We start from the raw sequence: 57,671 nt of genomic DNA on the forward strand, positions 1-57,671 counted from the left end.
ACACGGCCCGGCACAGCTTCATTCCAGCAGCCCGGTGACCAACCTCAACGAGGTATCGGGCCTCAAGGTGCGTATCCCGGGTGGTGTCGGCGGAGATGTCGGCACCGCGCTGGGCGCAACCGGAATTCAGGTTCCTGCGCCGAAAGTATACGAGACACTCGCGTCGAAAGCTGCTGATGGTGTGGTCATGCCATTTGAATCCCGCAAGGGTTTCAAGCTGACCGAAGTGGCGCAAAACGTATATGAAGTTCCGGGTGGCCTGTATCGCGGGTCATTTGCGTTCATCATGAACGAAGACACTTTTGCGGATCTTCCCGCCGATGTGCAGGCCGCTTTGGAAGAACAGGTCTTCGGCGAACCGCTGAGCCGCGAAATCGGTAAAATCTGGGATGAGATCGACGCGATCGGCCGTGAAGCGACCGAACAGACCGAGGGCAACGCGATCAATGCAGCCTCTGCTGAAGATCTGGAAAAGTTCAATGCGATCGCTGCCGATGTGCGTGCCAAGGTCATCGAAGAAGTCAATGGCACCGGTGTTGATGCGCAAGCCGCTTATGACATGATCGTTAACGAAATGGCTGCCCAGTAACGCAGCCGGGCTGGCGGGGTTGACCCGCCAGCCATCTTCACCCGTTGGGGGCCAATCATGCAATCTATCGTGACCTTCGCGCGTCGCGTCAGTATCATTCCGACGGTGCTGGCCTGTGTGGCGCTGTTCATCCTGATGGTGATGACCTTTTTTGACGTCATCCTGCGCTCAGTCTTCAATGCTCCGATCGAGGCGGCAACCGAACTGACGCGGATTCTGATGGCGATCCTTGTGTTCTCGGTTTTGCCGATGATTTCGGCCGGGAAGGGGCAAATCGCCGTTGACCTGACCGATGGAATTTTTTCCCGCCTGCGGCTGAGCAGGGCGCGCGATGCGATAGTCTATCTGGTGTCCGGCATCATGCTGATCTGGCCGATTCAGCGCGTTTGGGTTCTGGCTGAACGTGCGCGGGATTACGGGGATGTCACCGAATACCTGTCGATCCCCGTCTTCTATGTCGGCTGGTTCATCGCCGCCTTCACTGCAATAACGGCCGTTGCGATGGTCATCACCGGTCTTTTGCACATTTTTGCCCCCCAAACCTTGTCGGAGCACGCCTGATGACTGCCGCACTGATCGGTTTCGCCCTTGTCCTGGTTCTTGTGTTGGTACGTTTGCCCATCGTGTTTGCGATGGGCCTCGTGGGGACGCTTGGGTTCGCATATGAACGCGGTGGCAGCATCCTGTCCGAGCGCGGGCTGAAGGCCGCCATGTCGATGGTGGGTCGCCAGATTACGGATACGGCACAGGACTATGGCCTTTCGGTCGTGCCACTGTTCATCCTCATGGGTCTGTTCGTAAACAAGGGCGGGCTCGCGCGCGAATTATACGCGGTCTCAAACGCCTTCCTGGGCCACTTCCGAGGTGGTATCGCCATGGCGACGGTTGCCGCCTGCGGCGGCTTTTCGGCCATTTGCGGTTCCTCGCTGGCAACGGCAGCGACCATGTCCAAAGTCGCGATGCCCGAGATGCGCCGGTACCGCTACTCGGATGAGTTGTCGACCGCGTCGATTGCAGCGGGGGGCACGCTGGGTATCCTGATCCCACCGTCGGTCATTTTGGTGATCTACGGCCTGCTGACCGAAACATCGATCGGCAAACTCTTCGTTGCTGGCATCATCCCCGGTGTACTTGGTATCCTCTTCTATCTGTTCGCGGTGCGCTGGACTGTTTGGCGCAGGCCCGAGGCCGGCCCCGCCGGTGAACGCCACGGCTGGGGCGAACGCCTGTCGGCCCTGCACTCGGTCTGGGCGGTGTTGCTGTTGTTCTTCCTGGTGATAGGCGGCTTGTACGGAGCGTTCGATTTCTACCCCCTGAACCTGACCTTCAGCCCGACCGAAGCCGCCGGTATGGGCGCGATGGGGGCATTCCTGATCGCATTGTCGCGCGGCGGGCTGACCCTTGGATCGACCTTTGAAGTGCTGAAGGAAACCAGTTTCACCGCCGCGGCGCTGTTCTCGGTTCTGATCGGGGCGCAGATCTTTTCGAATTTCATCAACCTGGCCGGTCTGCCCGAAGCGTTGATCGCCCTGGTCACCGCATATGAGGTGGAGCCCTTCGTCGTGATCCTGATGATCCTCGGGATCTACATCATTCTGGGATGCGTCTTTGAATCGCTGTCGATGCTGTTGCTGACGGTTCCGATCTTTTTCCCACTGGTCACGTCATTGGGATATGATCCGATCTGGTTCGGCATCGTTGTCGTCGTCGTGACCGAGATCAGTTTGATCACGCCGCCCGTGGGTCTGAACGTGTTCATTCTGAAAGGCGTGGTCGGGGACGTATCGACCGGAACAATCTTCAAGGGGGTCACACCGTTCTGGGTGGCAGACATCTTCCGTCTGGCTCTGATCGTTCTGGTGCCTTGGCTGGTTCTGGTCCTTCCCGAACAAATGGGAGCGATGGGTCACTGATGTTCTCTTTGACTGCGCTTCCGGACGGGTTTCATACGGATCCCTATCCAACCTACGCCGCGTTGCGCGAAGACACGCCCGTCTGCTGGCAGCCCGATGGTTCGGTGGTCCTGTCGCGGTATGACGACCTGGATCTGGTGTACCGGGATACCGAGCGTTTCATATCGGATAAAAAGGCGGTTTTCGGCCCCAAATACGGTATCGACAGCCCGCTGTACGAACACCATACCACCAGCCTTGTGTTCAATGATCCGCCTCTGCATACCCGCGTCCGCAAGGTCATGGTCGGTGCGATGAACCCACGGGCGCTGGCGCAGATGGAACCGGGCCTGATTCAACTTGTGGATGGGCTGTTGGACGAGATGCAGGCCAAGGGCTCGGTAGAGTTGATCGAGGATTTCGCCGGTGCCATCCCGATCGAGATCATCGGCAACCTGCTTGGCATTCCCAGATCGGAACGTGGCCCTTTGCGGGATTGGTCTTTGGCTATTCTGGGCGCTTTGGAACCCCAATTGACGCCCGAGCAGGAAGAGTGGGGCAACCGGTCGGTATCTGATTTCAAGGACTATCTTCGGCATGTCATAGAAGATCGCCGGGCCAACCCCGGAGATCCTGCGACGGATGTCCTGACACGTTTGATGCAGGATGACACCGATGGTGGCTTGACCGAGGTCGAGCTGTACCAGAACTGTATCTTCATTCTGAATGCAGGGCACGAGACCACCACCAACCTGATCGGCAACGCATTGGAACTGTTGGAACGGAACCGCGACAAACGGGCCGAGCTTCTGGCCAATCCGGATCTGATCAACACGGCAGTGGACGAGTTTCTGCGGCTGGAAAGCTCAAATCAGTTTGGCAATCGTCTGACCACCGAAGATGTAATGTTCCACGGTCAGACCATTCCGGCAGGTACGGACATTCACCTGTGTATCGGCGCGGCCAATCGCGATCCGCGGCAGTTTACACAACCTGATGAGGTTGTATTGGATCGACGTCCCAACAAGCATCACGCGTTTGCCGGAGGGCCCCATACCTGCGTCGGCCTGACCCTGGCGCGTATGGAGGGTCGCGTGGCCGTCGGACGGTTTCTGGCGCGATTCCCGACCTATCGCATCACTGACGGCGCCGAACGAGGCGGCCGCATCCGGTTTCGGGGTTTCGCGCGACTGCCGGCTCAAGTCTGAGATGTGAGGTTTGGGTTGCCAATTCGCCAATTTATTGACCGACCGATCGGTTTATATTATGATTTCGTGAGACGGGCATATGGCCGCGCGAAGTTCACACAACAAATGAGGAGACGCTCATGACAATCCAACAGATTTCCAGCTTCGCGGCCGGTGAATGGGTTTCGCCCGGTGCGGGTGCCCGCAATATTACAAGCGCGGTCACCGGCGAGGTGATCGCCACGGCCGGCAACAGTGCGTTGGATGTGCATGGGATGCTGGACTATGCGCGCAATGTCGGCGGGCCGGCGCTGCGGCAGATGACGTTCCACCAGCGGGCCAAGATGCTCAAGGCGTTGTCCATTCATTTGGGTCAGCACAAGCAGGCAATGTATGACCTGTCTTTCAGCACAGGTGCGACCCAGTCCGACCACTTGATCGACATAGACGGTGGTATCGGCACGATGTTCGTCTTCGCTTCGAAAGGTCGCCGCGAGATGCCGGACGGACATGTCTATCTGGACGGTGAGGTCGAGCAGTTGTCGCGCAATGGCACCTTCCTGGGGCAGCACATCTGTACCCCGTTGCACGGGGTGGCAGTTCACATCAACGCGTTCAACTTTCCTGTCTGGGGGATGCTGGAAAAGCTGGCTCCAACCCTTCTGGCAGGCGTTCCGGCCATCGTAAAGCCAGCAACGAACTCGTGCTACGTCACCGAACTATGCGTCCGGCTGATGCTGGATTCCGGCATTTTGCCTGCTGGCGCGTTGCAGCTGGTTTCGGGTGGTCTGGGCGATATGCTGGACCGTCTGACCATGCAGGACGTGGTCAGTTTCACCGGATCTGCGGAAACGGCGTCGAAACTGCGTTCCAACCCGGTGATTCTGGAGAATTCAGTTCGTTTCGTGGCCGAGCAGGATAGTCTGAACTGCTCGATACTGGGCCCTGATGCCGAGCCCGGAACGCCGGAATTCGACCTTTTCGTCAAGGAAGTCCAGCGCGAGATGACCACGAAGGCTGGGCAGAAATGTACCGCAATCCGCCGGATCATGGCCCCAGAGCCTCAGGTGCAGGCGGTGATCGAAGCCCTGTCCGCGAGACTGGCCAAAACGGTCATCGGTGACCCACGGCTGGAAACCACACGCATGGGTGCGCTGGTTTCGAACGGTCAGAAACGCGATGTTCTGGAAAAGGCGGCAATCATCGGGCAGGAAGCTGAACGCGTTTTCGGCAACCCTGACGATTTTGTGGTTGATGGGGCGGATGCCGAGAAAGGCGCGTTCCTGCCGCCGATGTTGTACTATTGTGCCAATCCGGATGAGGCCCGGCGTGTCCACGACACCGAGGCTTTTGGCCCTGTCAGCACGGTGATGGGCTATCGCGATCTCGACCATGCGATCGAACTGGCAAATCGCGGACAGGGGTCGTTGGTGGCATCGGTCATAACCCGTGACGCCGATGTGGCACGGCACGTTGCCCTGGGGGCAGGAGCGTATCATGGGCGCCTGTACTTCAACAATCGCGACTCGATGAAGGAATCCACCGGCCACGGCTCTCCTCTGCCGCATATGGTTCACGGCGGACCGGGACGCGCTGGTGGCGGCGAGGAGATGGGCGGCGTGCGTGGCGTGAAGCATTACATGCAGAGGACAGCCATCCAGGGATCGCCTGATCTGCTGACCGCGATCGGGAACAAATGGGTTCCCGGCGCGACCGAGGTCGAAGGGCCAGCCCATCCGTTCACGCGCCGGTTCCACGAGCTGGCGATTGGCGAGACGCTCCACACGGCGCCCCGTACAATCACGATGGAAGACATCGAACACTTTGCCAATTTCTCCGGCGATACGTTCTACGCGCATATGGATCAGGCAGCGGCGGAACGGAACCCGTTCTTCCCGGGCCGTGTGGCCCATGGGTATCTGCTTTTGTCATTTGCAGCCGGGTTGTTTGTTGAACCGAACGAAGGCCCGGTTCTGGCAAACACGGGTCTTGACGGGTTGCGATTCATGAAGCCCGTCGAGGCGGGTGATACCATCAAGGTGCGGTTGACGGTCAAGGCCAAGACCAAACGGAACGAGGAATACGGCGAAGTCCGCTGGCATGTCACCCTGACCCAGCAGGATGATGAAATGGTTGCGGAATATGAGCTTCTGACGATGGTCGCCTACTAGGCCCGGAACCCATTGAATTCGGCAGGTCAGCGTGTTCACGGTTCGAAAAACGAGCGGTGAACAAGTCTGATCTCTGGGATGCGTGCCAGAATCCGGGGATGCAAACAGTGCGGGTTGCCTGCAAAGCACGCCAAGCGGCGCAATCGCGCCTGGATCATGTTCGACAGGATCAACGGCTGGTGGCGCGTCGCAACCCTGTGCGAGCGAGGCTCAAAGGTCCTCTCGCCCGCGTTGCCATCGTCATTTGTCGGCTGTGACTCCTGATCCCCGCGCCCGTTGAACATGCACCTCAACCTGAGTTTGCAGATTGGCCGGGCGTTCCATCAGGGTGGAAAAACGGCGGTCTTCTTTACCGTTCCATAAACAAAGCTGGTGTCGATCGAAGCAATCCCACCGATCGGATGAATTCTGTTTCGAATGAATTCTTCATATGCCTCGAGATCCGATACCAACACCCGCAATTGGTAGTCCATCGCCCCGGTTAGCACGTGGCATTCAAGAACTTCGTCGATCATCCGAACGCGTTTTTCGAAATTCTGAACGTCCGTTTCATTGTGCCGCTCCAATCGGATCCGCACAAAAACGGTAATGCCTATGCCGTATGCGGTGGCGTCCACATCTGCGCTGTAACCCTTTATGATCCCGCGCGCTTCGAGGTTCTTGACCCGGCGCAGACAGGGCGACGGAGACAGGTTCACCTCGTCGGCAAGGTCCTGGTTCGTCATGCGCCCGTCCTTTTGCAACGCCCGAATGATTTGTCTGTCTTTTTCGTCCATTTCAACCTTAAACTTGGCAGAATCTGCCAATATGGATCGCGGTCTTGGTATTATTTGCAAGCAAAAGCCCAAAGTAAAGGTGCAAACTGTCGCCAGCTTGAAACAGGAGCTTGCAATGACTCGTTCAACCGGATTTGCCACCCGCGCCATTCACCACGCTTACAACCCTTTGGAAAATGACGGCGCCCTTACCCCACCGCTGCATTTGACGTCCACGTTTGCCTTTGAAACCGCTGAGGCCGGTGGAGAGATGTTTGCCGGTGAACGCGCAGGTCATATCTACAGCCGTATTTCGAACCCCACATGTGACCTTCTGGAACAACGCATTGCCGTGCTTGAAGGGGCCGAGGCCGGACTGGCCCTTTCCAGCGGCATGGGGGCGATCACGGCAGTGCTTTGGACCCTGCTGTCGCCGGGGGACGAAGTCATCGTGGACAAAACGCTCTATGGCTGCACCTTCGCCTTCATGCGCCACGGACTGGCAAAATGGGGGGTCACGATCACCCATGTCGACATGACAGACCCAGAGAACCTGAAAGCCGCCGTTTCCGACAAAACCCGCGTTGTCTATTTCGAAACTCCGGCCAATCCGAACATGCGCTTGGTGGACATCGCCGCCAGCGCCGAGATTGCGCATTCGGTCGGAGCAACGGTTGTCGTCGACAACACCTATGCCAGCCCCTATCTGACCCGCCCGATCGAGCACGGGGCGGATATCGTTCTGCATTCTGCCACCAAATATCTCGGCGGTCATGGCGACGTGGTCGCTGGTCTGGTTGTCGGCACCGCCGAACAGATCGCCGAAATCCGCCTGGTCGGAATGAAGGATATGACCGGTGCGGTCATGGCCCCTTTCAACGCGATGCTGATCCTGCGTGGCCTGAAAACACTGAACCTGCGTCTGGATCGTCATTGCGCGTCCGCCGGGGTCGTCGCTGATTTCCTCGAGGCCCATCCCGCCGTCGGCGAGGTTTACTTCCCCGGGCTGAAAAGCTTTGCCCAGCATGATGTCGCGCAGCGGCAAATGTCCCAACCCGGCGCCATGATCGCGTTCGAGATCAAGTCCGGCCTGTCCGGTGGGATCGAATTCATGAATCGTCTGAACATGATCCAGCGCGCGGTGTCCTTGGGCGATGCCGAAACGCTGATCCAGCACCCTGCATCCATGACTCATTCGACCTATACCCCGGAAGAACGGGCCGAGCATGGGATCAGCGATGGTTTGATCCGTTTGTCCGTCGGGCTTGAGGATGTCGAAGATATCCTCGCAGACTTGGAGCAAGCTTTGCCTTATCCTGCCCGCAGCGCCGCCTGAACCCGGAGACCGCCATGCACCTTGATCCCACCCAGTTGAAGATCGTTGAACAACGTCTGTTATGGTTGTCGCATTGGATGATCCACCATGCCAACCACATCCGGCCAAAGGTGGATGGGATCAAGGTTGGTGGCCATCAGGCGTCGTCTGCTTCGATGGTGTCGATCATGACCGCGCTCTATTTTTCGGCCCTGCGCCCTGAAGACCGGGTGGCTGTCAAACCCCATGCCTCGCCGGTTTTCCATGCGATGCAGTATCTCATGGGCAATCAAACGCGCGAGAAGATGGAAAATTTCCGTGGTTTTGGCGGTGTGCAAAGCTATCCCAGCCGGACCAAGGATATCGACGACGTTGATTTTTCCACCGGGTCTGTGGGTTTGGGTGTCGCGATCACCTCGTTTGCCTCGATCATTCAGGATTACATCAAGGCCAAAAGCTGGGGCTCGGATGCTCCGATGGGGCGGATGGTGGCCCTTGTAGGCGACGCAGAACTGGACGAAGGCAATGTTTACGAGGCTTTGCAGGAAGGCTGGAAGAATGACCTGCGCAATACGTGGTGGATCGTTGATTACAACCGGCAATCCCTGGATGGTATCGTCCGCGAAGGTCTGTTCGAACGGATTGAAAAGATCTTCGATGCGTTCGGTTGGGATGTCGTGCGCGTGAAATATGGGGTTCTGCAACGCGCGGCCTTTGAAGAACCGGGTGGCGATCGCCTGCGCGACTGGATCGATGCGTGCCCCAACCAGGATTATTCGGCTTTGACCTTCATGGGGGGCGCAGTCTGGCGGCAGCGCCTGATGGACGATCTGGGGGATCAGGGGGATGTGACCGCTCTGATTGAACGGCGGACGGATGCAGAGCTGGCGGCGCTGATGGAAAACCTTGGCGGCAATTGCGTCGAGACCATGGCCCGGACATTTGCCGCCATTGATCATGATCGCCCGACCTGTTTCCTGGCCTACACCGTCAAAGGGTGGGGCACCCCCATCGCAGGTCACAAGGACAATCACGGCGGGCTGATGAACAACAGCCAGTTCGCCGCGTGGCAGTCGCATATGGGCGTGCCAGACGGCGAGGAATGGGAGCCGCTTGCGACAGTACAGGACCCCGCCGCATTCAAGGATTTTCTGGCCAGGGCACCGTTCTTTGCCAAGGGTCCGCGCCGCTATTTCGATGACAAGCTGGACATGCCAAGGATCGAGGTCGACACCAGCCGCGAAATCTCGACCCAGATGGCGTTTGGCAAGATCCTTGACGATCTGTCAAAAGGTGATGGCCCGTTGACCGAACGCATCGTGACAACCTCTCCGGATGTCACCGGCACGACTAACCTGGGGCCTTGGGTGAACAGGCGCAAGCTGTTTGCCCGATCCACGCAAGCCGATGCCTTCATAGAACATCGGATCCCTTCGACGGCGAAATGGGAATTCACGCCGGAAGGGCAGCATATCGAGCTTGGAATCGCCGAAATGAACCTGATGCTGCTTCTGGGAGCGGCAGGTCTGTCGCATTCCCTGTTTGGCAAACGGTTGATCCCGATCGGCACCGTCTATGACCCCTTTGTCAGTCGCGGCCTCGATGCGCTGAACTATGCCTGCTATCAGGATGCACGCTTTATTCTCGTTGGTACGCCGTCGGGCGTGACACTGGCGCCTGAAGGCGGAGCGCATCAATCCGTCGGCACACCGCTCATCGGGATGAGCCAGGACGGGCTGGCCGCATTTGAACCCGCCTTTGCTGATGAACTGGCGGTGATCATGGAATGGGCTTTCGACTATCTGCAACGCGACGGTGAAGGACAACCGGACGAGCGCACATGGCTGCGCGATGAAACCGGCGGTTCCGTCTATCTGCGTCTGACGACCAACCCGATTGAGCAGCCGGGCAAACGCGTGGATGACGAGTTTCGGCAGGGTGCCATTGACGGGGCCTATTGGTTGCGAAAACCGGGGCCCAATTGCGAAGTTGTAATCGCCTATCAAGGTGCTGTCGCGCCCGAGGCAATCAAGGCCGCCGGTATCATCGGCGAGGGCCGTCGCGATATCGGCGTTCTGGCCGTGACGTCCGCGGATCGGCTGAATGCCGGTTGGACGGCTGCACAACGCGCGCGGTCGCGCGGCAACCCCGCCGCACTATCCCACATCGAAACCCTGATGTCTGGCCTGCCGGCGCATTGCAATCTGGTCACCGTGATTGATGGGCATCCTGCAACATTGTCCTGGCTGGGCGCTGTGCGCGGTCATCAGACCATTCCGATGGGGGTCGAACATTTTGGCCAGACAGGAACGATCGGTGATCTCTATCGCCACCACTGTATTGATGCCGATGCCATCATCGAAAAAGTGAATGGCTTGACCCGTGGCAGAGTACTTCTTCGGGCGACAGGGGCTTGAGATTGGGTCAACAAGATCAGGAACGATCCCGCTCGGGCTCTTGTTTGACCCATGTCGCATCGACGACGGCCATGTCATCGAAATGATAGGCACGATTATGCGTGCCCGGTGCGTGTCTCTGACGCCCAACGGCAGGCAGCTGCCGGCAAGATGTTGAATTGTGTTCCCGCGTTGACCCAGGTTTGACGCGGCCCGGCCCTGACGGTTGCGTCAAGGTCCGACCTGTCAGGGTGTTCCCTTATGGGAAGCTTTTCGGCGAAAATGCCCGTTTTCCCGTCTATACAACCGGGATGGCAGCCGGTATGGGGCTGTCTTTACCCTTGGATGATCCGCTGATCGCAATTCCGCACAGCGCCTATCACCTGGCCGATACAAAGAACCACCACCGTGAAACAAACCATTGCAGATGCGCTAGCGCGCAAGGGCTATGATACATTGACCCAAGTTCAGCGAGCCGTCACCCTACCCGAGCTGGAAGGGCGCGACATGCTGGTGTCGGCCCAGACCGGATCAGGGAAGACCATTGGGTTTGGTCTGGCGATAGCGCACAGGGTGCTGGGCGATGAAGAAACGCTCGGCAAACCCGAAGCACCGTTGGCGCTGGTTGTCGCACCGACCCGCGAGCTGGCACTTCAGGTGAAACGGGAACTCGGCTGGTTGTATTCCGGAGCGGGAGCGTTTCTGGCCTCGTGCGTCGGGGGCATGGACATTCGGGATGAACGTCGCGCGTTGGCCCGAGGCGCTCATATCGTTGTGGCCACTCCGGGGCGACTTCGCGACCATATCAACCGAGGGTCAATCGATCTGACAGCTATCCGAGCGGTTGTCCTGGACGAAGCGGATGAAATGCTGGATCTGGGGTTCCGCGAGGATCTTGAGTTCATCCTTGATGAAACACCCGCGGATCGTCAGACCTTGTTGTTTTCTGCCACTGTGCCTCGCGCGATTGCCAATCTGGCCAAGCGGTATCAGCGCGACGCGGAACGTGTGAGCACGGTCGGCGAACAGACCCAGCATGCGGATATCGAGTATCGGGCCATGACGGTGGCGCCGCGTGATGGTGAAAACGCGATAATCAATGTGCTGCGATATTACGAGGCCCCCAATGCCATCGTTTTCTGCAACACCCGAGCAATGGTTTCGCGCCTGACCGCGCGCCTGTCGAACCGGGGGTTTTCGGTCGTGGCCCTGTCCGGTGAGCTGACCCAGAGCGAACGATCCAACGCGTTGCAGGCCATGCGCGATGGACGGGCCCGGGTCTGCGTCGCAACTGATGTTGCGGCCCGCGGCATCGATCTGCCCAACCTTGATCTGGTGGTCCATGCCGAACTGCCCAACAGCCATGAAACACTGCTGCACCGGTCTGGCCGCACGGGTCGCGCTGGGCGCAAGGGCGTCAGTGCTCTGATCGTCGCGCCATCATCGCGCAAAAGGGCAGAGCGCATTTTGAAATTTGCCAAGCTGACAGCAGAATGGGGATCGGCCCCGTCTGCCGACGAGGTGAACGAGCGTGATCAGGCTCGGATGCTGGCATCAGAGGACTGGCAGGTCGAGATCACGGAAAGCGAACGCCCGTCTGTTGAAAAACTGATTGCTCGCTTCACGCCCGAACAAATTGCAGCCGCTTACCTGAGGCAATACAAACTGCGCCATTCCGCCCCGGAAGAGCTGTCGGCGATCGATCAGAACGCCCCAAAGCCACGCGCATCTTTTGGGTCAGGCGTCTGGTTTTCATTGTCCGAAGGACGCAATCAGAATGCGTCTCCCCGTCATATGCTGCCGATGATCTGCAAGGCGGGCGATCTGACAAAAGACGACATCGGTGCCATCCGGATTGCCGAGGACGTAACTTATTTCGAAATCAGTGAAGCCAGTGTCGACCGCTTTCTGACCGCCATTGGTCCAGAGATGAAAATCGAAGAAACCAAAGACCTTGTGCGGTTGGACAAAGCACCGGACCTGTCGTCAACCGGTCGGTCCGGTCTCAAAAGAAAGTTCAAAGGCAGACCTACGGGACACAAAAAGGAAAACTCTCCGGCTGAGCGGAAAGCCCACCGCCGCCAATCCAAGCCCGAGGTTCAGCCTGCCCAGACCGTGCCCGCGACCGAAACCCGCCGAGCGTCGGATGACGACGCAAAAAGCCAGTTCAGCGCTTCGGGCGCAAAACCGAAAAAGCGCAAACCCGGCAGCGTTGAACAAAAAAGAGGTCGCTCCAAACCAGCCGGAGACGCGCCGAAAGGTCCACCGCCGCCAAAGGGCAAGCCAAACAGCAAGAAGAATCGTGCACGCGCGGCGGCCGTCAAATCCGCCAAGGGTGGCAACGCAGTTCCAAAACGTCGCAAATCCGGACCCAAGGGCAGTTGATTTCCGCCACGGACAAGGTCTGTCCTCTGGGCATTGGCAAGTGACCAGGTGCCGTGGATTTCGGTCACGGCATACACATGTGCTTAACAGTTGCGTGATTTTTCGGGGTTGGAGCAAACTAAGCTTTGCGCTTCTTGCCATCTCAACCGAATACTGTGGTACAGGACATTCTTTTCGGGGTTTTCATGCGGTTCAGTGTCGGCATTGCTGTATCTATGCTGGTCGCCGTATCCATCGGCGTGTCGACCTTCGTTGTTCATTCGCTGTGGTGGACGACCGCGCGTGACAACAGCCGCATGCTTGCCGCTGAGATCAACAGCCAGATCGCAAACGCGGTCCGCATCGAAGTCGGGGCAACCCTCAGATCCGCCGAAGCCGCATGGTCGGCGGTGCGCACGATCTTTGTACAGAATGTCATCGCAACACGGCAGGCCGATAAACGAGAGTTCGTCTTTCTGTCTCAGTTGCAGGCGCAACCGAATATTTCCTGGATTTTCTTCGGTTGGCCGGACGGCAATTTTTTCGCGTCGCATCGTTTGGGCGACAGCGGGCTTGAGATGATAGAGATCGACAAGGACATCCGCGACCGGAACTTGCGGACCGATCGATACATTTTTATTCCCGGGGATATTCAGTTCGAAGAAAGGACCTTTGTTCCGACCTCCTATGATCCTCGCGATCATGCCTGGTTCAACAATTTTATGTCCCTGGACACGATGGGATGGATCGAAGCACGCGATCTTCCGGGCAGTGACAAGACCGTATACGCATTTGCGGGGCCGATCGATGTCAACCGGGCACGGCAGGGTGTTCTTGCGGTCGCAATCGAAACCGACCGTTTGTCACGCTTTCTGGCGACGCTCGAGCCCGGCGAATTCGGAGCCGCCTTTATTCTGGATGCCGATGGCAAAGTAATTGCTGTTCCCGATGCAAAAGCGGACGAAGTTACACCGGCGCGCATGGGCGAGGGTGAGCTGTACGAGGTTGCCAAGATCTCGGGGGAAAAACTGTTGGGCGACCCGGATGGCAATACTGCGGGCAGTTCGACGAAACGCGTGGTGATCGATGGCGTCCCCTATGCGGTGGCCCTGACACCTTTGGGCTTTTACGGGTGGCGCGTCGCTACGGTCATTCCGGAGGCGGCGTTTTTGTCGGGTATCAATGCAACCTTGATAGACCTGATCTATATCCTGATCGGGGTCGTGATCGTCTCAACCGCTCTGGCGATCTGGTTGATCCGTCGAATTGTGGCCAATCCTTTGGCGCGCATTGCCGAGGATCTGAGCAAGATCGAACGCTTCGACGTCGAACGCATTCCACGCCGGCCTTCAAACCTGTCCGAGCTTGCCAATCTGTCTGCGGCAACGGCCAGCATGGCAGCAGGACTGTCCGCGTTCCGAAAATACGTGCCGACCGATCTTGTGAAGATGCTAGTCGCCGAGGGCATCAAAACGCAGCCCGGTGGCGAAATGAAGCAGATATCCGTATTGTTTTGCGATGTGACCGGATTCACCGGGTTGTCGGAAAAACTCGGCCCCAAAATCATCCAGTTGATGGAGCCTTTTTTCTCTGCGGCCGCAGCAGCCGTCGCGCGCCACGACGGGACGATCGACAAGTTCATGGGTGACGCGGTCATGGCGATCTGGGGGGCACCTCGCAAGGATGCGTTCCATGCCGAAAATGCTTGCCGCGCGGCACTGGATCTTGTCGCGACCGTGGAAGATGCGGGCATCAAAGACGAGGCCGGAAATTCCCTGCGTGTCAGGATCGGGTTGAACAGCGGTGAAGCTCTGGTTGGCAACATTGGGTCAGAGCAGCGGTTGAACTACACGGCGATCGGTGACGTCGTGAATGTGGCCAGCCGATTGGAAGGGGCCAACAAGGAGTATGGCACGCGTATTCTGATCGGCCCCGAGACCCGGCGCGAAGCAGGCGACGCAATTGTCGTCCGAGAGCTGGACACGCTCGCGGTCTTTGGCCGGACCGAGGAGCTGGTGGTCTATGAGCTGATTGCGATGGCCGACGGTTTCGAAGGATCCCTTGATTGGATCGAGACCTACGAACAAGGTCTTGCGCATTATCGTTCCGGCCGGTTCGAGCAGGCGATAGCTGCGTTTGAGGCCGCGGACAAAATGCGGGGCGGGGACCCAGTGTCCGTCGCCATGAAGTTGCGCGCAACGAAACTTTTGACCAACCCTCCCTCACGGGATTGGCGTGCGGTTACGCATACGGACAAGACGTGAGCGTGCAGGCCGTCAGAGCAAGCAATTCGCACCCGTGAACAGAAAGCTCTGAGTGCGCGGCAGAGGTTTTCGGGCCGTCGTATCGTTTGCGCAGCGAAGATGAGAGTGAAATCCGGAAATCAGGGTGCAATGGCAGAAAAAGCCTTCAAAGATTTCCGCAGAAAGACACTGTTGACATTAGATTTTGTATTTTGGATACATTAGACAGAGGGATCGCGACGACCTGTGCTGTCACTGAATGCTCTGGCGACAAAGAGCCATGCGATTGTCTTTATAAGTCCTTTTCTGGGAGAAAATCATGAACCTCAAACTTCTGGCCGCAACCACTGCGATCGCCCTGACGGGTGCCGTGGCGCAGGCAAATACACTTGTATATTGTTCCGAAGGATCACCTGAAGGGTTCGATCCTGCGCTGTACACCGCAGGGACGACCTTTGATGCGTCTTCTCATCCAATCTACAATCGGTTGCTTGAATTTGAAACGGGCACGACCAATGTGGTCCCCGGCCTGGCCGAAAGTGTCGAGGCCAGCGATGATGGTCTGGAATACACTTTCAAGCTGCGCCAGGGCGTCAAGTTCCACTCGAATGACGATTTCACGCCGACCCGCGATTTCAACGCGGATGACGTGATTTTCACCTTCATGCGTCAGAAAGACGAAAACCACCCTTATCATCAAGTGTCAGGGGGAACCTGGGAATATTTCCAGGGTATGGGGATGCCTGATCTGGTCGAGTCCATCGAAAAGATCGACGACTACACGGTGAAATTTACCCTGTCCAAGCCCGAAGCACCGTTTGTCGCCAATATGGCGATGGACTTTGCCTCGATCGTGTCGGCGGAATACGCTGCGGCAATGATGGAAGCCGGTACGCCGGAAAAACTGAATACGGCACCCATCGGCACCGGACCTTTCTCGTTCGTGGCATATCAAAAAGACGCGGTGATCCGATACGCGGCCAATGATGCGTATTGGAAAAACCCAGCGCAGGTCGAAAACCTGATCTTTGCCATCACGCCGGATGCATCTGTGCGCTATCAAAAGCTGAAAGCAGGCGAATGTCATGTGATGCCCTATCCGAACCCTGCCGACATTCAGGCAATGAAGGATGATCCGGACATCAACATGCTGGAACAAGAGGGCCTGAACGTTGGTTATCTGGCCTACAACACCACCATGGCGCCATTCGACAATCCGAAGGTGCGCAAAGCGCTGAACATGGCGATCGACAAGCAGGCGATCATCGACGTGGTCTTCCAGGGTTCGGGCCAAGTGGCCAAGAACCCGATCCCGCCTACCATGTGGGGCTACAACGACGCCATCGTGGACGACCCCTATGATCCCGAAGCGGCCAAGGCCATGCTTGAGGCCGAAGGTGTTTCGGACCTGTCGATGAAAATCTGGGCCATGCCCGTCCAGCGCCCCTACAACCCCAATGCCCGTCGCATGGCCGAGTTGATCCAGGCGGATTTCGCCAAGATCGGTGTGGGCGTCGAAATCGTCTCGTACGAATGGGGTGAATACCTGTCTCGGTCGAAAGAACTGAACCGGGACGGTGCCGTTCTGCTGGGCTGGACCGGGGACAATGGCGACCCGGACAACTTCCTGGCGGTTTTGCTGGGCTGTGACGGTGTCGAAGCATCCAACCGGGCGCAATGGTGCCATCAGCCATTCGAAGACCTGATCCTGAAGGCCAAACAAAGCACGGATCAGGCCGAGCGGACCAAACTGTACGAAGAAGCGCAGGTTGTGTTCAAAGAGCAGGCTCCGTGGGCAACCATCGCGCATTCGGTCGTTTACATGCCCATGAGCAACAAGGTGCAAGGCTATAAGGTGCACCCTCTGGGCGGTCACATCTTCTATGGTGTGAGCGTCGAATAAACCACCACTTACAAACCGGAGCCACCAGATTGGTGGCTCCGGCTTTCTTATTGAGGAGATCGGGCAGAATGCCGGATTTGTCCGAATACCGCCAATTGGCAATGGATATGTCAGTGGACGCAGTGGCCCTGGTGCCCGGTCCGAATTTCACCCGCGTATTGGGCAAATCCTTCATGAGCCACGAGCGCCCTTTTGTCGTGGTGATTCCGGCGCTGGGTGATCCGGCGGCGGTCGTGCCCAATCTGGAACTCGCTTCATGGGATCTGGTCGGATTTGAGGGTGCCGTGTTCGACTGGCGCGATCAGACCGGCTATGACGGCGCCTTTTCCGCGCTGGCAGCGCATAGTCCGATCAGATCGCTGGCCGTCGAAGGTCAGGTGATGCGGTTTTTCGTGTCAGACGCGTTTACCCGCGCATTTCCGGATCTGCGGATTGTGGACGGCGAACGCGAAATCTCAGGCCTTCGCATCATCAAAACCGAAGAAGATATCGCCGCGCTGCAAGCGGCCATCGATATTTCGGAACGCGCGTTGGAGCGTGTGATCGCAGATGTACGCGCAGGTCAGACCGAAAAACAGATCGAACAGGCGCTGATACAGGCGCTTTTTGCGGAAGGCGCCGAGTCGTTGGCCTTTTCCCCCATCGTGGCTGCGGGGGACAACTCGGCACGACCGCACGGCAAGGCGCGCGCCGACTACCGGATCAAGGCAGGCGATGCCTTGCTGTTCGACTTTGGCGCTCGAAAACATGGTTTTGCGGCCGACATCACGCGAACTTTTTTCGTTCGGGACGTCACGGACGAAGGCCGGGATGTCTACGACACGGTTTTGCGCGCCAACAAAGCCGGGTTCGAAGCCTGCCGCCCCGGCGTGACAGCGCATGACATCGACGACGCCGTCACAGGCGTGCTTGAGGCCTCGCCCTTTTCCGATCGTATCCGGACCAAGACAGGTCACGGTCTGGGCCGGGACGTGCATGAGGCGCCGTATATCATGCGCGGCAACCGCCAGAAAATCCTGCCGGGCATGGTCTGGACCAACGAACCCGGTCTGTATGCATTGGACAAGTTCGGCGTTCGCATAGAAGATGACGTTCTTGTCACCGGGGATGGCTGTCGGTCACTGACCCGCTTTCCCAAAGAACTTACAATCATAGGTCGCTGATGCTTGGCTATTTCCTCACCCGCCTTGGCCTGTTTGTTCCGACATTTCTGGGCGTGACGCTGATTTCGTTCATGTTCATCCGGGTGCTGCCCGGCGATCCGATCATCGTGATGGCCGGTGAACGCGGCATGACGGAAGAACGTTATCAGGAAATGGTCGAAAAGCTGGGTTTCGACAAGCCGGTGTTGCAGCAGTATTGGGATTACCTCACCGGAGTGCTTCAAGGTGATCTGGGCGAAAGCTTTGTCACCAGGAAACCCGTATGGGATGAGTTCTTTTCGCTGTTCCCCGCAACGCTGGAGTTGTCGCTGTGCGCCATGATCTTTGCCGTTGCGCTGGGTCTGCCGACAGGTGTGATCGCGGCGGTGAACCGAGGGAAGTTCTTTGACCGGGCGCTGATGTCCTCGGCGCTGGTCGGGTACTCGATGCCCATCTTCTGGTGGGCGCTGCTGTTGATCATCATATTCTCGGGCAATCTGGGCTGGACGCCGGTCTCGGGCCGCATCGACCTGTTGTATTACTTTCCCAGCGTCACGGGCTTCATGCTGATCGACAGCCTGTTGTCGGGTCAGGAAGGGGCATTCGGATCGGCCGTGCGCCATCTGATCCTGCCGACGATTGTGCTGGGAACGATTCCGCTGGCGGTCATCGCACGCCAGACCCGGTCGGCGATGCTGGAAGTGCTGGGCGAAGATTACATCCGCACCGCGCGCGCCAAGGGTTTGTCACCAACGCGGATCAATGGATTGCACGCGCTGCGAAACGCTTTGATTCCGGTTGTTACGGTGATCGGCCTGTCGGTGGGCACATTGCTGGCGGGGGCCATTCTGACCGAAACCATCTTCAGTTGGCCGGGCATAGGAAAGTGGATGGTCGACAGCATCTTTCGCCGTGACTACCCGGTTGTTCAGGGCGGATTGCTGATGATCGCGGTGATCGTGATGCTGGTGAACCTGCTGGTCGATGTCCTTTATGGCATCATCAACCCCAAAATTCGGAGGCGGTGATGGCCGAACTATCCTCAACCCCGCCCAGTACGGAAGACCGCCCCAGCGCCCTGCGCGAGTTCTGGTACTACTTCAGCGAAAACCGCGGCGCTGTCATCGGGCTTTGGGTTTTTGCAGCCTTTGTGTTTTGTGCCGCCTTTGCGCCCCTTCTGGCCCCCTATGACCCGACCGAGCAGTTCCGCGATCATATCCTGCAACCGCCTGCTTGGCAGGAGGGCGGAAGCTGGGCTTTCCCGTTGGGTACCGATCCGCTGGGTCGGGACATGCTGTCGCGCCTGATCATGGGCTCGCGCTATTCCTTCTTTGTCGGAATCGTCGTCGTCTGTGTGGCCGTATCGGGTGGCGTGATGATTGGCCTGCTGTCGGGCTTTGCTCCCAAATGGGTCGATACGCTGATCATGCGGGTGATGGATATCGTTCTGGCCTTTCCATCGCTGCTGTTGGCACTGGTGCTGGTGGCCATCCTTGGCCCGTCGCTGACCAACGCGATGATCGCCATCGCCATCGTTTTCCAACCCCACTACGTGCGCCTGACCCGCGCGTCGGTTCTGGCGGAACGTCAGAAGGATTATGTCACTTCGGCGCGCGTGGCCGGTGCTGGCAGGTCACGGTTGATGTTCATCACCGTGCTGCCCAATTGTCTGGCACCCATCATCGTACAGGCGGCGTTGTCCTTTTCGACAGCAATTCTGGATGCAGCTGCCTTGGGCTTTCTGGGCATGGGCGCGCAGCCGCCCACTCCGGAATGGGGCACCATGCTGGCCGAAGCGCGCGAATTCATACTGCGCGCCTGGTGGGTGGTTACTTTCCCCGGTCTGGCGATTCTTGTCACCGTTCTTGCCATCAACCTGATGGGTGATGGCCTGCGTGATGCGCTTGACCCGAAACTGAAACGGAGCTGATGGCATGAGCCTTTTGCAGATCCGCAACCTGACTGTTGAATTCGCCACGGCCTCGGGCAAGTTCCGCGCCGTGGACGGTGTCGATCTGTCGGTCGACAGGGGCGAGCTGATGGCCATCGTCGGCGAAAGCGGCTCGGGCAAGTCGGTGTCGATGCTGGCGCTGATGGGGTTGTTGCCCTGGACCGCGACGATCACCGCTGACGAGATGCGCTTTGAGGGGGTGGATCTGGCCGGGCTTTCGGCCCGTGAGCGCCGCAAGATCATCGGCAAGGACATGGCAATGATCTTTCAGGAGCCGATGTCGTCGCTGAACCCCTGTTTCACGGTGGGATTCCAGATCAAAGAGGCCCTGCGCATCCATCTTGGTTTGAACCGCAAGGACCGCCACCAGCGCGCGATTGAACTGTTCGACCAGGTCGGCATCCCGGCTCCGGAAAGCCGCCTGAACACCTTTCCACACCAGATGTCAGGGGGCATGAACCAGCGCGTCATGATCGCGATGGCCATCGCCTGCAAGCCCAAGCTGTTGATTGCGGACGAACCGACCACTGCGCTGGATGTCACCATTCAGGCGCAGATACTCGACCTGCTGGTTCGGTTGCGGGACGAACACGATATGGGCCTTGTGCTGATCACTCATGACATGGGGGTGGTGGCCGAAACCGCCGAACGGGTTCAGGTGCAATATGCCGGACAAAAAGTCGAAGAGCAGCCCGTGCGCGATTTGTTCCGCACGCCGCGTCATCCCTACACATCCGCCCTGCTGAGCGCTTTGCCCGAGCGCGCGACCTCCAAGATCCTCCCGACGATTCCCGGCGTTGTGCCGGGTCAATTCGATCGCCCCGCAGGGTGCTTGTTCAGCCCGCGATGCCGGTTCGCTGATGCAACTTGCGCCGAAATACCGCCGACCCCTCATGCCGATGCCTTCGGCAAGGCACGTTGTCACCACGTTGAAAAAATTGCGGCCGGAGAATTGGCATGACCGACCCCATCGTTCAGGCGAAAGATCTGACCCGGTTTTACACGGTGAAGGGCGGCTTGCTGTCCAAATCAGCGACGGTAAAGGCTCTTTCGGGGGTGGATTTCGAACTGAAACCGGGAAAGACTCTGGCCATCGTCGGAGAGTCCGGCTGTGGCAAGTCAACACTGGCGCGATTGGTCACGATGATTGAAGAGCCGACGTCGGGCAGGCTGACGATTGACGGTGTCGACATTACCCCGTCGCGGTGGAGCAAGATGCGGGAAACGGTGCAAATCGTGTTCCAGGATCCGTATGGATCGCTGAATCCACGTCAACGCATCGGCCAGATCTTGCAGGAACCGCTGATCATCAATCGCCCGGACATGTCCGCCGCAGACCGCGAGGCACAAGCGCGCGACACGATCGAGATGGTGGGATTGCGGCCCGAGCATTATGATCGCTATCCACATATGTTCTCTGGCGGGCAGCGTCAGCGTATCGCCATTGCACGCGCGCTTATGTTGAATCCCAGGGTCCTGGTTCTGGATGAACCGGTTTCGGCACTGGACGTCTCGATCCAGTCACAGATCCTGAACCTGCTTGTGGATTTGCAAGAACGGCTTGACCTCGCCTATCTGTTCATTTCGCATGATCTTTCCGTGGTCCGGCATTTTGCCGACGACGTGATCGTGATGTATCTGGGGCGCGCTGTTGAAAAGGCGCCCAAAGAACAGCTGTTCGCCGCGCCGCGCCACCCCTATTCCAAGGCGTTGCTGTCCACGACGCCCCGGGCCGACCCCACGGCCCGAAAAGAACGGATCAAGCTTGAGGGCGAACTGCCGTCGCCGATGAATATTCCAAAAGGTTGCGCCTTTGCGCAAAGATGTTGGCTGGCAACCGATCAGTGCAGGGCAACATTGCCTGAACTGGCCGGAGAAACGCATCAGGTCGCGTGTCTGTACCCCTTGTAGTGCAAGTAGGTTTTTGCGTGGCGTGAGGCAGTGGCAAACAGGGCGGTCGCAATAGAAGCGACGTTGACTTCTTGTGGGAGAACCACCCCGCCAAGGCGCTGGCAGGAACGGCGCGCAGGCGTGGGCGACCATGCCACATGTTTGTGTCGCTACCGCCGAAGACCGCAATCTTCCAACCCGTGCGCAAGACAGGACCGTTCGTGTTCCCAGATGCGGCCCGAGCTGCCCATATCCCTTGGGGGCTTGGGCCTGATGATTTCGATGCACGGACGCGCGTGATGAGAATACTCCGCCCCTCTTCCGGTCAGGTCTTGCCCGGAGAAGGGAGCCATGTGCCAGGCCGAATGCAGGGGCTACTCTGCCACTTCCGCCGAGGGTTCGTGTTTTTTGAATTGCTGATCGAACAGGTTGCGGAAGGCTCCGTTCTTTTTCATCAACTCGTCCAGATTGCCCTGTTCCACGATCGAGCCATCCTGAACCACGATAATCTTATCCGCTTCCAGAACAGTCGAAAGTCGGTGCGCAATGACGACGACGGTTACATCCTTTGTCAGGGTGTCCAGAGCCTTTTTGACAAGCGATTCCGATTCAGCGTCCAGCGCGCTTGTGGCCTCGTCCAAAAGCAGGATCTCGGAATTTCTCAGTATTGCGCGTGCAATCGCAATTCGCTGTTTCTGACCACCTGACAGGAATGTTCCGTTTTCGCCGACTTGCGTTTCGTACCCTTCCGGCAGGTCCATGATGAACTCGTGCGCATGTGCGGCTTTGGCCGCGGCAATGACCTCTTCCTCGGTTGCGTCAGGGGCCGAGCAGCGCAGGTTGTCCATGATCGACGTCGAAAACAGAAACGTATCCTGACCGACATAAGAGATTTTTTTTCGCAGGGACGCAAAGCTGACCTCGCGCAGGTCCTGGCCATCAATCTCGACGCTGCCCTGATCGGGATCGTAGAACCGCATGATCAGCCCGAATATCGTAGACTTGCCACCGCCGGACTGACCGACGAGCGCGGTGGTCTTGCCGGCCTCGAACGTGATATTCATGTCTTCAATTACAGGTACGGCACCTTGATAGCCGAAAGTCACATCACGCAACGTGATCTGGCCGGGGCCTTCGATCAGGTCATGGGCCTCGGGGCTTTCCACCATCGTGTCGTCCTGATCCAGCAGGCCGAACAACATGCTGATACCAACCATGCAGGTTTCGATCTGAACGCGCATTTTCGACAAGCGCTTGGCCGGCTCATAGGCCATGAGCAACGCCGTGATAAAGGACATCAACTGGCCTGCGCTGGGTTGTTCCGTACCTGCGATTCCCATCGTGCTGACCACTAGTACACCCGCCACGGCGAGGCCGGCCAGAAACTCCATGAGAGGGCTGGCAATGGACTGCAACTTGGCGATATCGTTCGACCGCTGTTCAACTTTCCGGATGGCCGTGTCCATGCGGTTGATCATCCGGTCTTCGAGCGAGAAGACCTTGATGACCTTGATCCCTGCCGAGGTCTCTTGCAGCACCCGAATGATTTCCGCCAGTGACTTGAATTCGGCCTGCATGATCGTGCGTACGCTCTTCAGCAGATAGCGAACACCCAACAGGGCAATCGGACCCACCACAAAGAACAAGATGGACAGAACGGGCTGTTGATACACCATGACAGCAACCAGCCCGACCAGAGTCAGAGCGTCTCGGACAAACCCGGTGACCAGCACATCGATCAGGTTTCTGGCTGCCTGCGCGCCATGGGTGGTGCGCATCAGAAGGTCCGACGATTCATTGGTCGAAAAGAACGCGACCCCATGTTTGAGCAGTTTGCGGTAAACCTTGTCCTGTTGTTCCGCCACGATCCGATTGCCTGCGCGGGCAAGGTAAATAGCCTGAATATAGGATGCGACCGCTTTGACCAGAAACAGGAGGACAACCCCCAGCGCAATCACATGTGCCCAACCCTTCAAGTCGGGGCTGGTCATGGCATCGACAATGTATTCCATCATATATGCGGAGCCGGCCGTGGTGACCGCCACGGCAATCATTGCCAGAACCGCAATACCATACAGCTTGCCTTGCGCGTAAAAGCTTTCACCTACAAGGCGGCCCATATAGCCTGATCGCCACTTGTTCCAGGCGCGCTTTATCATTGCGTTCTCCAAATCGTGAAACTGTGCGCACGCTCAGTTAACCTATATTTTGTCGGGCCTAAAGGACAGATGCCAAGCTGCAGCAGAGCGGCCCATCCCGACCATCTGAGCTGTACGCCCGCTAAATAATGGCTGGTTGACGATCGGACAAGAGTTGGAAAGCGCAACGACAACCGCGATTTGCCCCTTTGTACGCGCGCAGACAGGGTTGGTGGCGCGACAGGATCCGCAAAAAACGCCTTAAAATACGGGCTGTTTTGCCACAAACGAGTCGTGTGTCCGGCATAGATCCGCTGACAGGAGGCCGTAATTCCTGACTTTGAACACGTGTTGATCCGAAACCAGACAGGGGACGAGCACAAGCATCGTATCCGATCCCGGGGCCGGTTGCGTGAAATCGAAATTCAGCGCTGCAGCCAGGTCTCTCAGGTGTTGCCGTCACCCCTCTTCCTGCAAATACGCGAGAAGGTTAACAATATCCTCGTCCTTTTTCAGACCGCGAAACTGCATTCGATTGCCCTGAAGATACCCTTTGGGATCCGACAGGAACGCGCTCAGGGTTTCATGGGTCCAGACGATGTCGGAACTTTCCAGCGCTGTCGAATACTTGAATCCCTCGGCCTGACCGGCCTTTGTGCCGAGAATGCCGTGCAGGGACGGGCCAACACCATGGCTGCCTTCTTTCAATTTGTGGCAAGCGCTGCACTTGCGAAACACCTTTTTGCCGGCCGTCACGTCACCCTGAACAGCTACGGCAGCAACAACCTCTGTGGTTTCCGATGCCGTCGCGGCCTGCTCTTCATCCGTGTAAAAGATCAGCCGGGCGGTAATCGGTACCGTTCGGGTGATGCCGGGCAGGCTTGCCAATTCCATAAGCTTGTCCACGCCGGCGTTGACCCCGGCGTCTTCCGTGCTGAGAAACACCATGTCGTTTGTCGAAACAAGCACTGACGTCTCGGACAAGCGTGCGATGAACATTTCCGCGTCAAACTCAACTTCCGTGCCGGCCAGCGAAAGCACGGAAGCAGCATCTACAGTAGTGGTTTCACCCACGGCCAGCCCTGAAACCTTTGCCATGTCGAATTCGGCCGTCAGGCGCGCAGTGGGTGCTTGGCGGAATACAAATTCGATCACCCGTTCGTTGCGAATATCTATGTTGGTCTCGACCGAGGACAGGTCGATCTCGATTTCGGCCATGCCCTCCTGCGTCACGTGTCCTCTCAGGTTGGTGAAGCTGTTGACCTCGCCCACCGCGTTTTTCTTGATCGTTCCATAGGCCAGATGCGAGCGATCGGACTCCAGTGTCCAACCCGCTGCCCATATGGGTGTTGCAACAATTGCCGACGCAAACGTGACTGCCTTCAACAGAAGTTTCATTTCTTTCCTCCGCGGTTTATGTCAGTTTTGGCCCTGCGGGCCGGGTCCGTTTCTGACAAACACACACAGGTCGCGTTTTATTCGATGAGTGCCGAGATGACTTCCGAACAGGCCGTTCGTGACGCCGTACAGATGCACTCAAGACGCGTCTGGCGGTTTGCTCTGGCGTTGTCGGGGGCATCAGATGTGGCGGACGATCTGGTGCAGGCCACATGCCTCCGTGCGCTCGAGCGGCATCATCAGGTAACGTCGCATGATCGTCTGGACAGTTGGCTGATGACGATCTGCCGGTCAATCTGGTTGAACGAAGTGCGGTCTCGTTCCGTCCGGCGGGCGCAGGTGCTGTCCGTGACCCCAGAATCGGAACTGGTCGCAACTTTGCCGGATTCAGAAACGAATATTTTTGCGGCTGAAGTGTTTACTCAAGTGATGCAGCTGCCAGAAGCGCAGCGGGAAACGGTCATGCTTGTGTTCGTCGAAGGGTACAGCTACCGCGAAACCGCTGCATTGCTGGACGTTCCCATCGGCACAATCATGAGCCGGCTATCGAATGCCCGGCGGAAACTGAAAACCGTGATGCAGTTTGAGGCGGCAGACGCCGCGCGACGGAGTGGCAAATGACGTTTTCCGACGAGACGCTGTTGGCGTATCTGGAAGGCACGCTGGATGAGGCTCAGAGCCGCGCCATCGAGGCCGCGGTTGAGGATGATGTCGAGCTTGAACGCCGCCTGATGGCGCTGGATCCGTTTGCGCCTGTCGTTCGGCAGGTCTTTGAGACACTGCCCACCGCGGCGCCGAAGGTCGATTTGCCGGAACCCGTGGCGCGAAACACCAATGGCGGGTTTCTGCGCCTTCTGGCCGTGGCCGCGGGCGTCGGGGTTGCAGCCGTTGCCCTGACATTCTGGGCGACGCGTCCGGCGGAACTGGGCTGGGCGCAGCAAGCGGCGATCTATCAGTCGCTTTATGTGCCCGAGACGATTGTCTCGCTGGACAGTTCCGAGGCATCGCTGGACAAGCAGTTCGCGATGGCCGAGGCAGCACTTGGCAGGTCTCTGAACCGTGAAGCGCTGGACTCCCTGCCAGGGTTGGAGTTGAAGCGAGCACAGGTTCTTTCGTTCAAGGGAAAGCCTTTGGTTCAGGTCGTTTTCGCCGATGAGCAGGGTCAACCTTTTGCCTTCTGTGTTATCCGCCAGGGGCCGAACGCCCCGAAGGCAGAGGTCAAACAGGCCACTCTGAGCGGTTTGGCAACAGCGACCTGGGCACAGGATGGCTATGGTTACATGCTGCTGGGCAGCTCTCCGCAGACCGATTTGAGCAGCGAACTGGATGTTCTGACCCGAACCTTTGCGGGCTGACGGAATACCCCTTGTGAACCAACGGGAATGCCCGAAGAATGCGGGGTATGACGTCGAAGAAACCCTTGCCCCTTCCTGAAGACGAGGCCGAAGATCTTGGCCCCGCCAGCATCTATGACGGCGATCCGTCCGAAGAGGACGATCTGTGGTTCTTGCCGCCGGATGAAGTCGAGGAAGACGAAGGTTTCTTCCTGCCCGGGCCGCGACGCGAACAGCGCCTGCTGTTCGATCCGCGTGATTGGCGGGCTGCGCAGTCCGACCTTTCTGCGGAACTTGCAGATCTGGCCCTGACTTTTGGCGCGCTGGATGAACGGTTGCGAGCGGGCCCCGAAGGCTGGACGCATCGCTTGGCATTGATGGAGACGTCCGATCTGGGGTGGTGGACCGGAGACCGGATCAGCGTGGATCGATTGGCTTTGTGGACCGGTTTGCGGATCGGCGCGACTCATGATGACGTGCAGGCCCTGTTCCGGGCCGGATGGGCCGTGCGACGCCTGAGTTCGGGCGCGCCGCCTGCTGCCGGCGGTTGGGAACGGGGGCTGACCGCGTTTCTTGACCGACTGGCTCAGGGGGCCGACGCGACCCCGGAATCCATCATTGATCTGGCCGAGGTCATGCAAAATGCCGAAAGGTTGCATCCTGTGACGCAGTCGGCAATTGCGTTTCACGCCTGGCGGGCGGTGTCACAAGGCATCGGACAGGACACGGAAGCAGCCGTCATAGCCGCGCGGCATGCGGCCTCCATGGGGCGCGGCGGTGCGCAGTTCATGCCCTTGGCCTTGTCCGGGCCGCGCGCGCTGCGCGGCTCGGGGGATCCGTCGGAAAAACTGAGCGCATGGATCGGCGGCGCAGGCCAGGCTGCCCTTGCAGCGTTATTGCACCTGGACCGGATCAGCGCGTGGGAGGCGAAAGCCAAAGAGGTCACGCAGGATCTGAGTGGCCGCACCCCACCGCGCCTGATCAATGCATTGACGGCCTGGCCCATGGTATCCGCGCCTTTGGCCGAAGACCTGACCAAGGCTTCCCGCGCCGCGGTACAGCGCAATTTCGACCTGTTCGCGCAGCGGGGTCTGGTTCGCGAGGTCACCGGGCAGGGGCGTTACCGCGTCTGGACGGCGGCGCTGTAATCCATCAGCCAATCGCGAAACATACGCGCTGCCGGGCGCAGCGCCGTGCGGGAGGGATAGACCAGATGATAGGCTTCCTGCCCCGGGCAGGAGAAGTCCGGCAGGCAGGGGACCAAACCGGAAAGCTTCATAATGCGATCTGACGCGGGCGCGCGCGCCAAGGCAATGCCGCATCCTCTGGCGCAGAGCTCGGCCGCCATCACCGAATTGTCGGCAAAAAAATACCGTGCCTGGCCTGCTGGCAGCCGCTGGTGTTCGAACCAATGCGGCCAGCTTGCCCGATGGGTCGAAACTTCGATCAAGGTGAAGTCGAACAAGTCCCTTGCCGTCTCGATCCGGGCAGCAACCTCGGGTGGGGCGATGGGATAGAGATGTTCGCGCATCAACTCGTCACTTTCCGAGCCGAACAGCGCGGGGTTTCCGAACACGATCTGAAGGTCAGTGAACCGATTGGCAAAATCCGACATGACATTGCCGGTCGAAAGCGAAAGGTTGATCTGAGGATGCGCCGCCTGAAATCCGGGAACACCCCCGGCCAGAATGCCATGTGCAAACAGCAGCACCGACTGCACGTAAAGCCTTTGCTCACGGGTTTCGCCGAACAGTCCGGCGGTTGCCGTTTCCAGCATGAGCAAGGATTGCTGTACCGACGGCAGATAGGCGCGCCCGGTCTCGGTCAAAGTGACCGCATGCGCGTGACGGTGAAACAAGGGTGTGCCCAGTCTTGTTTCCAGCGCCTTGACCTGCTGGCTGACGGCGGCCGGCGTCATGTTCAACTGGGTCGCGGCGCGGGCAAAACTTTCGGTTCGGGCCGCAGCCTCGAATACGCGCAGCCAGTTGAGGGAAGGGACGCGGGTGTTCATTCCGACAGGCTAAGCAGAACTTAGCCTCACCGGCAAGACAATTAGGTCTGAGTTTTTGATCCCCGGCCTTAGGCTTGTGATCAGTGAACAGATGAAATGAGCCTTCTATGTCAGACCCCGCCCTGCCGCCACGAGCCAAGCGCAAGATCTGGAATTACACGCCTCAATTGCCGATTCAGACCGCGCCCTATTGGGATTGGCCGATGAAACCTCTGGCCGCGTTGAAATACCTGCTGCAAAGCTGGAATCCGCTTGCATTGCGGGCGCTGCTGCTGGTCTTTGCGGTCATCACCTGGACCTATCTGACGCCTTCTTTGAGCAGGATCGAGGCCTTCGGCTGGGATTGGGTTGCGGAAATCTGGTTCCGCAATTTCTGTATCCTGATGGTGGTCGCAGGCGGTTTGCACCTGGCCCTTTGGAGGTTCCGCACGCAGCAGGACGAATACCGCTATGACATGCGCCCGATGATGAAGGGCGCCAAGGTGTTCACATTCAAAAATCAGGTCTGGGACAACATGTTCTGGACCTTGGGCCCGGCATTGACGTTCTGGACGTTCTGGGAATGTCTGATCCTGTATTCCTATGCCAATGGCTGGATCACGATGATCACGTTAGACGGCAACCCGATCTGGTTCATCGCCATGACCGTCCTTGTGCCGATCTGGGCCGGGTTCCATTTCTACTGGCTGCACAGGCTGCTGCATGTGGGTGTGCTTTATACAAAAGTCCACGCGTGGCATCACCGCAACATCAATACCGGTCCTTGGTCGGGGCTTGCGATGCATCCGGTCGAAAGTTTCTTTCTGATGTTCGATACGATGATCTTCTTCCTGCTGCCGTCTCATCCGATCCACGCCATTTTCCTGCTGTTCCATCACGGCATCGGCGCTCCGACCTCTCATGCCGGGTTCGAGCATGTGAAGTTCGGCAACAAGGCCAAGTTTCAGGTCGGGGATTTCTTTCACCAGCTGCATCACCGGTTTTTTGACTGCAACTATGGCACCTGGGAAACGCCTTGGGATGAATGGTTCAACACGTTCCACGACGGCACCGATGAAGGCAATGACATGGTCAAGGAACGCCGCCGCAAGATCTGGGCCACCGAATAGCCCGGGAAGGCAGATCCCTGCCGGACCCAAGCGGGTCCGGTGGGTGCGTTTGATCCAACAGGTGGTGTGGGTTCAGCGTCCAACACCGACATAGGTTTCAAAACCAGATTTCAGCGCCTGTGACTTTGAATAGATATTGCGCAGATCCACCATTCGGGCAGAGTTCATGGAACCGGCCAGTTCGGTCAGGTTCAACGCGCGGAACTCGTTCCACTCTGTCAGCAACACCACAACGTCAGCCCCTTGAACCGCTGCATAGGGATCGTCACACCATTCGACCCCGGGCAATAGCGCATCGCCTTCCGCTTTGCCCTGCGGATCGACGACGCGCACTTTGGCGCCTCCGCCGATCAAAGCGGGAATGATGGACAGTGATGGCGCGTCGCGCATGTCGTCCGTGTTGGGTTTGAAAGTGACACCCAGAACCGCCACCGTCTTGCCGTTAAGGCGGTCGTCGCAGGCGTCGCGGATTTTCTCGATCATCCGCTTCTTGACCTCGTCATTCACCCGGATGACGGTTTCCGTGATCTGCATCGGATATGCATGATCCTGCCCGATCCGCGCCAGCGCGGCGGTATCCTTGGGAAAACAAGAGCCACCATAGCCCGGCCCCGCGTGCAGGAACTTGTTGCCAATTCGTCCGTCCAGACCGATGCCGCGTGAAACTTCCTTGACATCCGCACCGACCTTTTCACACAGGCCCGCGATTTCATTGATGAAGGTGATCTTGGTCGCCAGAAACGCGTTGGCGGCGTATTTGATCATCTCGGCGCTTTCCAGATCGGTGGTCAGGATCGGAAAGTCACGCAGATAAAGCGGTCGGTAAATCTCGGCCATCACTTCGGCGGCGCGATCGTTTTCCACACCGACAACGACGCGATCGGGGCGCATGAAGTCATCGATTGCAGCGCCTTCGCGCAGAAATTCAGGGTTCGAGGCCACGTCGAATTCGGCTGTGGGGTTGGCGGCCGCAACGACTTCCTGAACTTTTCTGTTTGTTCCCACCGGCACGGTCGATTTGGTGACGATGACCGTGTAACCGGTAACCGCTTGGGCGATCTCTTCTGCCGCGGCCATCACATAGGTCAAATCCGCGTGGCCGTCCCCTCGTCGGGTCGGAGTTCCGACCGCGATGAAAACCGCATCGGCGCCATCAACTGCCGTCTTCAGATCGGTTGAAAAACTCAGGCGACCGGCAGCAACGTTTTTTGCCATCAGCACATCCAGGCCCGGTTCATAGATCGGCACTTCTCCGGCCTTGAGCATGTCGATCTTTTGCTCAGCCTTGTCGACGCAAATCACGTCATGACCAAAGTCCGAAAAGCATACACCGGACACTAAGCCAACATAACCGGTGCCGATCATTGCAATACGCATCCAAAAATCCTTCTTACCAATTACCACGGACGGCGTGGGCACAATCAAAGAAACTGACGCCGGTTTCAATGGCCGTCAGCAGTTGCGTGATGCATCCCATAGATTCTTGCGGATATTGAGGCAATAGAAGCGCAGATGGTGCAAAGCCTTCGAAATCGCGATCATGTCGGCTGTGTTCAGCGGAACCGAGGACCAGGAAGAACTGGTCGGTGTCGAAACTCGGTTGCGCAGAGGGTGCTGTTGATGGCTGGAAGAGCCCCTGCCTTGGGTATTGATGACGCGCGGAAGTGATTGCGCGTTCTCGCCACCAACAAACTGGCTGGCAAAAGAAAATAGGGGCCGCGTGACATGCCCCGGCAAATGACCGGTCGATCAGCTGTCCATTTCAGCGGCGGCTTGCAACAGCCAGTTCCGAAACAGCCGGACCGGTGGTGAAACGGGTTTTTCCTTGAGACGCATGAAATAGGTCCAGGGACTGTTCAGATCAAACCGGAAAGGCTCGATCAGCAGCCCCCGCTCGACATAGGACCGGGCCAGCGACCGGGGCAGGGCGACGCATCCCAGTGACTTGGCGGCCATTTCCATCGCCAAATTCGAGACATTCGTCCGCAACCCGCCCTTCTGGCTCAGATCGGACAACCCGAAATGCCGCGCCGCGTGCTCCCAATAGGAGGGGCGGCCCAGGATATGGATCAGCGGTGCATTCTGCAATTGCTTGGGGTCGGTCAGCGGCGCGCCATCGACCAAAAAGCCGGGCGCACAGACCAGTGCCAGCTTTTCGACCCACAAACGTTGGGCGTCGGGCGACACATCGTCGACATGATTGATCGTCAGCGAGATGTCCGAAACATTTGGTTCGACATCAGCCCAGACAGTGCCATGAACCGTCAGATCAATATCGGGATGCACCGCGTTGAAACCACGGATCACATCCGGCAACCAGTTCTCGGCCAGACTGACCGGGCAAGAAACCACCACTTTGCGGGTATGCGACCGCACGATGACCGATTGCGTGGCCGCGTTGATTTCCTGGAGGGCATGGCGCACCGACGGCAGATAGGCCTCGCCCACATCCGTCAACGACAGGGACCGGGGATGGCGCACGAACAGGGGGCGCTGCAAAAACTCTTCCAACGAGCGGACATGATTGCTGACGGCAGATTGGGTGCAGTTCAGCTCTTCGGCAGCAGCGGTAAAGCTCAGGTGCCGTGCCGCCGCTTCGAACGAGCGAAGAAAGGTCAGGTGTGGAAGATTCATCATGACGGACGTTTCTCAGGCAAGGCACATCGCAAAGAATTAATAAGCCCAGGGCTTGCTGTCTTGCCCATAAGCGACTCACACGTATGGTTCTGCCTCGAAATGTGATCTGGTCCTAGTCACAAATAATCCGGGGCCATTGCCCCATGATTGTTTTCGTGCCGCTATGCGCAAACTCACATAGGCTTTTTCTTGTAACCGGAACCCGAAAGAAAAACCTCGACTGGACACCGTGACAGATACCTTTCAGACCGTTGCAGATTTTGCGCTGAATCGTGCCGCGCAGGATTTTCCCGACACCGCACGCAAGGCAGCAGCGTTGATGCTGCTGGATACGCTGGGGATCACCATAGGATCGGGGCCGATGCAGGCCGGACAGATTGCACGCGAGAGTGCGGTAGCGCTGTTTGGCGCGGGCGATCCGGGGCTGAGCGCGCGCATGCTTTTCGACGGTCGTCGCGTCAGCGTCGCGGGTGCGGCCTATGCAGCGGCCACACAGACCGACAATCTGGACGGCCATGATGGATACAATCCGACCAAAGGCCACATCGGGGTTGTCGTCGTTCCCGCACTGGCGGCACTGGCTGAAACCATTCAAGATTTTTCAGGCCCCGAAGCGCTGGCGGCGGTGATCGTTGGATACGAGGTCGCGGGACGCGCGGGCATTTCGTTGCATGACACCGTCAGCGATTATCACACATCCGGAGCTTGGAACGCGCTTGGCGTGGTGGCCGTGGCGGCGCGCTTGCGCGGTTTGACGGCCGAACAGATGCGGCAGGCCATGGGGATTGCCGAATATCATGGCCCGCGCAGCCAGATGATGCGCGAGATCGCCAATCCCACCATGCTGCATGACGGTTCGGGCTGGGGTGCGTTGGTTGGCATTTCTTCAGCGGTATTGGCCGAGAAAGGCTTTACCGGGGCGCCGGCCATCACCATCGAAGCGGCAGACGTTGCCCCCCATTGGCAAGATCTGGGCGATTTCTGGCAAATGGAGCATCAATATGTCAAACCCTACCCGATCTGCCGTTGGGCCCACGCCGCAATTGATGCCACCCGTGCACTCATGCGTGAAAACGACCTGACTTACCGCGATATTGCCGCGATTCATGTAAACACGTTTCGGGAAAGCGCCTGCCTTTTCCAGGGCATGCCGGATGATACGTCCAAGGCGCAGTATTCGCTGCCATTTGCCGTCGCAACAATGGTTGCTCATGGCCGGATCGGAGTTGAGAACATCACCGGTGCGGGCCTGGCCGACCCGCTGGTCGCCTCGATCGTCGAGCGTATCTCGGTTTCAGAGGCCGCACGCCATTCCGACCGTTTCCCCGAAAGCCGGTTCGCCGATGTCAGCATCACTCTGACCGACGGGCGGATACTCGAGTCGGGCGACGTACATGCACGCGGCGGACCCGAGGCGCCAATGGATGAGACCGAAGTGATCGACAAATTCATGGAATTTGCGACACCATCAATGGGTGCATCCCGTGCTGCCGCCATTCGTGATGCGGTTCTGGAGTTGGGCGCGCCGGGCTCGAAATTCTCGGACCTTGGCGCGTTGATCTACGCCCCCGCCGACCAGACGTAAAATCTGCCGAAGCTGCCGTTGAAACGCGTTCCGACCGGCAAATCCGCACCCTTGATCCTGATGGCGGCGATGATGCAGGCCCTGCCGCCCGCTGCACAGGTTGAATTGGAGCTGGGAGCAAGTCTGGGTGATCCAAGACCCGTTCGAGGTGAGCTGTCTTTTATACATTGTCGCCTTGCGCCCTGATCCGGTCAGAGCAGGTCGAACAATCGCCCCGGCAGCGCGTCATGACGCGGCAGGTTCAGCGCCCGCATAAGGCAGAACATCATCGCCTGATTTGAGGTGACGACCGGCTTGCCCAGCGTTGCTTCAATCCGGTCGATCGCCTCGACCGAACGCATGTCGGTGCAGCTGAGAATTATGGCCTGTGCCTGCGGGTGATCGGCCTGACAGGCCAGTTCATAGACCTCGTCCGGGGTCAGCTCTCCTTGACCGTAATTGCCCAGCTTTCGGCCCACATCGGCGCATCGAACGGTCTCGATTCCGTTCTGGGCCATGAAATCCATCGCCTGAGCGTTTATTTCGCCCAGATAGGGCGAGGAAAAGCCGACCTTCGTGGCCCCCAGTGCCTTGATTGCGGCGATCAATGATCCGGCCGCGGTCAGCGACAGCGCACCGGATTCCGATTTGATCTGTTGCGCCAGCTCAGCGTCGAAAGACGGCCCATGGGTCAGGGTGGCCGAGGTGCAGCCGTATAGCACCACATCGGGCCGCACCCCCGAGATCATCCGCAGATCGTGGCTGATATCCGAAGCGCCCAAACCTGCCATTTGATCCGAGCCGGGAATTTCATCCACGTCATAGCCGCCCATGCGCTGGAAATGGATGGTGGTGTTTGGCGGTCGCAGCATCTCCATGTCTGGTTCCAGATTGGTGTTGGTGAAGGGCACCAGAACACCGATCTTGGCGGCTGTGCGGGTCTCGGTCATGTCAGCGCTCCTTTCAAGACGTCGCGGGCCTTGTCCATCACCTTGGGCGCACAGATCGTGGCGCGCAAACAGTCCGACAAACCATAGCCGCCCATGCCGCGCATCATCAGGCCCTCCGCCCGCAGGGCCGTGTCGGCGCGCTGTGCCTGCGCGGTCGAGGCAAAGCGGATCAGCACGAAATTTGTGTGGCTTTCCGGCACGCTCAGGCCCAGTTCGCGGCATTCCTGCGCAAACCGGTCCCGAATTTCGGCTGTCCGTGCGACCACGTTGCGCATATGGGCCTGATCCCGCATCGCCGCCGCCGCCGCTGCCTGCGAGGCAATCGAGATATTGTTGGGATTCAAAAGCTTGCGGACCTCGCCCGAGATTTCGCTTGGGAAATAGCCCCAGCCGGCCCGCGCCCCCGCCAGCCCGTAGGCCTTGGAACATGTACGCGTGATCACGGTGTCGCCCCGATCCACCAGTGCAAAGATCTGCGCAGGATCGTTCGTGGCATCGGCAAATTCCGCATAGGCTTGATCCACCACCAGCAGTGTATCGCCAGGCAGATCCGATCGCAGGCGGACAATTTCGTCATTCGGGATCAGCGTGCCGGTGGGGTTGCCCGGATTGCAGACGAACACGATGCGGGTGGCAGGTGTGACAGCGGCCAGAAGCGCGTCCACCGATACGGTCAAATCGACCTCGGGCGCTGCCACATATTCGGCCTGTGCCTGTGCTGTGGCCGAGGCGACAAAGGCATAGCCATATTGTGTGCCCAGCACCTGATCGCCCGGCCCGGCAAAGGCGCGGATCAGACAGCCAATCAGTTCCATCGAGCCCGCCCCACATAAAATGCGCGCCGGGTCGAGCCTGTGCACCTCGGCAATGGCCGAGCGCATTTCGGCCCATTCCGGATCGGGATAAAGGGCCAGATCCGCCAGCGCTGCCTGCCCGGCCGCAACGGCGGCGGGGCTTGCGGGAAAGGCGCTTTCGTTTTGCGCCAGTGAAATCGTGCCTGCGCCGTTCGGATCAGCCAGCGCATAAGCGTCCATGGCGCCAACGTAAGGAACCGGCCGGATCATGCGTCACCCCCGTAAATCCTGGCGCCTTGCGCAGTAACCAACCCGCGTTTGATGTCCAGTGCCAGCGCATCCGGGTCGCGTTCGGCAGGGTCGCCAAAGCCGCCGCCGCCCGGTGTATCGAAGATCAGGTAATCACCTTGCTCCACCCGCAATTCTCCTTTGCCCGGAATATCGTTTGCACCGTCCCTGAAACGGATGCGACCGGGCGCGCCGGGTCTGCCGCCCATACGGCCAAGCGCCGGGTATTTCAGCCGTTCGACCGACAGGAACACGATAAAGGGCGCCCCGTTGGACGAGGTCATCTCGATCCGTTGCCCCAGCCCGCCGCGATACTTGCCCGCGCCGCCGGAATCCGGGCGCAGTTCGCGCCGCCAGATCGTCACGGGTGCGACACTTTCGGTGATCTCGACCTGACTGCCGAACACGCCCGACGGATAGGCCGTGGCCGACAGACCATCGGCATGAGGTCGCGCGCCGGTTCCGCCATTGTGCACGGGTTCCACCGCGAATTCGCGACCGCCATCACGGGCCACTTCGGGCGCGTGGCGCATGGGCAGGTCGAACATGCAACTTGCACCTTCGGCCGGGACCGCATCGGGCAGGGCCTGATGCAGGCAGCCCAGAACCAGATCGGGCGTGACCTGACCCAGGGTATGCCGCATCGCAACCGGCACCGGGCGCTGCGCGTTCAGGATGCAGCCCTTTGGCCCGTCAACGGTAAACGGCTCCAGCGATCCCGCATTGTTGGGAATGTCCGCGCCGACAATGCAGCGCAAGGCAAATACCGTATAGGCGGTGGCATAGTTCAGCGGCACGTTGATGCCCTTGCGCGAACAGCCCGAGGTGCCCGAGAAATCCACATGCATGCCGTCCTTTCTTACGGTCAGGGTCGCGTGCAACTCCAGCTCATTCTCATAGCCGTCCATCTTCAGAACATTCTTGTAGACACCTTCGGGCACGTCGGCGATGGCCTCCAGCGTGCCGCGGCGCGACGTGTCGATGATGTACGAGCCGAGCGTCCCTAGATCGTCGAGGCCAAATTCCTCCATCATCGACAGCAGCCTTGCAACCCCGGCTTCGCAACAGGCGATCAGTGCATAGATGTCGCCATCATTGGCGACGGGTTCGCGGCTGTTGGCGCGGATGATGTCCAGCAGCAAAGCGTTGGGAGTGCCCTCTTCCACCAGCTTGCAGGGCGGGATCAGCAGGCCCTCGTCATAGATGTCGGAACCTTCGGGGCCCATACCCAACCCACCCAGATCAACAAGATGCGAGGTGCAGGAGGTAAAGCCCACCACCTTGCCATCCTTGAATGCGGGCATCATCAGCAGAAAATCGTTCAGGTGCCCCGAGGCAAGCCATGGGTCGTTCGTCATGTAGATGTCGCCCGGCTTCATGGTCTGAACCGGGAAAGCCCGGTGCAGGTGCTGCACCGCTTCGGCCATGGTGTTGATGTGCCCCGGCGTGCCGGTCACGGCCTGCGCCAGCATCCGGCCATCGGCGTCAAATATCCCGGCAGAGATGTCGCCGCATTCGCGTACGATCGGGCTGAAGGCGGCGCGGATCAGGGTTTGGCCCTGTTCTTCGACCACGGCCAGCAGACGATTCCACATCACCTGCAATCGGGCGGGCGAAAGATCGTGTGAAAGATCGGACGACATCATGCGCCTCCTTTCCGGTCCTGTACAAGGACGAGGTTTCCCATGGCATCCACATGCGCCGAGAAGTCGGCGGACACGAGCGTGGTTGTCTGCGGCTCGGTGATCAATGCGGGGCCGTGAAGGTGGTCGCCGGGCTTCAGATCCGCTCGGGCAACGAAGGCCGCTGGTTTCGATACACCGTCCACGTCGCAGGTGATCGGACGGGTTTCCGGCGCCGAGATCGTCTTCAACCGGGGCGTTTCAGGAACCGCCGGCACGCCGCTGTCACAGGTCGCGACCCGCACCGCCCAATTGAGAATCTCGATCTGCATTCCCGGCACCGGGCGCGAGAATTGTTTGCGGTATTCCTGTTCGAAAGCAGCGGTCAGCGGCACGATATCTTCGGCGGTCAGGGGGCGGTCGGGAAGGGTGATCTCGATCTCGTGCCCTTGTCCGTGGTAGCGCATGAAGGCAGTGCGCAGCGTCTGGGTCGGGACATCGCCGGCCCCTTGGAAGACGACCTCTCTGGCCTCGGAAATCATGGCTTCGAACAGCGTGTTGATCCCGTTCAGGTCCATGCTGCCCAGCAACGTATAACGCGAGCGGACGATCTCGAAAGACACCGGAGCGAACAGGAAACCGACAGCCGATCCGACACCGGGATCGGGCGGGATCACGATGCGGCTGACGCCGGCGGATCGCGCGACCCGGCTGGCGTGCAATGGCCCGTTGCCCCCAAACGCTATCATTGTTCGTGGGCCAAGGTCCTTGCCGGATTCCACCGCATGCATCCGACCCGCGCTGGCCATGCTTTCGTCGACGATACGGCTGACGCCATCGGCGGCGCCTACGGCATCCAGATCCAGCTTTGACCCGATCACCCGGGTCAGCGCCCGTTTCGAAGCGTCGGGATCAAGCTGAATATGCCCCTCGGCAAACGTGTCCGGTACGATATATCCCAGTGTAATATCGCTGTCGGTCACCGTGGGTTCGGTTCCGCCGCGCATGAAGGCGACGGGGCCGGGCTCGGATCCCGCTGATTTTGGCCCCACGGTCAGTCGCCCCAACCGGTCAACCCCGGCAATCGAACCGCCTCCGGCGCCGATCTCGATCATTTCGATGACCGGTATTCGTACCGGCATTCCGGACCCTTTGATAAACCGTGCGGCGCGGGCAATCTCGAACTGGCGCGAGGTCTGGGGACGGGCGTTGTCGATCAGGCACAGTTTGGCGGTGGTGCCGCCGACGTCAAAGGACAGAACCTTATTCAGACCGGCGCTTGCAGCGACGCGGGCGGCCAGAATGGCACCACCCGCAGGGCCGGACTCCACCAGCCGGATCGGAAACCGCGCGGCGGTTCGCATGGTGCACATTCCACCACCCGCTGTCATCATCAGGATCGGACAGGTGACGCCCTGGGCCTCGAATTGCCGGACAAACCGGGCCAGATACGTTGCCATCAGAGGCTGGATATAGGCGTTGGCGACTGTCGTGCACAGCCGGTCGAATTCGCGCGCTTCGGGGCTGACGTCCGACGAAATCGAGACGGTCAGATCGGGGCGCCTGTCCGCCAGCGTATCGCGCAGCCTGCGCTCGTGCTCGGGGTTTGCATATGCGTGCATCAGGCAGATGGCGATGGCTTCTGCTCCGCTGGCGTCGATGTCCTTCAACAGCGCGTCGATGGCTGTGTCTTCCAGCGGTATCAATACCTTGCCATCCGCCGAAACGCGCTCGTGGACCGTCAGCGCGCGCTCACGCGGCACCAGCAGATCAGGTTTTTCCAGATTGATGTCATATTGCGAATAGCGCCGCTCGTAGGCGATTTCCAGAATGTCCCTGAACCCTCCGGTGGTCACGGTTGCCACGACCGCACCGCGTTTTTCGATCAGCGCGTTGGTGGCCAGCGTGGTGCCGTGAATGAAACCGGTGACTTCGCTCAGACGGTGCCCTGTCTGTTGCATCACGCGCGCTGCGCCTTGCATGGCTCCGTCGGCGGGGTTGTGATGTGTGGTCAGGGTTTTGGTCGAGGCAAGTATCGTCTCTTCACCAGAGACAAGAACCGTATCCGTGAACGTGCCGCCAATATCGATGGCCAGGCGCAGCGCTTGAGTTGTCATGAGGTTATCCGAAAAATCCGTGGTCACAGCGTGATGCATATGGGCCAGAGGCCCTGAGATCAGGCTGGGATCACAAGGTCACAGCCGGTGGCACGGCGGTCCATGGGATTTGGAAAACAACTCTTCATACGCAGGTATTCTTGTTCACACCAGCTTGCCGCAACAAGCCGGAAAGCGACACAAAAGCCTGCAAACGACAAAAATCGTCATGCCCGGCCGGTTGCGGCGCTTGCGGGTGAGGGTTTTGACCCTGCGCAAACCACCTGTGGTCGTCTGTTGTGTGCGACCCAGCCGATGCGGCGCCCGTGTTCGTGTTGGAAGATACCCAGGCGGCGCAGATGCGTGGTTCACAAGGGCGATCCTCTGCAAGACCTGTGCGAACCAAATGCCCTGCCCGGAGATAGGCGAGAGAAAGATCTGCAAGCAACCGCAGGGCAAACTCTGCCTCTTGAACGGCCGCGATTGAACGGGAAGGGATGGTTTTTGGGGCAGCCGTGCGACTGCCCCGTTGCCGATCAGGCCTGCTGAGCGGGTGAATCGTCATCGATGAGGTCGGGCTCGTCCGGTACGATGATGCGATGCTCAAGATCCTCTTTGGGGGCGAACACCGGGTAGACGTAAAGGAACGCACCGATGATCAGATAGCCGATGGTTATCCCGTCGAACTGAGGCATCTGTAGCGTGAAGGAATGGATGACGCCGATCGAAGACATCAGCCCACCTGCGACAGCAAACGCGCCGGCCATCCGGAAGCGCCCGTCAATCACATCGGCCACGATGGCACCCCAGACCAGACCGGTGATGATCGCCCCCTGGCTCAGGGCAAGGTGCCCCTCGTAATGAGCCCCTTCCATCAGAAGGGCCGAGGTCAGATCAGGATCTCCCAAGGATGGCAACCCTTCGACACCGCTGCTGCGCAGCGCGTTCATCAACGATCCCCATTTGACCATAAGGAAGGCCGAGATATGGGGCAGGATTGCAAAGGATACCGCGGCCATGTGCATCGGTTTTACAGCCCAGGCCGTGTTGGTGATCAGGCTGACTGATACAAACACCAGTACCGGTGCGGCTGCGGCGATCGGGATCAGCCCCGCAAGAAAGGACAGGAACCCCAGAAAGGCGGCGGCGGCAACTACAACGGCCACACCGACAATATACCCCGCATGGGCATCCAACCGTTTATAGGCTGGATGGCCGATGTAAACGGTTGTCGGGAATGGCGAACCAAACAGAGCGCCCAGCATCGTGCCTGCGCCGTCCGTCACCTGGCAGAGCCCGACAGGGTAATGGTCGCCTGCCGCTTCGGCGGATTCCACGTTGTTCATCGTTTCGATGAAGTTGTAGATCTGCACGGGGATCAGCACCAGGAACAGCTCAGGGTTGGCGAACAGATATTGTACACCGGCGATCAGGTCACCGAAATACGGGATCGGTGGGTAGAACCCGATGCCGCTGACATCAATTTTGGACTCGCCAAGTAGAAGGGCGATCACGGTACCGGCAGCAATCGCGACAAGGCCGGCCGGAACATTGCCCGGCAGGCGGAAACGGCCGATCAACCCCCAGAGGATGAACAGCAGCGACGTAAAGCCGATGATGGGGTTCTCGAACACTTCGGCCAGCGGCACAGAGCCGATGAAGACTAGGGCAATGCCGCACAGCGTCCCCAGCATTCCCGCACGTGGCGTGATCCTCTTGAGATACGGTCCAACCACCGCGCCCAGAGCCGCGACGATGCCGCCCATGAACCCGGCGCCGATGCCCACTTGCCAGGCAAGCATTGGATCATTTGTCGCCCAGTAGATGGGTCCGATCACCCCGAACAGGTAGACGAACATAACCGGCGTCGAGATGCCGTAGGGCAACGCGGTTACGTCTTTGCCCTGCGCGTTTGCCGCCCATTTGGCGAGGTAAGTGTAGACAGCGACACCGGCCAAAATCGCGATGGCAGCGCCGGGAACGATGCGGCCAAAGACGATGTCCGCAGGCATTTGAAACACGAACTGGCAGACCCCGGACAGGATCAGCAGGTTGACAAGGTTGTCGGTAAACAGCGCCCAGAAAGCGCTGAAATCGCTGCGGGTAAACAGCTTGTATTCATAGGTCCTCCCGTCCATGACGGTCTCCTCCTCTGATGTGACCGGTTCGGCCCGACAGGTGTCAGGCCGATCTCCCTTTCCGGTCGTGTTGGTGGCCCCGCAGGGGCGCCTGGTTTGCCCCGGTCAGGGCGGTCGCGGCAGTTTCAGAGGTCAATTCAGCCATCACCTCGGCCGCCACGAAGGCGGCGATGACGCTGGGCCGCTTGTCGCGGCTACCGCTGGCCCCGATGGGGCATTTCAAATGTTCGATGGACTGTCCGTCACAGTGTTTCTGCGCCCAGTTCCTGAGTTTTTTCCGCTTTGTTGCGGAACCGATCATCCCCACATAAGCGGCGTCCTTTCGTTCCAGCGCGGCGGTCGTCAGCAGGAAATCCAGCCCGTGATCATGGGTCAGAACGACAAAGGCGCTGCCTGCGGGCGCGCGCCAGATTTCGGCTTCGGGGATTGCGCTGACCCGGGTTTCGACATCTGCGGCGCAAAGCGCGATCTCTTCGGGTCTGGTATCGACGAGGATGCAGCGCACCGGCAGATGCTGAAACTGATTGGCTAGGGCACGCCCCACGTGCCCTGCGCCCAAGACATAGACATGAGGCAAAGCATCTTCGTTCCGGGCCGCGCGTTCCGTCGCTGCCCATTTGTCGGACGCACGCATGCGGGACAGGTTCAATTCGACCCGGCCGCCGCAGCATTGCCCGATCTCGGGGCCAAGTGGCACGTCCAGATCCTGATGCAACGCACCATCACGCAGCATGTCCCGCGCGGCGTTGATGGCGAGGAATTCCAATTGTCCACCGCCTATGGTTCCCCACAACGCCCCGGGCGCGACGAACATTTCTGTCCCCTCATTGCGCGGCGAAGACCCGCGGACACGGGTCAACGCAACGCGGATCACGCAATGCTGCGCGGACAGAAATTCGTTCAGAGAACCCGGGGCAACCATGGCTCAGGACCCGGCCTGCAGCCGCGCGACGGCCATCAGCACACGTTCGGGCGTGGCCGGCGCGTCAAGGCGGGGGCATTCCCGGTAATCAGCGACCGAGGCCACGGCCATCGACAGGGCCTCGAACACCGAAATTCCCAGCATGAACGGCGGCTCGCCGACGGCCTTGGAACGTTTGATGGTCAGCTCGCGGTTTTCCGACCAATCGGCAAGGTTCACGTTGAAGATGCGCGGGCGGTCTGACGCCAGCGGGATCTTGTATGTCGACGGGGCATGGGTACGCAGGCGGCCGGCATCGTCCCACCAAAGCTCTTCAGTGGTCAGCCATCCCATACCTTGAATGAATGCGCCTTCGACCTGACCCTTGTCCAGCACAGGGTTCAGCGAACGCCCGACGTCGTGCAGCAGATCCGTCCGATCCACGCGGTATTCACCGGTCAGTGTGTCAATCGTGACCTCTGAACAGGACGCCCCATAGGCGAAGTAATAGAACGGGCGGCCTTGTCCTTTGGCCCGGTCCCAGTGGATTTTTGGCGTCTTGTAGAACCCGGCCGCCGACAGTTGAACGCGCGCCAGATAGGCCTGTTTGATGAATGCATCGAAGGCCAGAACGTCTTGGCCGATATGCACCTGATTGGCGTGGAAGGACACTTCTTCTGGCGAGACGTTCCAGGTCTCGGCTGCGAACTTCACCAGACGTTCCTTGATCTGTTCGACCGCGTTCAACGCCGCCATGCCATTCAGGTCGGTCCCGCTGGACGCCGCAGTGGCCGAGGTGTTGGGAACTTTTTCAGTCGTCGTCTTGGTGATCTTGATCCGGTTGAAATCGACCTGGAAGGCCTCGGCCACGACCTGAGCAACCTTGGTGTTCAGACCCTGGCCCATTTCGGTGCCACCATGGTTCAGGTGGATCGACCCGTCGTTGTAGACATGCACCAGCGCACCGGCCTGATTGTACCAGGTCGCGGTAAAGGAAATGCCGAACTTGACCGGTGTCAGCGCGATGCCTTTTTTCAGAACCGGTGATGTCCTGTTGAACGCGATGATCTCCTGACGGCGCTGGCGGTATTCCGAGGTCTCTTCCAGCTCTCCGACCAGCCGGTCGAGAATGCAGTCTTCGACCTCCTGGTAATATGGGGTCACGTTGCGGTCCGTGGTGCCATAGAAATTGGCCTTGCGCACATCCAAGGGGTCCTGCCCCGTGGCATAGGCGATTTCTTCGATCATCCGTTCCGCCGCGATCACGCCCTGCGGGCCGCCAAACCCACGAAACGCGGTATTCGATACGGTGTTGGTCTTCATCGGGCGACTGTTCAGGCGCACATTCGGATAGAAATAGGCGTTGTCCGCATGAAAAAGCGCCCGGTCGGTCACAGGGCCGGACAGGTCTGCCGAAAAGCCACAGCGCGCGGCAAAGCTGCCTTCGACCGCCTGAATGCGGCCATCGTCGTCAAAGGCGACATCATAGTCGATCACGAAGTCGTGGCGTTTGCCGGTTGCGGTCATGTCCTGATCCCGGTCGGGGCGGATTTTGACGGCGCGGTTCCACTTTTTGGCAGCCATGGCCGCCACTGCGCAGAACAGGTTCATCTGGCTTTCCTTGCCGCCAAACCCCCCACCCATGCGACGGACGTTGACCACGACCGCATTGGACGGCACCCCAAGGACATGCGCCACCATATGCTGCGCCTCGGACGGGTGCTGGGTCGAGCAATGCACCACCACATCGTCGTCTTCGCCGGGAATCGCAAAGGCGATGTGACCTTCAAGGTACATGTGATCCTGACCGCCAACGCTCATGCGGCCTTTGATCCGGTTGGGCGCGGCCGCCTGAGCCAGTGCCACGTCTCCCCGCGCCAGCTTGAGGGGCGCTGTGACATGCGGGTATCCTGCTTTCTGCGCGGTGATCGGGTCCAGCGCGTGGGGCAGGGTTTCGTATTCGATCTTTGCCCGTTCCGCGGCGCGGCGCGCGATGTCGCGGGTCTCGGCAATCACGGCAAACAACGGCTGGCCGTGGAATTGTATGGCGTCGGTCGGGAAAACCGGCTCGTCGTTCAGGTGGGTCGGGCTGATATCATTGGCCCCCGGCACGTCATCAGCGGTCAGCACGCCGACCACGCCGGGCATTGCCAGAACGTCGCTGAAATCGATATCCAGAAGCTTGGCGTGCGCGACGTCTGAAACGCCGAGATACGCGTGCAGCGCGCCTTGTGGCAGCGCAATGTCATCCGTGTAGTCGGCCTGGCCCGTGACGTGCTTGACCGCGCTGTCATGGTTTACACTGGTGTGAGCCGATCCAATGATGGAAACGTTGTCTTTCATGTTGCCGTCTCCTGATCAGGCAAAAGCCAGTTGAACGGGGGTGTCGGTTGCGTGGTCGTTTTCAAGGAAGAACCGGCGCAGCAGGTTTTGGGCGGTCAGCATCCGATAGTCCGACGATGCGCGCCAATCCGTGAGAGGCGCGAAATCCTCGGTCAGCGCTTCAGCGGCGGCTTCGAAACTTTCGCGTGCCCAGGGTTGGCCGTTCAGCGCCGCCTCGGCTGTCGATGCGCGTTTAGGCGTGGCGGCCATGCCCCCGAATGCGATGCGCACATCGCTGATGATCCCGTCCGTGACGCTCATGTGCAGTCCGGCGGCCACGGAAGAAATATCCTCGTCACGGCGCTTGGAAATCTTGTAAGCCGCGTCCAGATCATTGGGTCGGGGCAGGGGTACGCGGATGCTTTCGACGAATTCGTCGGGCCGTCGGTCCTGCTTGCCATAGTCGATGAAGAAGTCAGCCAGAGGCAGGGTCCGGCGTTCGGAACCGCGTCGCAGAGTGATTTCCGCGCCAAGCGCGATGAGAACCGGGGGCGTGTCCCCGATGGGTGAGCCGTTGGCGATGTTTCCACCGACGGTTCCCATATTCCGCACCTGCCACCCTGCGATGCGATCCCAGTAGGAGGACAGGTGTGGCAGGTGTACAGACAGAAGGTCCTGGCAATCGGTGTAGCTGGCGCCAGCACCGATCAGGAGGAGGGACTCCTGTCTTTCGACTATTTTCAGGTCTTCGAGATGGCCGGTGAAAATGGCGGGGCCAATGTCGCGCAGGAACTTGGTCACCCACAGGCCCACATCGGTGGCTCCGGCCACGATCGTGGCGTTTGGATAAGCTTGCAGGCATTCGGCAAGATCATCGACGCTGGATGGCAGAATGCTCAGGTTGTTTTCGGGTCCGGAGACCACGCGCCGCCCGTCCTTCAGGGCCGCCAGACGCGCGGTCATGGTTTCGCGTTCGGTGTTCAGATGATCGGATGCCGGGGTGCCGTAGCGGCTGACGGCAATGGCCGCTCGGATGATCGGCTCATACCCGGTGCAGCGGCACAGGTTGCCCTGCAATGCGGTTTCAACCTGCACTTCGGTCGGTTCCGGAGTTTGCATCCAAAGCGCATAGAGGGCCATGACGAAGCCCGGTGTGCAGAACCCGCACTGGCTGCCATGGTGATCGACCATGGCTTGTTGAACCGGGTGCAGCCGGCCTTGAGGCCCGGACAAATGTTCAACCGTCACGACATGACAGCCGTCGACAGAGGCAAGAAACCGGATACAGGCATTGACCGGAGCATAGTGCAGGCCCGTGCGCCCAAGCCGTCCGACAAGCACGGTGCACGCGCCGCAGTCGCCTTCGGCACAGCCTTCCTTCGTTCCTGTCAGTCGGCGTTCCAGTCGCAGGAAATCAAGAAGTGTCTGGCCTGCCGACACGTCCGGGACGGAGACATCCTTGCCATTGAGGACAAATTGGACGTGAGTGCGATGCGTCATGGAATTCTCCCTCTGCCCCTTCCTTCCGGAGGGTGGTCAGTGGAACCATAGGAGCAAAGATTGAGGTGGAAAATCGCTGCAAACGGCAAATACTTTCAACAGATCGTTGAAAAAGATGGGGCCATGGCGCATTCTTTCGCTGCTGGGAGGTTCCAATGTCTTACATCGAAAGTCTGCGTGTTTTTGTCCGAGTGATGGAGCTGGGCAGCATCACCTCTGGCGGGCGTGATCTTCGGTTGACCCCGGCGGTGGCCAGCAAACGGTTGAAAGAGCTTGAAAACCATCTGGGTGTGCGGCTGTTCAACCGAACCACCCGGTCGATGACACCAACCGAAGTGGGGACGGTTTTCTACGATGAAGCCAAGGCGGTCCTGCTGGCGCTTGATCACGCCGAAGCGCGCGTCGCCAGCTTTTCCGATGCGCCTCGGGGGGCGATCCGCATCACCGCGCCTTTGGGTGTCGGGCGCAGAATCGTTGCGCCTCTGGTGCCGGAATTTTCTGACCGCTACCCGGAAACAGAGATTCGCATGCGTCTGTCTGATCGCAAGGTAGACATTCTGGCCGACGGTCTGGATATCGCCTTTTTCATTGGTGAACCCGGCGATTCAACCATGAAACTGCGGAAGTTCGCGGATTGTGATCGTGTTCTGTGCGCTTCGCCCGATTACCTGTCGCAGTTTGGGACGCCCAAAACACCGGATGATTTGCTGCACATGCCCCATAACTGCCTGTTGCTGCGTTATCCAAGGTCTCCGGAATACTATTGGACCCTTCGCACTGACATGGGACCGCGAAAGCTTGAAGTTGGCGGTAAATATGACGCGGATGATGGTGATGTCCTGACCGACTGGGCCTTGGCCGGTCGTGGGATCGTCAACAAGCCACGCTTTGACGTGCGGGAGTTTCTCGAGGATGGGCGGCTGGTCGAGGTCCTGCCCGAGACGCCCCCCTTGCCAACGATTTTCGGGTGTCTTTATCCGCACAAAAAGCTGCAAGATCCCAAGGTGCGCCTGTTTGTCGAACACATCGCGCAACACAGCAAACGCTTTTTCGCATAAAGAAAAAACGGGCATCACGGCCCGGTTCGCTGTCATCGTTTTGCACGCAGGCGACTATTGGTTTCTGACTTCACGCACCCATGCGATGATGGTTTGGCGCGCCTCTTCATCCATTTGCACTGCCGATGGTGGCGGCATTGCGTGGCTGATCCCGGCTTGCAAATAGATTTGATCGGCGTTGCGGGCGACATCGCCGGGTGTCTCAAGGTAAACTTTCTTCGGGGCCCATTTCATGGTGCCGTACACCGGCTCGCGGGCGTGGCACATCGAGCAATTGCCCAAGACCGTGTCATAGGCATCTTCGAAGCCTGCGGCGGACGCATATTTCTGCTCGTATGGCGTCAGCTCGCGCGCTTCGGCGTCTTCCCATGTCTCGGTGTTTCTCACCGAAGAAAGCCAGGCGATCACGACCATTAGCAGAACCGTCACGCCCCAGGTCCAGTGCGGGCCTTTCCCAGTTGCGTGCATCGTGTTGAAATAGTGACGGATGGTGACGCCCGTCAGAAAGATCAGGCTGGCGATGATCCAGGAATACTCGGTGCCGAAAGCAAGCGGATAGTGGTTCGACAACATCAGGAACACGACCGGCAAAGTCAGGTAGTTGTTATGCGTGGATCGTACCTTGGCGATCTTGCCGTATTTGGCATCAGGTGTCCGACCGGCCTTGAGGTCTTCGACCACGATCCGTTGGTTCGGCATGATCTGAAAGAACACGTTGGCCGTCATGATCGTCGCAGTGAAGGCGCCAAGATGCAAAAGCGCGGCACGACCGGTGAAGATCTGGTTGTAACCCCAGGACATGATCACCAGGATCACGAACAACAGCAGCATCAGAACGGTCGGGTGATCGCTCAGCTTGGATTTGCACATCTGGTCGTAGAGCAGCCAACCAATGGTCAGTGATCCGCCGGAAATCAGAATCCCCTGCCACAGCGCCAGGTCCACTTTGGTCGGATCAAGCAGGAACAGCTCGCCACCAACCCAGTATATGATCATGAGCAACGCCGCACCTGACAGCCAGGTCGTGTAACTCTGCCATTTGTGCCAGGTCAGGTGCTCGGGCATACGCGAGGGCGCAACCAGGTATTTGACGGTGTGGTAGAAGCCGCCGCCATGTACTTCCCATTCTTCGCCGTAGGCCCCGTCCGGCAGGGCTGGGTTCGGCTTGAGCATGAGGTCCAGCGCGATAAAGTAGAATGACGCCCCAATCCACGCCATCGCGGTGATCACATGCAGCCAGCGGACGGAAAAGGCGATCCACTCCCACATCACGGCCAAGTCATACATGGCTTTGCTCCTAAGATTCTTTGCTTCCGGTTACTCTATGCGAGTGTGTTTTGTTCTGGTATTGCTGGTAAAGACCAAGCAGTATCAAAAAATGCAAAAAAATGTCCTACCTTGATAACATCAGAACCTTTGTCCGGGTCTATGAATTGGGCAGCATGTCCGCCGCGGGCCGTGATCTGAGGGTTTCGCCAGCCGTCACGTCGGCGCGTATATCGCAATTGGAAGAGCATCTTGGCGTGCGTTTGTTCCAACGCACGACACGCAGCCTGACCCCCACCGAGCAGGGAAAATCTTTCTATCGTGGCGCGGCAGAGATCCTTGAAGCAGTCGAAAGTGCCGAAGCCCAGATCGTCAATCTGACCGAGAACCTGAAAGGGTCACTTTATGTCGCGGCGCCGTTGGGGGTCGGGCGTCGGTTGATTGCGCCGCAGGTCCCGAAATTTCTTGCCGAGTACCCCGAGGTGAACGTCCGGCTAAGGCTGACCGACCGAAAGGTAGATCTGACAACCGAAGGTCTGGACCTGGCATTTTTTCTTGGTCAGCCAGAGGACAGCAACCTGCGTATTCGCAAGATCGCGGATGTCGAAAGAGTGCTTTGTGCATCCCCGAAATACATCAAGAAGCGCGGGATGCCCGAAAGCGGGGACGCGTTGATCGCTAATGAGCACGAATGTCTCAATTTGCGGTTCCCGGGCGCGACCGAGTTTCAATGGCTTTTGAGGACCGATACGGGGCCAAAACGGTTCCGGGTTTCCGGGCGGTACGAGTCAGACGATGGCGACGTGCTGACAGACTGGGCGCTTGGCGGACACGGCATCGCGTTGAAGCCGATTTTTGAGATCGCTCAACATCTCAAGGCCGGGACATTGGTTCCGGTGGCGGAAAAGACGCCGCCAGAACCGATTCAGATGGCATGTCTGTTTACGCACCGCCGTATGCAGGACCCCAAAACGCGGCTTTTCATGGAATTCATAATCGAACGCATCGGGTCGTCGATCGCGGCGGCAAATACGGCCCGGTAGGTCGCTCAGCTGCCGCGATAGGTCGAGTACCCGAAGGGCGAAAGCAGCAGAGGCACGTGGTAATGCGAATGTTCGGACATCCCAAACCGGATCGGGATGACGTTCAGAAAGCGCGGGTTTTCCGGTGGTGTGCCGCAGGCATCAAGGTAATCCCCGGCATGGAAGACAAGTTCGTATTCACCTGTTGAAAACTCTGCTTCGGGCAGAATCTGTTCGTCGGTCCTGCCGTCGTCATTGGTGACCAGAGTTTTCAGCAACTGGCGGTCTGCACCTTCAATGCGGAACAGTTCGATCTTCAATCCCTCGGCGGGGCACCCCCGCGCCGTATCCAGAACATGTGTTGTAAGGTAACCGGTCATTTGCGCTACTCCTCAAGTTATACAGTTACTAGTCTGATTTCGCATCCAGGAGCAAAGGCAGTCTGTGGGAAGCTGCTTTCTGCATTTTTTGAAAAACATCTTTGATTATCTGGGGTATTGATCAATTCAAGAAGAAGGAAACCGATGTGAAGCCTTATCCACGAGACATGACCGGTTACGGTGGGCAAGTTCCCAAAGCAAACTGGCCGAACGACGCCAAAATCGCCATTCAGATCGTGCTGAATTACGAAGAGGGCGGTGAAAACAACGTTCTGCACGGCGATGCCGCATCCGAAGCGTTTCTGTCCGAGATTACCGGAGCCGCCCCGTGGCCGGGGCAACGGCATTGGAACATGGAATCGATCTATGAATACGGCAGCCGCGCGGGGTTCTGGCGCGTGCATCGCCTTTTGCAGGATCTGCCTGTCACCGTCTATGGCGTTGCAACCGCTTTGGCGCGTGCACCTGCACAGGTTGCGGCGATGACGCATGCCGGGTGGGAGATCGCCAGCCACGGTTTGAAGTGGATTGAACACAAGGACATGGGCGCAGAAGAAGAACGTTCCCAGATCCGCGAAGCAATCCGCCTGCACACAGAGGTTACAGGTCAGCCGCCCCGTGGTTGGTATACGGGGCGCTGTTCGATGAATACGGTCGAACTGGCCGCCAGGGAAGGCGACTTTGCCTATATCGCCGACAGCTACGCCGACGATCTGCCATATTGGATCAAGGCAGGGGGCAAGGATCAACTGATCATGCCCTATACACTTGATTGCAACGATATGCGCTTTGCAATCCAGGCTGGGTTCACCAATGGGGAACAATTCGAAAGCTATCTGAAAGACAGCTTTGACATGCTCTATGCCGAGGGTGAGGCGGGCGCGCCCAAGATGCTCTCGATCGGGCTGCACTGCCGTCTGATCGGTCGCCCGGGTCGTGCCATGGCGCTGAAACGCGCCCTTGATTACTTCAGGAAACACGACGGTGTCTGGTTCGCAACGCGCGAGCAGATTGCCGATCACTGGGCCAGGGAACACCCGCCGGTGCAAGGTCTGACCCCGTCCGAAATGGATCGACCAACCTTTGTGTCGGAATTCGGCGGCGTGTTCGAGCACAGCCCGTGGATTGCAGAAGGTGCGTATGAACTGGAACTGGGCCCGACGCATGACAATGCCGCTGGCGTCCACAACGCGCTGGCGCGTGTATTCCGTTCCGCCTCGCCCAAGCAGCGCCTCGGCGTTCTGACAGCCCACCCGGACCTGGCGGGCAAGCTGGCCGCCGCCGGCCGCCTGACCAAGGAAAGCACTGCGGAACAGGCCGGTGCGGGTCTGGACCTGCTGACTGATGAAGAACGCGCAACGTTCACGGCGTTGAACGAAGCCTACACGACCAAGTTCGGCTTTCCTTTCATCATTGCCGTCAAAGACAACACCAAGGCCAGCATTCTGGAAGCCTTTCGCCGTCGCATCGACAATGACCGCGACAGCGAATTTGCCGAAGCCTGCCGTCAGGTCGAACGCATTGCCGAATTGCGCCTGATCGAGAAGTTCGCGCAATGACGGCTGCCTTGAAACTCCGCCCCTTGACGTCAGAGGCATTTGCACCTTTCGGCGATGTCATCGAAGCGGCTGGCCAGGTGGACAAGCTTATAAATCAGGGCAGATGCGCCCGCTATCACGACCGGGCCGTGTTGGATTTCCACGATGGGCGCGCGGGTATCAGCCTGTTTCAGTCCGAAGCCTTCAGCCTGCCGATCAAGTTGGAAATGGTGGAACGCCATCCGGATGGCAGCCAAGCCTTTTTGCCTTTGTCGGACAAGCCATTTGTCGTGGTTGTGGCCCCGGATGAAAACGGAACACCCGGGCGGCCCATCGCCTTCAAAACAGCGCCCGGGCAGGGAGTGAATTATCATCGCAACACCTGGCATGGCGTTCTGACCCCGCTTCATGCGCCCGGACTTTTTGCGGTGGTCGACCGAATTGGAGCCGGGCCCAACCTCGAAGAGCATTGGTTCGAGGAGGCGTTTGAAATCACAGAATGAGGCGCGTTGCCGGAAGAGGAGCCGGCTGCGAACCTCAAGGGAGGAAAGACCAAATGACAGATGCATCCATCGGAACGCCGGTACAACTCCGCGATCCGAATTATACTCCGCCGCTGCTGAAGGCGGTGCCGCTTGGAATTCAGCATGTGCTGGCGATGTTCGTGTCCAACGTCACGCCAGCCATTATCGTTTGCGGCGCGGCCGGTTTCGGCTTTGGCTCGAACAGCCCCGATTTCCCGCAGATGATCTACATGATCCAGATGTCGATGTTCTTCGCGGGTGTCGCCACGTTGTTTCAATCTGTTGGCATAGGCCCGGTCGGTGCCCGATTGCCGATCGTGCAGGGGACATCGTTTGCCTTTATCCCGATCATGATTCCACTGGTGGTGGGAAAAGGCGTTGACGCCATTGCCGTCTTGATGGGTGGGATTGTTGTCGGTGGCTTGTTTCACGCCTGCCTCGGGTTGTTCATAGGGCGCATTCGCTTTGCTCTCCCGCCGCTGGTTACGGGCCTTGTGGTGACCATGATCGGCCTGGCCCTTGTCAAAGTCGGCATTCAATATGCCGCCGGCGGTGTGCCCGCCATAGGCACCGAGGAATATGGCTCGGGTCTGAACTGGTTCATGGCCGGAACCGTAATCGTGGTCACGCTTGGCCTGAAATTCTTTGCCCGGGGCATGTTGTCGGTGTCGGCGGTTCTGATCGGACTGCTGGTCGGATATGCCGTGGCCTTCCTGCTTGGCCAGGTGAATCTGGGCAACGTCGGCAATGCGGCATCCTTTGCTCTGCCGAACCCCTTGCATTTTGGCCTTGAATTTTCGGTCGCGGCCATCATCGGTTTCTGTGCAATGTCTTTTGTTTCCGCCGTTGAAACCGTTGGGGATGTATCCGGTATCACCAAAGGGGGCGCTGGCCGCGAAGCCACCGACAAGGAAATACAGGGCGCGACCTATGCTGATGGTCTTGGTACTGCGATCTCTGGCCTGTTTGGGGCGCTGCCGAACACGTCGTTCAGCCAGAATGTCGGGTTGATTGCCATGACCGGCGTCATGAGCCGCATGGTCGTGACCATCGGCGCGCTTTTCCTGATCGTTTGCGGGCTTATCCCCAAAATCGGGGCGATAATCTCGTCCATTCCGATCGAGGTTCTTGGCGGCGGCGTGATCGTGATGTTCGGCATGGTTGTTGCCGCAGGGGTTTCGATGCTGTCGGACGTGAACTGGAACCGGCGCAACATGGTGATTTTTGCAATCGCCCTGAGCCTTGGGCTGGGTTTGCAACTGGAACCCAACGCGTTGCAATACTTGCCTGGCACATTGAAGGTTCTGGCGACATCAGGAATCCTGCCCGCCGCCGTCATCGCTATTGTATTGAATCTGGTGCTTCCCGAAGAACTTTCCGACGAAGCGACGGAAGAGGTCTCGGGCGGCATGGCCGGACATGGTCTTGGGTCCATCGAGCAAGACGACCACATCTGATGCGTTCGACCTGATACACTGATCGCCCTGAAAAAACATGAAGCGGCGCGCCTTGGCGCGCCGCGTTTCATTTTTTTGGTTACCACTTAATGGAGATCTACTGTCAAAAGTTCTCCGCCCAAAGGGACCGCCGAGACAATGCTCAACAAGGTGTCGCCGTCTGGCTTCAGAAATCGACCTCGATCGCGACCCCTTTCCGAACGGCAAGGTCAACCACGGACGCGGCGACCGCAAGATCTTGAAGGCCCACACCCGTGCCGTCGAACAACGTGATCTGATTGTCCGATATCCGGCCCGGATCGGTGCCGTTGATGACCGCGCCAAGCTGCGCCACATCGCTTTCCTGGATCAGGCCTTCGGCCACCGCGTGCTGCGCTTCACCGATGCTGACGGATTGCGCGACTTCGTCCGTGAACACGCTTGCCCTGGCCAGAAGGGCGGCTTCGACTTCCTGTTTTCCTTTAGTGTCCGTGCCCATGCAGGCGATATGAGCTCCGGCGCTGACATGGTTCGCCATCAGCGAGGGCGCAAACGCCGAAGTGATCGAAATGATCACATCCGCCTCAGTCATTTCGTCAAGCTCTACCGCCTGGAACGGAATACCGGCTTCATTGGCGACCTTCTCGATATTCGGCAGCATTTCGGGGTGGTAGTTCCAGCCGATGACCTTTTCAAAGGCGCGCTGCTCCAGTGCCGCGCGAAGCTGAAAGGCTGCCTGGTGGCCAGCGCCTATCATGCCTATGACCTTGGCGTCCCTGCGTGCGAGATGCTTGATCGATACCGAAGATGCTGCCGCCGTTCGAAGGGCCGTCAGAAGGTTCCCGCCGACCATCGCAGATGGCTTGCCCGTGTCGGGGTCGAAAAGAAAAACGGTGGACTGGTGGTTGATCAGCCCGCGTTTTTCCAGATTGTTCGGCCAATAGCCGCCCGCCTTCAGTCCCAACGTCAGGCCGGCGCTGTCAAACCCCCCTTTGAAGCCGTACAGTGCATCTTCGTGCCCGATGGCTTCACGCACGACAGGGAAGTTGTAGGCGTCGCCGGACGCCATTGCGGCAAAGACCTGTTCGACCGCGTCAAAAGCCGCTTGTCGGGTCATAAGGTCAGCGATCTCACGCTCGGGTACGATCAGCATTTCATTCTCCAATCAAACATTCGTGCGCCCGCGTGCCACCGCCGGAAGGAGAGCATACACGCGGGCGGCTGTCTGGCTGCTTCCGAGCCAGCCCTCCCAAACAGAGCAAGTTCGAATCAATAAGCGCGTCCGCGGGCGGATACGGGCCAGACGGTCTCGACCTTGCCGTTGCGAACGCCGACATACCAATCATGTACATTTGCGGTTGGGTCGCAGTGCCCCGGAACCAGCCTGAGCTTGTCGTTGACCTTCAGCACACCGTTCGGGTCCATCACGACGCCGTGTTCGTCCGAACATTTGATGTACTCGACATCATCTCGGCCGAAGATAACGGGCAGACCGCTGTCCACCGATTGCGCCTTGAGGCCCGCATCGACGATCGCCTTGTCCGCCTTAGCGTGGCTCATGACGCTGGTCAGGATGAAGAATGCGTTTTCCCACTCGCCTTGATCGATCCGGTTGCCGTCCTTGTCCAGGATCCGGCCATAATCGGCGTCCATGAAGGCGTAGGACCCGCATTGCAGTTCGTTGTACACGCCCGAGTTGGATTCGAAGTAATATGAGCCGGTGCCGCCGCCCGAGACCAATTCGCACTCGATGCCTTCGGCTTTGAGGCCCTCAACCGCGTCTTTTACCATCGAAATTGCGGTGTCGAGCTTTTCCTTGCGCGCCTCATAGCTGTCGAGGTGCTGCATTGCGCCCTGATAGGCCTGAATGCCGGTGAATTTCAGGTTCTCGGCTGCTTCGACCGCTTTGGCGATTTCGATCACGTCGGATGTTGTCGTCACACCGCACCGGCCAGCGCCGCAGTCGATTTCGACGAAGACCTCCAACTGTGTTTCGTGATCCACCGCTGCGCCTGAAAGATCCGCGACATTGTCCAGATCATCGACACAGACGATGATGCGGCTGCCCAACTTTGGCAGGCTGGCAAGACGGTCGATCTTGGCGGGGTCACGCACCTGGTTCGAGACCAGAACGTCCTTGATACCGCCGCGCACGAACACTTCGGCCTCTGAAACTTTCTGGCAGCAGACGCCAACAGCGCCTCCGATCTTCTCCTGCAATTTGGCCACGTCTACCGATTTGTGCATTTTTCCATGCACGCGGTGGCGCATGCCGTGCGCCTTGGCATAGTCGCCCATCTTCTTGATGTTGCGTTCAAGCGCGTCGAGATCGAGCACAAGAGAGGGGGTCTGGATATCTGCTTCATCCATTCCGGGCTTGGCCGGAATGTCAAAGCCTACTTCGAATTCGTCGAGATTGGTCATATCTTTCATTTCCGTATTCCTATGTCGGGATTGATGTCACGCGTTCAGCCAGGGCAGCCTGTCCAGATCGACATTGCCCCCGGTTATGATCAGGCCGACACGCTTGCCTTTGAATGCGTCTGGGTTCTTCAGGATCGTGGCCAGCGGAACGGCCGAAGATGGCTCCATCACGATCCGAAGGTGTTTCCACGTCAGCTTCATCGCATCGATGATCTCTTGCTCTGAGGCCGTGTAGATTTCAGAGACATGGTTCGACACGAAATGCCAGGTCAGCTCTTTCAGTGGAACCAGCAGCCCGTCGGCAATCGTCTTGGGTGCGTCATCCGCGATGATGTGGCCGGCCTTGAAGCTTCGATAGGCATCGTCGGCCTGTTCCGGTTCCGCCGCGATGATCGCGGTTTCCGGGGCGAGCGTCGACAGTGTCAGACAGGTGCCCGACACCATGCCGCCGCCGCCGATAGGTGCGACAACCGCATCCAGACCGTCGGTCTGCTCGATGAACTCTCGCGAACAGGTGCCTTGCCCGGCAATCACCCGCGGATCGTTGTAGGGATGGACGAAATCCCCGCCCGTGGCCGCCTGAACCTCGGCAAAGGTTGCTTCGCGCGACGAGGTGGAGGGCTCACATTCCGTGATCTTCCCACCATATCGCCGCACCGTGTCTTTCTTGGCCTGTGGCGCAGTGCGTGGCATGACGACGTTGCACGGTATGCCCCGCTTCATTGCCGCATAGGACAGGCACGAGGCGTGGTTGCCTGAGGAATGGGTTGCGACGCCTTTCCTGGCCTGATCGTAATCAAGGCCAAACACGGCGTTTGCAGCGCCGCGAACCTTGAAGGCGCCCGGTTCCTGAAAGTTTTCACATTTGAAGAACAGCTGTGCACCGCTCAGCTCGTTCAGAAAGTCCGAAGTACGTACCGGTGTGCGGCGGATGAAAGGTTCAATCCGCTCATGTGCCGCCAGCATGTCCTCGTAGGTCGGGATGTACATGTTGCAGTCCTTCATCACGCGGCGTCCTTTTGAACGGCGCCCGAATGACCGCGATAGTATTCCTGCGCAGCCGCCACGCCCGAGCCCAACTGGATGTTCAGGCCCAGGTCGACCATGCACATTTCAGCAGTGGCAATCCCGGACAGGGCCATGACATCCGTCAGGCTTCCCAGATGCCCTATGCGGAATACCTTGCCCGCGACTTCGCCAAGGCCGACACCGAAGGCAACGCCGTATTTTTCGGCCGCGTGCGTGACAATATCGGTGGCGTTGAGACCGTTTGGCGTGCGGATCGCGCTGACGGTGTCAGAGTATACCGATGGGTCCGCCGCGCACAGGTCCAGCCCCCAGGCGCCCACGGCGGCACGTACGCCTTCGGCAATACGGTGATGCCGGGCAAAGACGTTTTCCAAACCTTCACCCAGCAGCATGT

45 protein-coding genes (2 of these 45 cut by a window edge) are annotated in these 57,671 nt (G+C 58.8%); 25 read left to right on the forward strand and 20 right to left on the reverse strand.

The genetic code is table 11. The annotated features are described in order from the left end of the window. The 5 genes from ACR0E2_RS14745 to paaZ all read left to right on the forward strand — a co-directional run. Nucleotides 1–589 carry the 3' portion of a TRAP transporter substrate-binding protein gene (locus ACR0E2_RS14745; protein ID WP_171614657.1) on the forward strand. The gene continues 431 nt to the left of window position 1, outside the view, so 589 of the gene's 1,020 nt are visible here — the last part of the coding sequence; the start codon falls outside the window, past its left edge; it ends in the stop codon at nucleotides 587–589. A gap of 57 nt (nucleotides 590–646) precedes the next feature. Further along, nucleotides 647–1,150: a TRAP transporter small permease gene (locus ACR0E2_RS14750; protein WP_152460571.1), complete on the forward strand. Its 504-nt coding sequence runs from the start codon at nucleotides 647–649 to the stop codon at nucleotides 1,148–1,150. Then, nucleotides 1,150–2,502: a TRAP transporter large permease gene (locus ACR0E2_RS14755; RefSeq protein ID WP_480446912.1), complete on the forward strand. Its 1,353-nt coding sequence runs from the start codon at nucleotides 1,150–1,152 to the stop codon at nucleotides 2,500–2,502. The genes ACR0E2_RS14750 and ACR0E2_RS14755 overlap by 1 nt, the downstream gene beginning before the upstream one ends. Continuing rightward, complete coding sequence (locus tag ACR0E2_RS14760; protein ID WP_480446913.1) at nucleotides 2,502–3,689, forward strand: cytochrome P450; 1,188 nt, start codon at nucleotides 2,502–2,504, stop codon at nucleotides 3,687–3,689. The genes ACR0E2_RS14755 and ACR0E2_RS14760 overlap by 1 nt, the downstream gene beginning before the upstream one ends. A gap of 119 nt (nucleotides 3,690–3,808) precedes the next feature. Then, entirely contained in the window at nucleotides 3,809–5,839 is a 2,031-nt protein-coding gene (paaZ, locus tag ACR0E2_RS14765; RefSeq protein ID WP_480446914.1) for a phenylacetic acid degradation bifunctional protein PaaZ, read from the forward strand. 323 nt (nucleotides 5,840–6,162) lie between these two features. Here paaZ and ACR0E2_RS14770 read toward each other — a convergent pair whose 3' ends face one another. Further along, a complete protein-coding gene (locus tag ACR0E2_RS14770; RefSeq protein ID WP_152460567.1) occupies nucleotides 6,163–6,615 on the reverse strand; it encodes an Lrp/AsnC family transcriptional regulator in 453 nt (150 codons plus the stop codon). A gap of 115 nt (nucleotides 6,616–6,730) precedes the next feature. On the opposite strand from ACR0E2_RS14770, the gene ACR0E2_RS14775 reads away from it, so the two are divergent. From ACR0E2_RS14775 to ACR0E2_RS14820, 10 genes are all read left to right on the forward strand, one after another. Continuing rightward, the gene (locus ACR0E2_RS14775) at nucleotides 6,731–7,930 is read left to right on the forward strand and encodes a methionine gamma-lyase (RefSeq protein WP_480446915.1); all 1,200 of its coding nucleotides are present in this window, start codon (nucleotides 6,731–6,733) and stop codon (nucleotides 7,928–7,930) included. A gap of 14 nt (nucleotides 7,931–7,944) precedes the next feature. Continuing rightward, the gene (locus ACR0E2_RS14780; protein WP_480446916.1) at nucleotides 7,945–10,326 is read left to right on the forward strand and encodes a 1-deoxy-D-xylulose-5-phosphate synthase N-terminal domain-containing protein; all 2,382 of its coding nucleotides are present in this window, start codon (nucleotides 7,945–7,947) and stop codon (nucleotides 10,324–10,326) included. A gap of 387 nt (nucleotides 10,327–10,713) precedes the next feature. Beyond that, nucleotides 10,714–12,690, forward strand: a complete 1,977-nt coding sequence (locus ACR0E2_RS14785) for a DEAD/DEAH box helicase (protein WP_480446917.1) — start codon at nucleotides 10,714–10,716, stop codon at nucleotides 12,688–12,690. A gap of 155 nt (nucleotides 12,691–12,845) precedes the next feature. Continuing rightward, nucleotides 12,846–14,933 carry an adenylate/guanylate cyclase domain-containing protein gene (locus ACR0E2_RS14790; RefSeq protein ID WP_480446918.1) on the forward strand — a complete coding sequence of 696 codons (2,088 nt, stop codon included), beginning with the start codon at nucleotides 12,846–12,848 and terminating at the stop codon, nucleotides 14,931–14,933. 298 nt (nucleotides 14,934–15,231) lie between these two features. Then, nucleotides 15,232–16,815, forward strand: coding sequence for an ABC transporter substrate-binding protein (locus ACR0E2_RS14795; protein WP_480446919.1), 1,584 nt, complete (start codon nucleotides 15,232–15,234; stop codon nucleotides 16,813–16,815). 68 nt (nucleotides 16,816–16,883) lie between these two features. Next, a complete protein-coding gene (locus ACR0E2_RS14800; RefSeq protein WP_480446920.1) occupies nucleotides 16,884–17,978 on the forward strand; it encodes a M24 family metallopeptidase in 1,095 nt (364 codons plus the stop codon). Beyond that, on the forward strand, nucleotides 17,978–18,985 hold the full coding sequence (locus ACR0E2_RS14805; protein WP_480446921.1) for an ABC transporter permease subunit: 1,008 nt from the start codon (nucleotides 17,978–17,980) through the stop codon (nucleotides 18,983–18,985). The genes ACR0E2_RS14800 and ACR0E2_RS14805 overlap by 1 nt, the downstream gene beginning before the upstream one ends. Then, the gene (locus ACR0E2_RS14810; protein WP_480446922.1) at nucleotides 18,985–19,887 is read left to right on the forward strand and encodes an ABC transporter permease subunit; all 903 of its coding nucleotides are present in this window, start codon (nucleotides 18,985–18,987) and stop codon (nucleotides 19,885–19,887) included. The genes ACR0E2_RS14805 and ACR0E2_RS14810 overlap by 1 nt, the downstream gene beginning before the upstream one ends. Before the next feature lie 4 nt (nucleotides 19,888–19,891). Then, nucleotides 19,892–20,869 (forward strand): ABC transporter ATP-binding protein, encoded by a 978-nt coding sequence (locus ACR0E2_RS14815; protein ID WP_480446923.1) that lies wholly within the window; start codon nucleotides 19,892–19,894, stop codon nucleotides 20,867–20,869. Continuing rightward, entirely contained in the window at nucleotides 20,866–21,819 is a 954-nt protein-coding gene (locus tag ACR0E2_RS14820; protein ID WP_480446924.1) for an ABC transporter ATP-binding protein, read from the forward strand. The genes ACR0E2_RS14815 and ACR0E2_RS14820 overlap by 4 nt, the downstream gene beginning before the upstream one ends. Before the next feature lie 353 nt (nucleotides 21,820–22,172). Here the strand turns inward: ACR0E2_RS14820 and ACR0E2_RS14825 are convergent, their stop codons facing one another. Together ACR0E2_RS14825 and ACR0E2_RS14830 are read right to left on the reverse strand one after the other, a co-directional pair. Then, a complete protein-coding gene (locus tag ACR0E2_RS14825) occupies nucleotides 22,173–23,957 on the reverse strand; it encodes an ABC transporter ATP-binding protein (RefSeq protein WP_152460557.1) in 1,785 nt (594 codons plus the stop codon). A 438-nt stretch (nucleotides 23,958–24,395) separates the two neighbouring features. Beyond that, nucleotides 24,396–25,334: a c-type cytochrome gene (locus ACR0E2_RS14830; RefSeq protein ID WP_480446925.1), complete on the reverse strand. Its 939-nt coding sequence runs from the start codon at nucleotides 25,332–25,334 to the stop codon at nucleotides 24,396–24,398. Between the two features lie 18 nt (nucleotides 25,335–25,352). Between ACR0E2_RS14830 and ACR0E2_RS14835 the strand changes: the two genes are divergently transcribed. The 3 genes from ACR0E2_RS14835 to ACR0E2_RS14845 are packed head-to-tail and all read left to right on the forward strand — an operon-like array spanning nucleotide 25,353 to nucleotide 27,816. Next, on the forward strand, nucleotides 25,353–25,955 hold the full coding sequence (locus ACR0E2_RS14835; protein WP_480446926.1) for an RNA polymerase sigma factor: 603 nt from the start codon (nucleotides 25,353–25,355) through the stop codon (nucleotides 25,953–25,955). Next, on the forward strand, nucleotides 25,952–26,689 hold the full coding sequence (locus ACR0E2_RS14840; protein WP_480446927.1) for a hypothetical protein: 738 nt from the start codon (nucleotides 25,952–25,954) through the stop codon (nucleotides 26,687–26,689). The genes ACR0E2_RS14835 and ACR0E2_RS14840 overlap by 4 nt, the downstream gene beginning before the upstream one ends. 47 nt (nucleotides 26,690–26,736) lie before the next feature. Then, complete coding sequence (locus ACR0E2_RS14845) at nucleotides 26,737–27,816, forward strand: helix-turn-helix domain-containing protein (protein WP_480446928.1); 1,080 nt, start codon at nucleotides 26,737–26,739, stop codon at nucleotides 27,814–27,816. Here ACR0E2_RS14845 and ACR0E2_RS14850 read toward each other — a convergent pair. Continuing rightward, nucleotides 27,789–28,679: a LysR family transcriptional regulator gene (locus tag ACR0E2_RS14850; protein WP_480446929.1), complete on the reverse strand. Its 891-nt coding sequence runs from the start codon at nucleotides 28,677–28,679 to the stop codon at nucleotides 27,789–27,791. The genes ACR0E2_RS14845 and ACR0E2_RS14850 overlap by 28 nt on opposite strands. A gap of 107 nt (nucleotides 28,680–28,786) precedes the next feature. On the opposite strand from ACR0E2_RS14850, the gene ACR0E2_RS14855 reads away from it, so the two are divergent. Beyond that, the gene (locus ACR0E2_RS14855) at nucleotides 28,787–29,788 is read left to right on the forward strand and encodes a sterol desaturase family protein (protein WP_480446930.1); all 1,002 of its coding nucleotides are present in this window, start codon (nucleotides 28,787–28,789) and stop codon (nucleotides 29,786–29,788) included. A 72-nt stretch (nucleotides 29,789–29,860) separates the two neighbouring features. Here ACR0E2_RS14855 and ACR0E2_RS14860 read toward each other — a convergent pair whose 3' ends face one another. Both ACR0E2_RS14860 and ACR0E2_RS14865 read right to left on the reverse strand, forming a co-directional pair. Next, nucleotides 29,861–31,165: a UDP-glucose dehydrogenase family protein gene (locus ACR0E2_RS14860; protein WP_171205842.1), complete on the reverse strand. Its 1,305-nt coding sequence runs from the start codon at nucleotides 31,163–31,165 to the stop codon at nucleotides 29,861–29,863. Between the two features lie 372 nt (nucleotides 31,166–31,537). Then, nucleotides 31,538–32,422 (reverse strand): LysR substrate-binding domain-containing protein, encoded by an 885-nt coding sequence (locus ACR0E2_RS14865; protein ID WP_480446931.1) that lies wholly within the window; start codon nucleotides 32,420–32,422, stop codon nucleotides 31,538–31,540. Nucleotides 32,423–32,654: 232 nt separating this feature from the next. On the opposite strand from ACR0E2_RS14865, the gene ACR0E2_RS14870 reads away from it, so the two are divergent. After that, the gene (locus tag ACR0E2_RS14870; protein ID WP_480446932.1) at nucleotides 32,655–34,010 is read left to right on the forward strand and encodes an MmgE/PrpD family protein; all 1,356 of its coding nucleotides are present in this window, start codon (nucleotides 32,655–32,657) and stop codon (nucleotides 34,008–34,010) included. Between the two features lie 191 nt (nucleotides 34,011–34,201). On the opposite strand, the gene ACR0E2_RS14875 is transcribed toward ACR0E2_RS14870, so the two are convergent. The 8 genes from ACR0E2_RS14875 to xdhA all read right to left on the reverse strand — a co-directional run bounded on the left by ACR0E2_RS14875 (nucleotide 34,202) and on the right by xdhA (nucleotide 46,600). Continuing rightward, nucleotides 34,202–34,939: a maleate cis-trans isomerase family protein gene (locus ACR0E2_RS14875; RefSeq protein WP_480446933.1), complete on the reverse strand. Its 738-nt coding sequence runs from the start codon at nucleotides 34,937–34,939 to the stop codon at nucleotides 34,202–34,204. Beyond that, complete coding sequence (locus tag ACR0E2_RS14880; RefSeq protein WP_480446934.1) at nucleotides 34,936–36,003, reverse strand: pyridoxal phosphate-dependent aminotransferase; 1,068 nt, start codon at nucleotides 36,001–36,003, stop codon at nucleotides 34,936–34,938. The genes ACR0E2_RS14875 and ACR0E2_RS14880 overlap by 4 nt, the downstream gene beginning before the upstream one ends. Then, a complete protein-coding gene (locus tag ACR0E2_RS14885; RefSeq protein WP_480446935.1) occupies nucleotides 36,000–37,664 on the reverse strand; it encodes a hydantoinase B/oxoprolinase family protein in 1,665 nt (554 codons plus the stop codon). The genes ACR0E2_RS14880 and ACR0E2_RS14885 overlap by 4 nt, the downstream gene beginning before the upstream one ends. Further along, on the reverse strand, nucleotides 37,664–39,760 hold the full coding sequence (locus ACR0E2_RS14890) for a hydantoinase/oxoprolinase family protein (protein ID WP_480446936.1): 2,097 nt from the start codon (nucleotides 39,758–39,760) through the stop codon (nucleotides 37,664–37,666). The genes ACR0E2_RS14885 and ACR0E2_RS14890 overlap by 1 nt, the downstream gene beginning before the upstream one ends. Before the next feature lie 515 nt (nucleotides 39,761–40,275). Then, entirely contained in the window at nucleotides 40,276–41,877 is a 1,602-nt protein-coding gene (locus tag ACR0E2_RS14895; RefSeq protein ID WP_480446937.1) for a xanthine/uracil/vitamin C permease, read from the reverse strand. Nucleotides 41,878–41,920: 43 nt separating this feature from the next. Beyond that, nucleotides 41,921–42,799, reverse strand: coding sequence for a xanthine dehydrogenase accessory protein XdhC (gene xdhC, locus ACR0E2_RS14900; protein WP_480446938.1), 879 nt, complete (start codon nucleotides 42,797–42,799; stop codon nucleotides 41,921–41,923). 3 nt (nucleotides 42,800–42,802) lie between these two features. Then, entirely contained in the window at nucleotides 42,803–45,121 is a 2,319-nt protein-coding gene (xdhB, locus tag ACR0E2_RS14905; RefSeq protein ID WP_480446939.1) for a xanthine dehydrogenase molybdopterin binding subunit, read from the reverse strand. A 15-nt stretch (nucleotides 45,122–45,136) separates the two neighbouring features. Then, a complete protein-coding gene (xdhA, locus tag ACR0E2_RS14910) occupies nucleotides 45,137–46,600 on the reverse strand; it encodes a xanthine dehydrogenase small subunit (RefSeq protein WP_480446940.1) in 1,464 nt (487 codons plus the stop codon). A gap of 155 nt (nucleotides 46,601–46,755) precedes the next feature. Between xdhA and ACR0E2_RS14915 the strand changes: the two genes are divergently transcribed. Continuing rightward, nucleotides 46,756–47,658 (forward strand): LysR family transcriptional regulator, encoded by a 903-nt coding sequence (locus tag ACR0E2_RS14915; protein WP_171229400.1) that lies wholly within the window; start codon nucleotides 46,756–46,758, stop codon nucleotides 47,656–47,658. Between the two features lie 54 nt (nucleotides 47,659–47,712). Here the strand turns inward: ACR0E2_RS14915 and ACR0E2_RS14920 are convergent, their stop codons facing one another. Then, entirely contained in the window at nucleotides 47,713–48,945 is a 1,233-nt protein-coding gene (locus ACR0E2_RS14920; RefSeq protein ID WP_171229401.1) for a urate hydroxylase PuuD, read from the reverse strand. A gap of 101 nt (nucleotides 48,946–49,046) precedes the next feature. Between ACR0E2_RS14920 and ACR0E2_RS14925 the strand changes: the two genes are divergently transcribed. Continuing rightward, complete coding sequence (locus ACR0E2_RS14925) at nucleotides 49,047–49,967, forward strand: LysR family transcriptional regulator (protein ID WP_480446941.1); 921 nt, start codon at nucleotides 49,047–49,049, stop codon at nucleotides 49,965–49,967. A gap of 5 nt (nucleotides 49,968–49,972) precedes the next feature. Here the strand turns inward: ACR0E2_RS14925 and uraH are convergent, their stop codons facing one another. Then, entirely contained in the window at nucleotides 49,973–50,326 is a 354-nt protein-coding gene (uraH, locus tag ACR0E2_RS14930; RefSeq protein WP_480446942.1) for a hydroxyisourate hydrolase, read from the reverse strand. A 146-nt stretch (nucleotides 50,327–50,472) separates the two neighbouring features. Between uraH and puuE the strand changes: the two genes are divergently transcribed. The 3 genes from puuE to ACR0E2_RS14945 are packed head-to-tail and all read left to right on the forward strand — an operon-like array spanning nucleotide 50,473 to nucleotide 53,845. Continuing rightward, nucleotides 50,473–51,885 carry an allantoinase PuuE gene (puuE, locus tag ACR0E2_RS14935; protein WP_480446943.1) on the forward strand — a complete coding sequence of 471 codons (1,413 nt, stop codon included), beginning with the start codon at nucleotides 50,473–50,475 and terminating at the stop codon, nucleotides 51,883–51,885. Continuing rightward, nucleotides 51,882–52,367, forward strand: a complete 486-nt coding sequence (locus ACR0E2_RS14940; protein WP_480446944.1) for an ureidoglycolate lyase — start codon at nucleotides 51,882–51,884, stop codon at nucleotides 52,365–52,367. The genes puuE and ACR0E2_RS14940 overlap by 4 nt, the downstream gene beginning before the upstream one ends. A 53-nt stretch (nucleotides 52,368–52,420) precedes the next feature. Further along, on the forward strand, nucleotides 52,421–53,845 hold the full coding sequence (locus ACR0E2_RS14945; RefSeq protein WP_480446946.1) for a uracil-xanthine permease family protein: 1,425 nt from the start codon (nucleotides 52,421–52,423) through the stop codon (nucleotides 53,843–53,845). Nucleotides 53,846–54,011: 166 nt separating this feature from the next. Here the strand turns inward: ACR0E2_RS14945 and bhcD are convergent, their stop codons facing one another. The 4 genes from bhcD to bhcA form a co-directional block, all read right to left on the reverse strand. After that, a complete protein-coding gene (gene bhcD, locus ACR0E2_RS14950) occupies nucleotides 54,012–54,977 on the reverse strand; it encodes an iminosuccinate reductase BhcD (RefSeq protein WP_480446947.1) in 966 nt (321 codons plus the stop codon). 116 nt (nucleotides 54,978–55,093) lie between these two features. Continuing rightward, nucleotides 55,094–56,257, reverse strand: coding sequence for a 3-hydroxy-D-aspartate aldolase BhcC (gene bhcC, locus ACR0E2_RS14955; RefSeq protein ID WP_480446948.1), 1,164 nt, complete (start codon nucleotides 56,255–56,257; stop codon nucleotides 55,094–55,096). A 27-nt stretch (nucleotides 56,258–56,284) separates the two neighbouring features. Next, nucleotides 56,285–57,253 (reverse strand): beta-hydroxyaspartate dehydratase BhcB, encoded by a 969-nt coding sequence (bhcB, locus tag ACR0E2_RS14960; RefSeq protein ID WP_480446949.1) that lies wholly within the window; start codon nucleotides 57,251–57,253, stop codon nucleotides 56,285–56,287. Further along, nucleotides 57,253–57,671: the 3' end of an L-aspartate--glyoxylate aminotransferase BhcA gene (gene bhcA / locus ACR0E2_RS14965; protein ID WP_480446950.1), read on the reverse strand. Its footprint extends 772 nt past the window's final position; only the last 419 of its 1,191 coding nucleotides appear in the window; its start codon lies beyond the right edge, outside the window; the stop codon is at nucleotides 57,253–57,255. Before bhcA ends, bhcB begins: the two co-directional genes overlap by 1 nt.

The organism is Ruegeria sp. A4 (assembly GCF_056543025.1).

Coding starts and splice junctions, on each gene's coding strand:
- ACR0E2_RS14750 (WP_152460571.1), top strand. CDS start 647: ATGCAATCTATCGTGACCTTCGCGCGTCGCGTCAGTATCATTCCGACG.
- ACR0E2_RS14755 (WP_480446912.1), top strand. CDS start 1,150: ATGACTGCCGCACTGATCGGTTTCGCCCTTGTCCTGGTTCTTGTGTTG.
- ACR0E2_RS14760 (WP_480446913.1), top strand. CDS start 2,502: ATGTTCTCTTTGACTGCGCTTCCGGACGGGTTTCATACGGATCCCTAT.
- paaZ (WP_480446914.1), top strand. CDS start 3,809: ATGACAATCCAACAGATTTCCAGCTTCGCGGCCGGTGAATGGGTTTCG.
- ACR0E2_RS14770 (WP_152460567.1), bottom strand. CDS start 6,615: ATGGACGAAAAAGACAGACAAATCATTCGGGCGTTGCAAAAGGACGGG.
- ACR0E2_RS14775 (WP_480446915.1), top strand. CDS start 6,731: ATGACTCGTTCAACCGGATTTGCCACCCGCGCCATTCACCACGCTTAC.
- ACR0E2_RS14780 (WP_480446916.1), top strand. CDS start 7,945: ATGCACCTTGATCCCACCCAGTTGAAGATCGTTGAACAACGTCTGTTA.
- ACR0E2_RS14795 (WP_480446919.1), top strand. CDS start 15,232: ATGAACCTCAAACTTCTGGCCGCAACCACTGCGATCGCCCTGACGGGT.
- ACR0E2_RS14800 (WP_480446920.1), top strand. CDS start 16,884: ATGCCGGATTTGTCCGAATACCGCCAATTGGCAATGGATATGTCAGTG.
- ACR0E2_RS14805 (WP_480446921.1), top strand. CDS start 17,978: ATGCTTGGCTATTTCCTCACCCGCCTTGGCCTGTTTGTTCCGACATTT.
- ACR0E2_RS14810 (WP_480446922.1), top strand. CDS start 18,985: ATGGCCGAACTATCCTCAACCCCGCCCAGTACGGAAGACCGCCCCAGC.
- ACR0E2_RS14815 (WP_480446923.1), top strand. CDS start 19,892: ATGAGCCTTTTGCAGATCCGCAACCTGACTGTTGAATTCGCCACGGCC.
- ACR0E2_RS14820 (WP_480446924.1), top strand. CDS start 20,866: ATGACCGACCCCATCGTTCAGGCGAAAGATCTGACCCGGTTTTACACG.
- ACR0E2_RS14825 (WP_152460557.1), bottom strand. CDS start 23,957: ATGATAAAGCGCGCCTGGAACAAGTGGCGATCAGGCTATATGGGCCGC.
- ACR0E2_RS14830 (WP_480446925.1), bottom strand. CDS start 25,334: ATGAAACTTCTGTTGAAGGCAGTCACGTTTGCGTCGGCAATTGTTGCA.
- ACR0E2_RS14835 (WP_480446926.1), top strand. CDS start 25,353: ATGTCAGTTTTGGCCCTGCGGGCCGGGTCCGTTTCTGACAAACACACA.
- ACR0E2_RS14840 (WP_480446927.1), top strand. CDS start 25,952: ATGACGTTTTCCGACGAGACGCTGTTGGCGTATCTGGAAGGCACGCTG.
- ACR0E2_RS14845 (WP_480446928.1), top strand. CDS start 26,737: ATGACGTCGAAGAAACCCTTGCCCCTTCCTGAAGACGAGGCCGAAGAT.
- ACR0E2_RS14850 (WP_480446929.1), bottom strand. CDS start 28,679: ATGAACACCCGCGTCCCTTCCCTCAACTGGCTGCGCGTATTCGAGGCT.
- ACR0E2_RS14855 (WP_480446930.1), top strand. CDS start 28,787: ATGTCAGACCCCGCCCTGCCGCCACGAGCCAAGCGCAAGATCTGGAAT.
- ACR0E2_RS14860 (WP_171205842.1), bottom strand. CDS start 31,165: ATGCGTATTGCAATGATCGGCACCGGTTATGTTGGCTTAGTGTCCGGT.
- ACR0E2_RS14865 (WP_480446931.1), bottom strand. CDS start 32,422: ATGAATCTTCCACACCTGACCTTTCTTCGCTCGTTCGAAGCGGCGGCA.
- ACR0E2_RS14875 (WP_480446933.1), bottom strand. CDS start 34,939: ATGACCGAGACCCGCACAGCCGCCAAGATCGGTGTTCTGGTGCCCTTC.
- ACR0E2_RS14880 (WP_480446934.1), bottom strand. CDS start 36,003: ATGATCCGGCCGGTTCCTTACGTTGGCGCCATGGACGCTTATGCGCTG.
- ACR0E2_RS14885 (WP_480446935.1), bottom strand. CDS start 37,664: ATGTCGTCCGATCTTTCACACGATCTTTCGCCCGCCCGATTGCAGGTG.
- ACR0E2_RS14890 (WP_480446936.1), bottom strand. CDS start 39,760: ATGACAACTCAAGCGCTGCGCCTGGCCATCGATATTGGCGGCACGTTC.
- ACR0E2_RS14895 (WP_480446937.1), bottom strand. CDS start 41,877: ATGGACGGGAGGACCTATGAATACAAGCTGTTTACCCGCAGCGATTTC.
- xdhC (WP_480446938.1), bottom strand. CDS start 42,799: ATGGTTGCCCCGGGTTCTCTGAACGAATTTCTGTCCGCGCAGCATTGC.
- xdhB (WP_480446939.1), bottom strand. CDS start 45,121: ATGAAAGACAACGTTTCCATCATTGGATCGGCTCACACCAGTGTAAAC.
- xdhA (WP_480446940.1), bottom strand. CDS start 46,600: ATGACGCATCGCACTCACGTCCAATTTGTCCTCAATGGCAAGGATGTC.
- ACR0E2_RS14915 (WP_171229400.1), top strand. CDS start 46,756: ATGTCTTACATCGAAAGTCTGCGTGTTTTTGTCCGAGTGATGGAGCTG.
- ACR0E2_RS14920 (WP_171229401.1), bottom strand. CDS start 48,945: ATGTATGACTTGGCCGTGATGTGGGAGTGGATCGCCTTTTCCGTCCGC.
- ACR0E2_RS14925 (WP_480446941.1), top strand. CDS start 49,047: ATGTCCTACCTTGATAACATCAGAACCTTTGTCCGGGTCTATGAATTG.
- uraH (WP_480446942.1), bottom strand. CDS start 50,326: ATGACCGGTTACCTTACAACACATGTTCTGGATACGGCGCGGGGGTGC.
- ACR0E2_RS14940 (WP_480446944.1), top strand. CDS start 51,882: ATGACGGCTGCCTTGAAACTCCGCCCCTTGACGTCAGAGGCATTTGCA.
- ACR0E2_RS14945 (WP_480446946.1), top strand. CDS start 52,421: ATGACAGATGCATCCATCGGAACGCCGGTACAACTCCGCGATCCGAAT.
- bhcD (WP_480446947.1), bottom strand. CDS start 54,977: ATGCTGATCGTACCCGAGCGTGAGATCGCTGACCTTATGACCCGACAA.
- bhcC (WP_480446948.1), bottom strand. CDS start 56,257: ATGAAAGATATGACCAATCTCGACGAATTCGAAGTAGGCTTTGACATT.
- bhcB (WP_480446949.1), bottom strand. CDS start 57,253: ATGAAGGACTGCAACATGTACATCCCGACCTACGAGGACATGCTGGCG.